The 57,671-nt window shown below is 50.8% G+C and carries 51 protein-coding genes and 2 pseudogenes (1 of these 53 running past the window's edge); 22 read left to right on the forward strand and 31 right to left on the reverse strand.

Translation table 11 applies throughout. The features are described from left to right. Positions 1–166: 166 nt before the first annotated feature. The gene (cpxA, locus tag D9742_RS18145) at positions 167–1,540 is read right to left on the reverse strand and encodes an envelope stress sensor histidine kinase CpxA (protein WP_000580414.1); all 1,374 of its coding nucleotides are present in this window, start codon (positions 1,538–1,540) and stop codon (positions 167–169) included. Then, positions 1,537–2,235, reverse strand: a complete 699-nt coding sequence (gene cpxR, locus D9742_RS18150) for an envelope stress response regulator transcription factor CpxR (protein WP_130206632.1) — start codon at positions 2,233–2,235, stop codon at positions 1,537–1,539. The genes cpxA and cpxR overlap by 4 nt, the downstream gene beginning before the upstream one ends. A gap of 148 nt (positions 2,236–2,383) precedes the next feature. On the opposite strand from cpxR, the gene cpxP reads away from it, so the two are divergent. From cpxP to cdh, 5 genes are all read left to right on the forward strand, one after another. Further along, positions 2,384–2,884 (forward strand): cell-envelope stress modulator CpxP, encoded by a 501-nt coding sequence (cpxP, locus tag D9742_RS18155; RefSeq protein WP_130206850.1) that lies wholly within the window; start codon positions 2,384–2,386, stop codon positions 2,882–2,884. Positions 2,885–3,032: 148 nt separating this feature from the next. Next, positions 3,033–3,935, forward strand: coding sequence for a CDF family cation-efflux transporter FieF (gene fieF / locus D9742_RS18160; RefSeq protein WP_064530279.1), 903 nt, complete (start codon positions 3,033–3,035; stop codon positions 3,933–3,935). Positions 3,936–4,115: 180 nt separating this feature from the next. Next, positions 4,116–5,078, forward strand: a complete 963-nt coding sequence (gene pfkA / locus D9742_RS18165; protein WP_001318165.1) for a 6-phosphofructokinase — start codon at positions 4,116–4,118, stop codon at positions 5,076–5,078. A gap of 319 nt (positions 5,079–5,397) precedes the next feature. After that, entirely contained in the window at positions 5,398–6,387 is a 990-nt protein-coding gene (gene sbp, locus D9742_RS18170) for a sulfate/thiosulfate ABC transporter substrate-binding protein Sbp (protein ID WP_130237786.1), read from the forward strand. A gap of 103 nt (positions 6,388–6,490) precedes the next feature. Continuing rightward, complete coding sequence (gene cdh / locus D9742_RS18175) at positions 6,491–7,246, forward strand: CDP-diacylglycerol diphosphatase (protein WP_130215256.1); 756 nt, start codon at positions 6,491–6,493, stop codon at positions 7,244–7,246. Between the two features lie 55 nt (positions 7,247–7,301). Here the strand turns inward: cdh and tpiA are convergent, their stop codons facing one another. Together tpiA and D9742_RS18185 are read right to left on the reverse strand one after the other, a co-directional pair. After that, positions 7,302–8,069 (reverse strand): triose-phosphate isomerase, encoded by a 768-nt coding sequence (gene tpiA, locus D9742_RS18180; RefSeq protein WP_001216325.1) that lies wholly within the window; start codon positions 8,067–8,069, stop codon positions 7,302–7,304. Between the two features lie 107 nt (positions 8,070–8,176). Then, entirely contained in the window at positions 8,177–8,776 is a 600-nt protein-coding gene (locus D9742_RS18185) for a YiiQ family protein (RefSeq protein ID WP_130206624.1), read from the reverse strand. A gap of 100 nt (positions 8,777–8,876) precedes the next feature. Here D9742_RS18185 and D9742_RS18190 point away from each other — a divergent pair, with 100 nt between their 5' ends. The 3 genes from D9742_RS18190 to uspD all read left to right on the forward strand — a co-directional run bounded on the left by D9742_RS18190 (position 8,877) and on the right by uspD (position 10,283). Beyond that, positions 8,877–9,317: a DUF805 domain-containing protein gene (locus D9742_RS18190; protein WP_064530283.1), complete on the forward strand. Its 441-nt coding sequence runs from the start codon at positions 8,877–8,879 to the stop codon at positions 9,315–9,317. A gap of 211 nt (positions 9,318–9,528) precedes the next feature. Continuing rightward, on the forward strand, positions 9,529–9,828 hold the full coding sequence (locus D9742_RS18195; protein WP_032204720.1) for a DUF406 domain-containing protein: 300 nt from the start codon (positions 9,529–9,531) through the stop codon (positions 9,826–9,828). A gap of 26 nt (positions 9,829–9,854) precedes the next feature. Further along, positions 9,855–10,283 carry a universal stress protein UspD gene (gene uspD, locus D9742_RS18200; RefSeq protein ID WP_064530284.1) on the forward strand — a complete coding sequence of 143 codons (429 nt, stop codon included), beginning with the start codon at positions 9,855–9,857 and terminating at the stop codon, positions 10,281–10,283. Between the two features lie 4 nt (positions 10,284–10,287). Here the strand turns inward: uspD and fpr are convergent, their stop codons facing one another. The 4 genes from fpr to glpF all read right to left on the reverse strand — a co-directional run bounded on the left by fpr (position 10,288) and on the right by glpF (position 14,742). Then, positions 10,288–11,034, reverse strand: a complete 747-nt coding sequence (fpr, locus tag D9742_RS18205; protein WP_130237787.1) for a ferredoxin--NADP(+) reductase — start codon at positions 11,032–11,034, stop codon at positions 10,288–10,290. A gap of 96 nt (positions 11,035–11,130) precedes the next feature. After that, positions 11,131–12,141: a class II fructose-bisphosphatase gene (glpX, locus tag D9742_RS18210; RefSeq protein ID WP_130237788.1), complete on the reverse strand. Its 1,011-nt coding sequence runs from the start codon at positions 12,139–12,141 to the stop codon at positions 11,131–11,133. A gap of 224 nt (positions 12,142–12,365) precedes the next feature. Next, complete coding sequence (glpK, locus tag D9742_RS18215; protein WP_130206616.1) at positions 12,366–13,874, reverse strand: glycerol kinase GlpK; 1,509 nt, start codon at positions 13,872–13,874, stop codon at positions 12,366–12,368. A gap of 22 nt (positions 13,875–13,896) precedes the next feature. Continuing rightward, positions 13,897–14,742, reverse strand: coding sequence for a glycerol uptake facilitator protein GlpF (gene glpF, locus D9742_RS18220; protein WP_130206614.1), 846 nt, complete (start codon positions 14,740–14,742; stop codon positions 13,897–13,899). A gap of 424 nt (positions 14,743–15,166) precedes the next feature. Here glpF and zapB point away from each other — a divergent pair, with 424 nt between their 5' ends. Continuing rightward, positions 15,167–15,412, forward strand: coding sequence for a septal ring assembly protein ZapB (gene zapB / locus D9742_RS18225; RefSeq protein WP_130237789.1), 246 nt, complete (start codon positions 15,167–15,169; stop codon positions 15,410–15,412). Between the two features lie 39 nt (positions 15,413–15,451). Here zapB and D9742_RS18230 read toward each other — a convergent pair whose 3' ends face one another. The 8 genes from D9742_RS18230 to priA all read right to left on the reverse strand — a co-directional run bounded on the left by D9742_RS18230 (position 15,452) and on the right by priA (position 24,401). Then, positions 15,452–16,078: a hypothetical protein gene (locus D9742_RS18230; protein ID WP_130237825.1), complete on the reverse strand. Its 627-nt coding sequence runs from the start codon at positions 16,076–16,078 to the stop codon at positions 15,452–15,454. Positions 16,079–16,426: 348 nt separating this feature from the next. After that, positions 16,427–16,912: a ribonuclease E activity regulator RraA gene (gene rraA, locus D9742_RS18235; RefSeq protein ID WP_064530289.1), complete on the reverse strand. Its 486-nt coding sequence runs from the start codon at positions 16,910–16,912 to the stop codon at positions 16,427–16,429. Positions 16,913–17,004: 92 nt separating this feature from the next. Beyond that, positions 17,005–17,931, reverse strand: a complete 927-nt coding sequence (gene menA, locus D9742_RS18240) for a 1,4-dihydroxy-2-naphthoate polyprenyltransferase (protein ID WP_064530290.1) — start codon at positions 17,929–17,931, stop codon at positions 17,005–17,007. Positions 17,932–17,997: 66 nt separating this feature from the next. Further along, the gene (hslU, locus tag D9742_RS18245; RefSeq protein ID WP_001293348.1) at positions 17,998–19,329 is read right to left on the reverse strand and encodes an HslU--HslV peptidase ATPase subunit; all 1,332 of its coding nucleotides are present in this window, start codon (positions 19,327–19,329) and stop codon (positions 17,998–18,000) included. A gap of 9 nt (positions 19,330–19,338) precedes the next feature. Next, a complete protein-coding gene (gene hslV, locus D9742_RS18250) occupies positions 19,339–19,869 on the reverse strand; it encodes an ATP-dependent protease subunit HslV (protein ID WP_000208242.1) in 531 nt (176 codons plus the stop codon). 92 nt (positions 19,870–19,961) lie between these two features. Next, positions 19,962–20,930, reverse strand: a complete 969-nt coding sequence (ftsN, locus tag D9742_RS18255) for a cell division protein FtsN (protein ID WP_130237790.1) — start codon at positions 20,928–20,930, stop codon at positions 19,962–19,964. A gap of 91 nt (positions 20,931–21,021) precedes the next feature. Continuing rightward, a complete protein-coding gene (gene cytR, locus D9742_RS18260; protein ID WP_130237791.1) occupies positions 21,022–22,047 on the reverse strand; it encodes a DNA-binding transcriptional regulator CytR in 1,026 nt (341 codons plus the stop codon). Between the two features lie 155 nt (positions 22,048–22,202). Next, positions 22,203–24,401: a primosomal protein N' gene (gene priA / locus D9742_RS18265; protein ID WP_130237792.1), complete on the reverse strand. Its 2,199-nt coding sequence runs from the start codon at positions 24,399–24,401 to the stop codon at positions 22,203–22,205. Positions 24,402–24,604: 203 nt separating this feature from the next. Between priA and rpmE the strand changes: the two genes are divergently transcribed. Further along, positions 24,605–24,817, forward strand: coding sequence for a 50S ribosomal protein L31 (gene rpmE, locus D9742_RS18270; RefSeq protein WP_000710770.1), 213 nt, complete (start codon positions 24,605–24,607; stop codon positions 24,815–24,817). Positions 24,818–24,898: 81 nt separating this feature from the next. On the opposite strand, the gene D9742_RS18275 is transcribed toward rpmE, so the two are convergent. The 4 genes from D9742_RS18275 to D9742_RS18290 form a co-directional block, all read right to left on the reverse strand. Further along, a complete protein-coding gene (locus D9742_RS18275; RefSeq protein ID WP_130237793.1) occupies positions 24,899–26,161 on the reverse strand; it encodes a sigma-54 dependent transcriptional regulator in 1,263 nt (420 codons plus the stop codon). Positions 26,162–26,163: 2 nt separating this feature from the next. Further along, on the reverse strand, positions 26,164–28,131 hold the full coding sequence (locus D9742_RS18280; RefSeq protein ID WP_130237794.1) for an ATP-binding protein: 1,968 nt from the start codon (positions 28,129–28,131) through the stop codon (positions 26,164–26,166). After that, positions 28,128–29,360 carry an ABC transporter substrate-binding protein gene (locus D9742_RS18285; RefSeq protein WP_130237795.1) on the reverse strand — a complete coding sequence of 411 codons (1,233 nt, stop codon included), beginning with the start codon at positions 29,358–29,360 and terminating at the stop codon, positions 28,128–28,130. Before D9742_RS18285 ends, D9742_RS18280 begins: the two co-directional genes overlap by 4 nt. Before the next feature lie 179 nt (positions 29,361–29,539). Continuing rightward, on the reverse strand, positions 29,540–29,836 hold the full coding sequence (locus D9742_RS18290; RefSeq protein WP_130237796.1) for a hypothetical protein: 297 nt from the start codon (positions 29,834–29,836) through the stop codon (positions 29,540–29,542). 389 nt (positions 29,837–30,225) lie between these two features. On the opposite strand from D9742_RS18290, the gene D9742_RS18295 reads away from it, so the two are divergent. Beyond that, positions 30,226–31,611 carry an MFS transporter gene (locus D9742_RS18295; RefSeq protein ID WP_130237797.1) on the forward strand — a complete coding sequence of 462 codons (1,386 nt, stop codon included), beginning with the start codon at positions 30,226–30,228 and terminating at the stop codon, positions 31,609–31,611. A 163-nt stretch (positions 31,612–31,774) separates the two neighbouring features. Here D9742_RS18295 and D9742_RS18300 read toward each other — a convergent pair whose 3' ends face one another. Further along, positions 31,775–32,383, reverse strand: a complete 609-nt coding sequence (locus D9742_RS18300) for a YiiX family permuted papain-like enzyme (RefSeq protein ID WP_130237798.1) — start codon at positions 32,381–32,383, stop codon at positions 31,775–31,777. 59 nt (positions 32,384–32,442) lie between these two features. Continuing rightward, entirely contained in the window at positions 32,443–32,760 is a 318-nt protein-coding gene (gene metJ, locus D9742_RS18305) for a met regulon transcriptional regulator MetJ (protein WP_000852812.1), read from the reverse strand. Between the two features lie 275 nt (positions 32,761–33,035). Between metJ and metB the strand changes: the two genes are divergently transcribed. Further along, entirely contained in the window at positions 33,036–34,196 is a 1,161-nt protein-coding gene (gene metB / locus D9742_RS18310) for a cystathionine gamma-synthase (protein WP_130237799.1), read from the forward strand. A gap of 2 nt (positions 34,197–34,198) precedes the next feature. Continuing rightward, positions 34,199–36,631: a bifunctional aspartate kinase/homoserine dehydrogenase II gene (metL, locus tag D9742_RS18315; protein ID WP_130237800.1), complete on the forward strand. Its 2,433-nt coding sequence runs from the start codon at positions 34,199–34,201 to the stop codon at positions 36,629–36,631. On the opposite strand, the pseudogene D9742_RS23520 reads toward metL, so the two are convergent. After that, positions 36,595–36,804, reverse strand: a pseudogene (locus D9742_RS23520) (cytoplasmic protein); the annotation flags it as partial. The gene metL and the pseudogene D9742_RS23520 overlap by 37 nt on opposite strands. A gap of 12 nt (positions 36,805–36,816) precedes the next feature. Here D9742_RS23520 and D9742_RS18325 point away from each other — a divergent pair. Beyond that, positions 36,817–37,299: pseudogene (locus tag D9742_RS18325) on the forward strand (5'-nucleotidase); the annotation flags it as partial. 73 nt (positions 37,300–37,372) lie between these two features. Here D9742_RS18325 and malI read toward each other — a convergent pair. Then, a complete protein-coding gene (malI, locus tag D9742_RS18330; RefSeq protein ID WP_130237801.1) occupies positions 37,373–38,389 on the reverse strand; it encodes a Mal regulon transcriptional regulator MalI in 1,017 nt (338 codons plus the stop codon). A gap of 87 nt (positions 38,390–38,476) precedes the next feature. After that, positions 38,477–39,976 carry a PTS transporter subunit EIIC gene (locus tag D9742_RS18335; protein ID WP_130237802.1) on the reverse strand — a complete coding sequence of 500 codons (1,500 nt, stop codon included), beginning with the start codon at positions 39,974–39,976 and terminating at the stop codon, positions 38,477–38,479. A gap of 498 nt (positions 39,977–40,474) precedes the next feature. On the opposite strand from D9742_RS18335, the gene metF reads away from it, so the two are divergent. From metF to yijE, 3 genes are all read left to right on the forward strand, one after another. Continuing rightward, complete coding sequence (gene metF / locus D9742_RS18340; RefSeq protein WP_000007523.1) at positions 40,475–41,365, forward strand: methylenetetrahydrofolate reductase; 891 nt, start codon at positions 40,475–40,477, stop codon at positions 41,363–41,365. A gap of 328 nt (positions 41,366–41,693) precedes the next feature. After that, positions 41,694–43,874, forward strand: coding sequence for a catalase/peroxidase HPI (gene katG, locus D9742_RS18345; protein ID WP_130237803.1), 2,181 nt, complete (start codon positions 41,694–41,696; stop codon positions 43,872–43,874). Positions 43,875–43,967: 93 nt separating this feature from the next. Further along, positions 43,968–44,873, forward strand: a complete 906-nt coding sequence (gene yijE, locus D9742_RS18350; protein ID WP_130237804.1) for a cystine transporter YijE — start codon at positions 43,968–43,970, stop codon at positions 44,871–44,873. Between the two features lie 26 nt (positions 44,874–44,899). On the opposite strand, the gene D9742_RS18355 is transcribed toward yijE, so the two are convergent. The 4 genes from D9742_RS18355 to ptsP all read right to left on the reverse strand — a co-directional run bounded on the left by D9742_RS18355 (position 44,900) and on the right by ptsP (position 50,081). After that, a complete protein-coding gene (locus tag D9742_RS18355) occupies positions 44,900–45,517 on the reverse strand; it encodes a DUF1287 domain-containing protein (RefSeq protein ID WP_130237805.1) in 618 nt (205 codons plus the stop codon). A 274-nt stretch (positions 45,518–45,791) separates the two neighbouring features. Beyond that, a complete protein-coding gene (gene gldA / locus D9742_RS18360; protein ID WP_130237806.1) occupies positions 45,792–46,895 on the reverse strand; it encodes a bifunctional L-1,2-propanediol dehydrogenase/glycerol dehydrogenase in 1,104 nt (367 codons plus the stop codon). Positions 46,896–46,905: 10 nt separating this feature from the next. Then, positions 46,906–47,568 (reverse strand): fructose-6-phosphate aldolase, encoded by a 663-nt coding sequence (fsa, locus tag D9742_RS18365; protein WP_130237807.1) that lies wholly within the window; start codon positions 47,566–47,568, stop codon positions 46,906–46,908. Between the two features lie 11 nt (positions 47,569–47,579). Next, the gene (gene ptsP, locus D9742_RS18370; RefSeq protein WP_130237808.1) at positions 47,580–50,081 is read right to left on the reverse strand and encodes a phosphoenolpyruvate--protein phosphotransferase; all 2,502 of its coding nucleotides are present in this window, start codon (positions 50,079–50,081) and stop codon (positions 47,580–47,582) included. A 309-nt stretch (positions 50,082–50,390) separates the two neighbouring features. Between ptsP and D9742_RS18375 the strand changes: the two genes are divergently transcribed. From D9742_RS18375 to D9742_RS18395, 5 genes are read left to right on the forward strand one after another with little or no spacing between them, the layout of a single operon-like run. Beyond that, complete coding sequence (locus D9742_RS18375; protein WP_001004446.1) at positions 50,391–51,470, forward strand: PTS fructose transporter subunit EIIC; 1,080 nt, start codon at positions 50,391–50,393, stop codon at positions 51,468–51,470. A 14-nt stretch (positions 51,471–51,484) separates the two neighbouring features. Next, entirely contained in the window at positions 51,485–51,805 is a 321-nt protein-coding gene (locus tag D9742_RS18380) for a PTS fructose-like transporter subunit IIB (protein WP_000161265.1), read from the forward strand. A 50-nt stretch (positions 51,806–51,855) separates the two neighbouring features. Next, positions 51,856–54,153 carry a formate C-acetyltransferase gene (locus D9742_RS18385; protein WP_130237809.1) on the forward strand — a complete coding sequence of 766 codons (2,298 nt, stop codon included), beginning with the start codon at positions 51,856–51,858 and terminating at the stop codon, positions 54,151–54,153. Then, a complete protein-coding gene (locus D9742_RS18390) occupies positions 54,119–54,997 on the forward strand; it encodes a [formate-C-acetyltransferase]-activating enzyme (protein WP_130237810.1) in 879 nt (292 codons plus the stop codon). The genes D9742_RS18385 and D9742_RS18390 overlap by 35 nt, the downstream gene beginning before the upstream one ends. 1 nt (position 54,998) lies before the next feature. Then, positions 54,999–55,340: a PTS fructose-like transporter subunit IIB gene (locus D9742_RS18395; RefSeq protein WP_000323846.1), complete on the forward strand. Its 342-nt coding sequence runs from the start codon at positions 54,999–55,001 to the stop codon at positions 55,338–55,340. On the opposite strand, the gene D9742_RS18400 is transcribed toward D9742_RS18395, so the two are convergent. Next, the gene (locus D9742_RS18400) at positions 55,327–56,178 is read right to left on the reverse strand and encodes an AraC family transcriptional regulator (RefSeq protein WP_062893134.1); all 852 of its coding nucleotides are present in this window, start codon (positions 56,176–56,178) and stop codon (positions 55,327–55,329) included. The genes D9742_RS18395 and D9742_RS18400 overlap by 14 nt on opposite strands. 215 nt (positions 56,179–56,393) lie before the next feature. After that, positions 56,394–57,671 carry the 3' portion of a phosphoethanolamine transferase CptA gene (locus D9742_RS18405; protein ID WP_130237811.1) on the reverse strand. It continues 456 nt past the right edge of the window, so only the last 1,278 of its 1,734 coding nucleotides appear in the window; the start codon falls outside the window, past its right edge — the gene reads right to left on this strand; the stop codon is at positions 56,394–56,396.

Below are 57,671 nucleotides of genomic sequence, written 5' to 3' on the forward strand. Positions count from 1 at the left end.
CAAAAGCTGCCCTGCGCAGTGTTTAACTCCGCTTATACAGCGGCAGCCAAATCACCAGAGAGTAGGCCTGATAAGACGCGACCAGCGTCGCATCAGGCATTCTGCTCAAACGCCGGATGCGGCGTAAACGCCTTATCCGGCCTACAAAAGCTGCCCTGCGCAGTGTTTAACTCCGCTTATACAGCGGCAGCCAAATCACCAGACGTAAACCGCCAAGCGGGCTGTCTTCCGCCTTCACCCAACCCCGATGCTGCTGGATGGCGGTTTCGACAATTGCCAGCCCCAGACCCGTACCGCCAGATTCACGATCGCGCGCTTCATCGGTGCGATAGAACGGACGGAAAATCTGTTCGCGATCTTCCGGGCTAACGCCAGGACCATCATCATCCACCGTAATGGTGATACCGTCTTTATCTACCGCGAAGCCTACTTCGATCTTCGTATGGGAATAACGCAGAGCATTACGCACAATGTTTTCCAGCGCACTTTCCAGGGCGTTCGGGTTGCCGTACAGCGGCCACGGCCCCGGCGGGAAGTTAACCGTAAACGACTTGCCCATTTGTTCCGCTTCGAACGCCGCGTTATCCAGCACTTCGTTCCACAACTGGTTGGCTTTGATTGTCTCGCTCACCAGCGCGTTTTTCTGCTGATTACGGGACATCACCAACAGGTCGTTGATCATGCTGTCCAGACGCTGGGCTTCTGTTTCAATACGCTCCAGTTCCTTGCTTTCACCACTACGACGACGCAGTAACGCCGTACCCAGTTGCAGACGCGTCAGCGGCGTGCGCAGTTCGTGAGAGATATCAGAAAGCAGGCGCTGCTGGGAGGTCATCATGCGTTCCAGCGCGGTCACCATCTGGTTAAAACTGGCACCTGCGGCAAGAAATTCTTGCGGCCCCGCTTCCAGTTCAGGATGCTGGCGTAAGTTCCCCTGGGCAACTTCATCGGCCGCGTTTTTCAGCTTACGCGCCGGTTTTGCCAGACTCCAGGCCAACCACAACAGCAGCGGCGTACTGACCAACATCGTGACAATCAGCAGTAATAGCGGGCGGTCAAACAGTAAGTTTATGAAATCGGATTGAGAACTGCTGGCCGGACGAATCAGATAAAGCTGGTAATTATCTTCACCATCGCGCACGGAGAAGGGACCGACCAGTTCCACGCGGCCATACTTTTTCTTCTGCGGGTGATCGGCGTTATCTGCTTGTCCAATAAAGTTGCGAATGATCTGCATTTCGCTGCGTTCAGCGCCGATCACGCGGCCTTCAGTGGTCACCAGTAATAAACGCTGGCCTGGCGGCGCCCACTTATCAATGGCCCGGAACAGACGCCGCCACCACATTAAATCGTTGGGTGGATCGTTCGCCAGTTCCGCTTCGACATGCTGCTCAATCATCAGCCCCTGACGCTGTTCGCTATCCAGAAGCTCGGTCATCTGGCGTGAGTCGAGCTTGGGTAACATCAAAACCAGCATCAACACCAGCGCTAGCGTCAGCCAGAAGATGGCGAAGATGCGCGCGGTTAAACTGCCTATCATGAAGCGGAAACCATCAGATAGCCGCGACCACGCAATGTTTTAAACCACGGATGACCGTCTTTACGATCCGGCAGCTTACGACGCAGGTTGGAAATATGCATATCGATAGCACGGTCGAAAGGCGTCAGGCGTTTGCCCAGCACTTCCTGGCTTAAATGCTCACGAGAAACCACCTGACCCAGATGCTGCGCCAGTAGGTAGAGCAGGGTAAATTCAGTACCGGTTAACTCCAGTGTTTGCCCGTCGAAGCTGGCTTCCTGACGGCCTGGATTCAGCACTAAGGCGTCAACTTCCAGCGTCGGCGAACCGTTATCGCTGTTCTGCTGTTGTTCGCTCCAGTGCGAACGGCGCAGGATCGCGCGAATACGTGCAACCAGTTCACGATCGTTAAACGGTTTCGGGAGATAGTCATCCGCACCCAGCTCAAGGCCGAGGACGCGATCAAGTTCACTGCCGCGAGCCGTCAACATAATGACAGGCGTCTGGTGTGTCTGGCGAAGTGCTTTCAGCGTATCGATACCATTTTTCTTCGGCATCATCACATCAAGCAAAAGTAAATCAATGCTGTCGTCCAGAAGAGCAAGCGCCTGTTCCCCGTCGTGGGCAACAATCACGTTGAAGCCTTCCATCTCGAGCAGCTCCTTTAACAGGGAAGTCAGCTCTCGGTCATCATCAACTAACAGGATTTTATTCATTGTTTAAATACCTCCGAGGCAGAAATTACGTCATCAGACGTCGCTAATCCATGACTTTACGTTGTTTTACACCCCCTGACGCATGTTTGCAGCCTGAATCGTAAACTCTCTATCGTTGAATCGCGACAGAAAGATTTGGGAGCAAATGATGCGCATAGTTACCGCTGCCGTCATGGCCTCAACGCTGGCAGTCAGTTCATTAAGCCACGCTGCTGAAGTCGGTTCAGGCGATAACTGGCATCCGGGAGAAGAACTTACGCAGCGCAGTACGCAGAGCCATATGTTCGACGGCATAAGTTTAACCGAACATCAGCGTCAGCAGATGCGAGATCTTATGCAACAGGCCCGGCACGAACAGCCACCTGTTAATGTTAGCGAACTGGAGACAATGCATCGCCTTGTCACCGCAGAAAATTTTGATGAAAACGCTGTGCGCGCACAGGCAGAAAAAATGGCGAACGAGCAAATAGCTCGTCAGGTTGAGATGGCAAAAGTCCGCAACCAAATGTATCGCCTGTTAACGCCAGAGCAGCAAGCGGTTTTAAACAAGAAACATCAACAACGAATGGAGCAGTTGCGCGACGTGACGCAATGGCAAAAAAGTTCATCGTTGAAGCTATTGAGTAGTAGCAACTCACGTTCCCAGTAGTAAACCCTGTTTTCCTTGCCATAGACACCATCCCTGTCTTCCCCCACATGATGTGGGGGTTTTTTTTATCCGCAATTTGCCTGTTACTTGATGCATTGCAGATGATTTGCATCCGTTATACTACCGTCAGTTGATAGCGGGAGTATTTATGAATCAATCTTATGGGCAGCTGGTTAGTCGGGCGGCGATTGCTGCAACGGCGATGGCTTCGCTGTTATTACTGATTAAAATTTTTGCATGGTGGTATACCGGATCAGTGAGTATTCTCGCTGCGCTGGTGGATTCGCTGGTGGATATCGGCGCGTCATTAACTAACTTATTGGTCGTGCGCTACTCACTGCAACCTGCCGACGATAATCACTCCTTTGGTCACGGTAAAGCTGAGTCGCTCGCCGCGCTGGCGCAAAGTATGTTTATCTCTGGCTCCGCGCTGTTCCTGTTTTTGACCGGGATTCAGCATTTGGTTTCTCCGACACCGATGAAAGACCCGGGTGTTGGGGTTATCGTGACTATTGTGGCGCTAATTTGTACGATTATTCTGGTCTCGTTTCAGCGTTGGGTCGTTCGCCGGACGCAAAGCCAGGCAGTGCGGGCAGATATGCTACATTATCAGTCTGATGTTATGATGAACGGCGCGATTTTGCTGGCGCTGGGATTGTCCTGGTATGGCTGGCATCGTGCTGATGCCCTGTTTGCTTTGGGAATCGGCATCTATATTTTATATAGCGCGTTACGCATGGGGTATGAGGCGGTCCAGTCATTATTGGATCGCGCGCTGCCCGATGGCGAACGACAGGAAATTATTGATATCGTGACTTCCTGGCCGGGAGTTAGCGGCGCTCACGATCTTCGCACGCGGCAGTCAGGGCCGACCCGCTTTATTCAGATTCATTTGGAAATGGAAGACTCTCTGCCTTTGGTTCAGGCACATATGGTGGCGGATCAGGTAGAGCAGGCTATTTTACGGCGTTTTCCGGGTTCAGATGTGATTATCCATCAGGATCCTTGTTCTGTCGTACCCAGGGAGAGTAAACGGTCTACGCTTTCATAATCCGTATAAAAGAGAGCCAGACCCGCATTTTGTGTATAAAATACCGCCATTTGGCCTGACCTGAATCAATTCAGCAGGAAGTGATTGTTATACTATTTGTACATTCGTTGGATCACTTCGATGTGCAAGAAGACTTCCGGCAACAGATTTCATTTTGCATTCCAAAGTTCAGAGGTAGTCATGATTAAGAAAATCGGTGTGTTGACAAGCGGCGGTGATGCGCCAGGCATGAACGCCGCAATTCGCGGAGTTGTTCGTTCTGCGCTGACAGAAGGTCTGGAAGTAATGGGTATTTATGACGGCTATCTGGGTCTGTATGAAGACCGTATGGTACAGCTAGACCGTTACAGCGTGTCTGACATGATCAACCGTGGCGGTACATTCCTCGGTTCTGCGCGCTTCCCGGAATTCCGCGACGAGAACATCCGCGCCGTGGCTATCGAAAACCTGAAAAAACGTGGCATTGACGCGCTGGTGGTTATCGGCGGTGACGGTTCCTACATGGGTGCAATGCGTCTGACCGAAATGGGCTTCCCATGCATCGGCCTGCCGGGCACCATCGACAACGACATCAAAGGCACTGACTACACCATTGGTTTCTTCACTGCGTTGAGCACCGTTGTAGAAGCGATCGACCGTCTGCGTGACACCTCTTCTTCTCACCAGCGTATTTCCGTGGTGGAAGTGATGGGCCGTTATTGTGGCGATCTGACGTTGGCTGCGGCCATTGCCGGTGGCTGTGAATTCGTTGTGGTTCCGGAAGTTGAATTCAGCCGTGAAGACCTGGTAAACGAAATCAAAGCGGGTATCGCGAAAGGTAAAAAACACGCGATTGTGGCGATCACTGAACATATGTGTGACGTCGACGAGCTGGCACACTTCATCGAAAAAGAAACTGGTCGTGAAACTCGCGCAACTGTGCTGGGCCACATCCAGCGTGGTGGTTCCCCGGTACCTTACGACCGTATTCTGGCTTCCCGTATGGGCGCTTACGCTATCGAGCTGCTGCTGGCTGGTTACGGCGGTCGTTGCGTAGGTATCCAGAACGAACAGCTGGTTCACCATGACATCATCGACGCTATCGAAAATATGAAGCGTCCGTTCAAAGGCGACTGGCTGGACTGCGCGAAAAAACTGTATTGATGATTTCGGAAAAAGGCAGATTCCTTTAGCCTGAAACCGATGACAGAAGCAAAAATGCCTGATGCGCTTCGCTTATCAGGCCTACATGAATTATGCAATTTATTGAATTTGCAAACTTTTGTAGGCCGGATAAGGCGCTCGCGCCGCATCCGGCATGGATAAAGCGCACTTTGTCAGCAATATGAGGCGGATTTCTTCCGCCTTTTTAATCCCCCAACATATACCCACAAGTTATAGCCAATCTTTTTTTATTCTTTAATGTTTGAATCCCTTTCTGGCACGCTTTGCTCATCACAACACAACATAAGAGAGCCGGGCGATGAACAAGTGGGGCGTAGGGTTAACTTTATTACTGGCAGCGACCAGCGTTATGGCAAAGGATATTCAGCTTCTTAACGTTTCATATGATCCAACGCGCGAATTGTACGAACAGTACAACAAGGCATTCAGCGCCCACTGGAAACAGCAAACTGGCGATAACGTGGTTATTCGTCAGTCACACGGTGGTTCTGGTAAACAAGCGACGTCGGTTATCAACGGTATTGAAGCTGATGTTGTCACGCTGGCTCTGGCCTATGATGTGGACGCGATTGCGGAACGCGGGCGTATTGATAAAGAGTGGATCAAGCGTCTGCCGGATAACTCCGCACCGTACACTTCCACCATTGTTTTTCTGGTGCGCAAGGGTAATCCGAAGCAGATCCACGACTGGAACGATCTGATTAAGCCCGGTGTTTCGGTGATCACGCCTAATCCGAAAAGCTCTGGTGGTGCTCGCTGGAACTACCTGGCAGCCTGGGGCTACGCGCTGCACCACAACAACAACGATCAGGCAAAGGCACAGGATTTTGTTCGGGCACTGTATAAAAACGTCGAAGTTCTGGATTCTGGCGCGCGCGGCTCCACTAACACCTTTGTCGAGCGCGGAATTGGCGATGTACTGATTGCCTGGGAAAACGAAGCTCTGCTGGCAGCGAATGAACTGGGGAAAGATAAATTCGAAATTGTCACCCCGAGTGAGTCTATTCTCGCAGAACCTACGGTGTCAGTTGTCGATAAAGTGGTAGAGAAAAAAGGCACCAAAGAGGTGGCGGAAGCTTACCTGAACTATCTCTACTCGCCAGAAGGCCAGGAGATTGCGGCTAAAAACTACTATCGTCCGCGCGATCCTCAGGTAGCGAAAAAATATGAAAATGCCTTTCCGAAGCTGAAGTTATTCACCATTGATGAAGAGTTCGGTGGCTGGACGAAAGCGCAAAAAGAGCATTTCTCTAACGGCGGTACGTTTGACCAAATCAGTAAACGTTAATATTTTTAAGACTCTCAGCCCGGTGGCATCTCGCGACCGGGTTTTTTATTTGTCTCGATTTTGCGTTACCCTTGCATCTCTTTGAGGTACAGGGAAAAAAAAGATGAAAAAAGCAGGTCTTCTTTTTTTAGCGATGATGGTTATCGCTGTTGCAGCTGCGGGCATTGGTTACTGGAAATTGACCGGCGAAGAGTCGGATACGTTACGTCAGATTGCCCTTGAGCAATGTTTACCCAACCAGCAGCAAAACCAAAACCCTTCGCCATGTGCGGAAGTCAAACCCAATGCCGGATATGTGGTTTTAAAAGACCTCAACGGTCCTCTGCAATATTTGTTGATGCCAACGTATCGTATCAACGGCACTGAAAGTCCATTGTTAACCGATCCATCAACGCCTAATTTCTTCTGGTTAGCCTGGCAGGCGCGTGATTTTATGAGCAAAAAATACGGCCAGCCAGTCCCCGATCGCGCGGTATCTCTGGCGATTAACTCCCGTACCGGGCGCACGCAAAACCATTTTCATATCCATATCTCTTGTATTCGTCCTGATGTGCGCGAACAACTGGATAATAATCTGGCGAATATCAGCACCCGTTGGTTACCGCTGCCCGGTGGGCTGCGTGGGCATGAATATCTGGCGCGTCGGGTAACTGAAAGCGAGCTGGTGAAACGTAGTCCGTTTATGATGCTGGCGGAAGAAGTACCAGAGGCACGGGAACATATGGGCAGTTACGCGCTGGCGATGGTGCGACAGAGTGATAACTCGTTTGTATTGCTGGCGACGCAGCGTAATCTGCTGACGCTGAATCGAGCCTCAGCTGAGGAACTTCAGGATCATCAGTGTGAGATTCTGCGTTAAAGCAAGGAATTGAGGAAAGCTAAGTGCCGGATGCGATATCCGGCACCTGTCAGACTTAAGCCTGTTTAGCCGCTTCTGCAGCTTTAACGATCACTGCGAAGGCGTCAGCTTTCAGAGAAGCACCGCCAACCAGCGCGCCGTCGATGTCCGGCTGAGCGAACAGTTCTGCAGCGTTAGACGCGTTTACAGAACCGCCGTACTGGATGATCACTTGTTCAGCGATGTTAGCGTCAACTTTAGCGATGTGGTCACGGATGAATTTGTGAACAGCCTGTGCCTGCGCCGGAGTTGCAGATTTGCCAGTACCGATTGCCCATACTGGTTCGTAAGCAATAACCGCACCTTCGAATGCTGCAGCACCCTGAGTTTTCAGTACTGCGTCGATCTGACGTGCGCAAACTTCTTCAGTTTTGCCCGCTTCGTTTTCCGCTTCGGTTTCACCGATGCACAGAACCGGAGTCAAACCCTGCTCTTTCAACACCGCGAATTTTTTCGCGATCAGTTCGTCAGACTCTTTGTGGTAAGTACGACGTTCAGAGTGACCGATGATGATGTACTGTGCGCCGATGTCTTTCAGCATAGCAGCAGAGGTTTCACCGGTGAATGCGCCGGACAGGTTCAGATCCACGTTCTGCGCACCCAGCATGATGTGGCTGCCTTCAGCTTCACGCTTCGCCATATCGATGTACATTTCCGGTGGTGCGATTGCAACCGCACAGCCAGCAACACCTGCCAGCTCTTTACGCAGGTTAGAAACCAGCTCATGAACCATGTGGCGGCTGCCGTTCAGTTTCCAGTTACCCATCACTAAAGGATGTCGCATTTTAATTCTCCACGCTTATAAGCGAATAAAGGAAGATGGCCGCCCCGCAGGGCAGCAGGTCTGTGAAACAGTATAGAGATTCATCCGCGGAAAGGCTTTGCTTTTTGTCATTTATTCAACCCTTCAAGCGATTCAGATAGCGCCAGCTTAATCGGTTCAACAGCGAAGGTCAGTCCCTTTTCGCCGTTGTCCGCGACAACATAGCGCAGTGCGCCTTCTGTCTCGGTGTAATAACGTTTGTTTTTCCCCGCAGTAAGGAGCGATTGCAGCTTTTTCTGACTTTGTGTTTTGGTCATCAGTGGGGTGAGTGTGCGGATCACCGCCGCCATGTATTCATGAGCTTTCGCTTTGGCGGCTTTTTGCTCTGGTCCCTGGATTGGTAGCCAGGTAATTTGAATGCTTTTGATTTTTAAAGTGCCGCGCTCCAGCGCCGTAGAGGCATACAAGTTCTCGTTAATTTTACTGGCGGCGCGAGTCAGATTGGCTTTGTCGGGGCTGCTGTCGATGGCGCGAAACTCGTTCAGTGGCAGGTTGGGGTTCTGGCTGTTAAAGTTTTCTCGAAACTGGCTGATGGAGAGATCGAAGGTAGGGGCGCCAGCAAGCAGATAGGGCGCAGTGGTCGCCGTACCTGGTGTTTGTGCATGCACCGTTGTGCTAACGGCTGATGCAGAACATAAGAGAAAAAACAGCGTAAACCCTGGCTTCATCGACAGTACCTTTTGTTATGACTGGCTCCGATTAAAACGATATCTGTCTCCCTTGTCAAAAGGGTAGAATCCTGGAAAAGACAACCATCAAGGAACTTACATGACCATACAGCAATGGTTATTCTCATTTAAAGGGCGTATTGGACGCCGTGATTTCTGGATTTGGATAGGCCTCTGGTTCGTTGGCATGCTGGTGCTTTTCTCACTGGCAGGTAAAAACTTACTCGATATCCAGACCGCCGCGTTTTGCCTGGTGTGCTTACTTTGGCCGACAGCGGCAGTAACGGTCAAACGGCTGCACGATCGCGGGCGTTCCGGCGCATGGGCATTTTTAATGATTGTAGCGTGGATGCTGCTGGCGGGTAACTGGGCGATTTTACCGGGCGTCTGGCAATGGACGGTTGGGCGTTTTGTCCCGACGTTGATTCTGGTGATGATGCTTATTGATCTTGGCGCATTTGTCGGTACGCAGGGCGAAAATAAATTTGGCAAAGATACTCTGGATGTGAAGTATAAAGCCGACAATAAATCAAGTAATTAACCTTTAATATATCTCTTATTGCTATTTTTTTCCGGGATCGTTATTTCCACGCTGGAAATGACAATGCCCGGAAAATCCCCCTCATTTCCTTACATTAAGCAATATCAAAAAAAATGGTAATCCATAAGATCATTACTTGTTTGTTCTTCTCTTAACGGCGCATTATTCTTAAGTCGTAATCGACAGAGAGGCGAATATACAGAGGTGCCCTATGAAAGATGTCGTAGATAAATGCAGTACTAAAGGATGTGCGATTGATATCGGTACGGTGATTGATAACGACAACTGTACCAGTAAGTTTTCGCGTTTTTTTGCCACTCGCGAAGAAGCAGAGTCCTTTATGACCAAACTGAAAGAGCTTGCCGCCACTGCATCCTCTGCGGATGAAGGGGCCAGCGTGGCCTATAAGATTAAGGATCTGGAGGGGCAAGTTGAGCTTGATGCGGCCTTCACCTTCTCATGCCAGGCCGAGATGATTATTTTTGAGTTGTCCCTGCGTTCGTTAGCTTGATGGAGTCGCTTTAGAAGGAGTTAAACATGGCTTATAAACACATTGGCGTGGCAATTTCCGGAAATGAAGAAGATGCCCTACTGGTGAACAAAGCCCTGGATCTCGCCAGACATAATGATGCTCACCTGACGTTAATTCATATTGATGATGGCTTAAGCGAGTTGTATCCGGGCATTTACTTCCCTGCAACAGAAGATATTCTTCAGTTGTTGAAAGATAAGTCGGATAACAAGCTGTATAAACTGACGAAAAATATTCAGTGGCCGAAGACAAAACTGCGTATTGAGCGCGGAGAAATGCCGGAAACACTGCTGGAAATTATGCAAAATGAGCAGTGCGACCTCCTTGTCTGTGGTCATCATCACTCATTTATCAACCGTTTGATGCCGGCATACCGCGGGATGATCAATAAGTTGAGTGCGGACCTGCTCATCGTGCCGTTTATCGATAAGTAACCGCTTACCAGTAATGCTCCGCTGTCATATGGCCCGGTCGACGACGTAAATGTTTCGTCATCTGCCGGGTTTCTTTTAACAGTTGTTGCGTATCGCGCACCATTTGTGGATTACCACACAGCATTACATGGCTGGTTTCTTTATTCATCGGCAGGCCAACCGCGTTTTCCAGTTCACCGCTTTCAATTAACGCTGGTATTCTCCCGGTGAGTGAGCCCGCTGCCGTTTCCCGACTGACTACCGTCTGAATACGCAGTTTCCCTTCGTAGCGTTTTTCCAGTTCCTGCATCAGTGGTAAATAGCTTAAGTCGGCGGCATATCGTGCAGCGTGAACCAGCACCAGTTTTTTGAAGCGATCTAAATCTTTGCCCAATTGCAGAATCGATAAATAAGGGCCAATCGCCGTACCGGTCGCCAGCATCCACAGTGTTTCACAATCCGGGACTTCATCCAGCACAAAGAAGCCAGCAGCTTCGCTAACCACCTGCACTTCGTCACCCGGTTTTAGCGCCGCCAGTCGCGGACTTAATTTGCCATCGGGGACGGTGACCAGGTAAAACTCCAGATCGGGATTATCGGGCGAGTTAACGTAAGAGTAGGCACGCTGAACGCGTTCGCCGTCAATTTCAAGGCCAAGTTTAGTGAATTGCCCGGCGGTAAACGGAAGCACGGGAGCGTGAACGGTGAGACTAAACAGGGCGTCGGTCCAGTTCTGCACTTTAGTGACTTTGCCTGTTACCCAATCAGCCATGTTTTTCTCCTGTTTTGATTGACTTGCCTTATCTTCGTTCTCCGAACAAAAAAATTCCAGTCCCGAAGGACTGGAAGGCTCAATCGATCAAATCACTCAGAGAATGTGCACCTGCATATCCGGGTCTTTACGATCCAGATAGTGAATTGACTGAATGCGACGAATGGTGCGAGATTTACCACGGATCAGCAGCGTTTCGGTGGTGGCAATATTGCCTTTGCGGCTAATACCTTCCAGCAGATCGCCTTTGGTGATACCGGTTGCAGAAAAGATAACGTTATCGCTGCGGGCCATATCGCCCAGACGCAACACTTTACCCGCTTCGATGCCCATTGCTTTGCAGCGTGCCAGTTCCTGTTCACCAATGCGGCGATTTTCTTCGTTGTCGCCTTTGACATCATGACGTGCCAGCAGACGGCCATTCATATCGCCATCTAACGCTCGAATCACCGCCGCAGAAACCACGCCTTCCGGCGCGCCGCCAATGCCGTACAGCACATCAACTTCGCTGTCTGGCATACAGGTGAGAATTGAGGCTGCAACATCGCCATCCGGAATAGCAAACACGCGCACGCCGAGTTGCTGCATTTCTGCGATAACGGCATCGTGTCGCGGTTTTGCCAGAATCGTTACCGTTAGTTCGCTCAATGGTTTGCCGAGCGCCGCGGCAACATTGCGCAGGTTATCCGCCAACGGCAGATTCAGGTCAATGGCGCCCTTAGCTCCCGGTCCGACGATAAGCTTCTCCATATACATATCTGGCGCGTTGAGGAAGCAGCCTTTATCGCCTACTGCCAGCACCGCCAGCGCGTTAGCCTGACCCATCGCCGTCATGCGCGTGCCTTCAATCGGATCAACAGCAATATCCACGGCATCGCCGCGACCAGTACCGACTTTTTCACCAATGTAGAGCATCGGTGCTTCGTCGATTTCACCTTCACCAATGACGATGGTGCCGTCAATGTTGACCTGGTTGAGCATAATACGCATGGCGTTTACCGCCGCCCCATCAGCGGTGTTTTTATCGCCGCGTCCTAACCATTTGTAGCCAGCCAGCGCCGCTGATTCGGTGACGCGGGAAAATTCGATGGCAAGTTCTCGTCTCATAGCAAACTCTAAGCAGTAAGGAATGGCGCGAAGTGTAGCACAGGGGAAGGGCGGGATTATTGATGTGTGCGGGGGTTGCCCCCGCACGGTTTCAGAGTCTGCGTGATGCCGGATGTGTATCCGACTCGTAGGCCTGATAAGACGCGTCAGGTTTGTAGGCCTGATAAGACGCGTAAGCGTCGCATCAGGCGATCAGCATCGGCAATCGGTTCAGATGCCTGACATTACTCGTCGTGTTCTTCCCACGCCATCGCGCGTTTGACCGCTTTTTTCCAGCCAGCGTAACGGTAATTACGCTCGGTAGTTTCGATACCAGGACGGAACTCGCGTTCAATCACCGCTTTCTCTTGCAGCTCGTCGAGATTTTGCCAGAAGCCAACAGCCAGACCAGCAAGATAGGCCGCACCCAACGCAGTCACTTCGCGCACTTCCGGGCGCTCAACACGCGTGCCGAGAATATCGGACTGGAACTGCATCAGGAAGTTATTCGCCACCGCGCCGCCATCCACGCGCAGGGCGTGCAGACGAATGCCTGAGTCGGCCTGCATCGCTTCCAGCACGTCACGCGTCTGATAAGCGATAGATTCCAGCGTCGCACGGATGATGTGGTTGGCGTTCACCCCACGAGTTAAGCCGAAAATGGCCCCGCGCGCATACGGATCCCAGTACGGTGCACCCAGTCCGGTAAAGGCTGGAACCACATACACACCGTTGGTGTTTTGTACTTTAGTTGCAAAGTATTCGGAATCGTAGGCGTCGTTAATCAACTTCATTTCATCGCGCAGCCACTGAATAGATGCGCCCGCCATAAACACAGCACCTTCCAGCGCGTAGTTTACTTCTCCGCTCGGGCCACAGGCGATGGTGGTCAGCAGACCGTTTTCTGATTTCACCGCTTTCTCGCCGGTGTTCATCAGCATAAAGCAGCCAGTGCCGTAGGTATTCTTCGCCATCCCTTCTTTCACGCACAACTGGCCGAAGAGTGCCGCCTGCTGATCGCCAGCAATCCCGGCGATCGGAATACGCGTGCCGCCTTTGCCGCCAATGTTAGTCTGACCGTATACTTCGGAAGAACGACGTACTTCTGGCAGCATCTCACGCGGGATATCCAGCGCGTCGAGCATTTTGTCGTCCCAGTCCAGAGTATGGATGTTGAACAACATGGTACGAGACGCATTAGTGTAATCGGTGACGTGAACGCGACCCTGAGTCATTTTCCAGATAAGCCAGGTATCAACCGTACCAAACAGCAGTTCACCACGGCGTGCGCGCTCGCGGGAGCCTTCCACATGGTCGAGGATCCACTTCACTTTGGTGCCAGAGAAGTACGGGTCAATCACCAGACCGGTATTGTTACGAATGTACTCTTCCATGCCGTCACGCTTGAGATGCTCGCAGATCTCGGCGGTACGACGGCACTGCCAGACAATAGCGTTATAGATAGGCTTGCCGGTTTCTTTTTCCCAGACGATGGTGGTTTCACGTTGGTTCGTAATACCGATAGCTGCAATTTGATCGGAATTAATATCTGCTTTCGCCAGCACTTCTACCAGTGTGGAGCTTTGAGTGGCCCAGATTTCCATTGGGTCGTGTTCTACCCAGCCTGGTTTTGGGTAAATTTGCTCAAATTCGCGCTGTGACACGCTAATGATATTGGCATCGTGATCCATCACGACCGCGCGGGAGCTGGTGGTGCCCTGGTCGAGCGCAACGATATATTTTTTTTCAGTCATGTTTAATTGTCCCGTAGTCACATTACAGCGAAGCTTTTTGTTCTGAAGGAGTTGTGATCTCCTTTTCTTCCACAACACAGATATCGCAAGGCAAATGGCGGCCAATCAGTTTGCGGTAGGCGAATGCACCTACAATCGCGCCAACGATAGGGCCAAAAAGCGGCACCAGGAAGTAAGGAATGTCTCTGCCGCCGGTAAAGGCGACATTGCCCCAGCCCGCCAGCCAGGCAAAGGCTTTCGGACCGATATCACGTGCTGGGTTCATGGCAAAGCCCGTCAATGGGCCCATAGATGCGCCAATGACCGCAATCAGTAGACCAATCAGCAAGGGAGCTAAAGGGCCGCGCGGTACGCCGTTACCATCGTCCGTTAACGCCAGGATCAGCCCCATCAGAATAGCGGTAATCACCATCTCAACTGCGAAAGCCTGCACAAAATTGATATGAGGATTAGGATAAGTAGAGAAAGTACCCGCCAGATCAACACTTTCGACGCTTCCGCGAACAATATGATGGGTCTGCTCGAAGTCGAAGAATAAATTGTAGTAAAGCCCGTAAACTAATGCCGCAGCGCAGAAAGCTCCGGCGACTTGTGAAACGATATAAGGAATAACCTTGCGCTTGTCGAAACAGGCAAACAGCCACAACGCAATGGTGACAGCTGGATTAAGATGTGCGCCGGAAACCCCTGCGGTTAGATAGATGGCCATTGCCACCCCCAGTCCCCAAATAACACTGATTTCCCACTGACCAAAAGACGCACCAGCGACTTTAAGTGCAGCAACGCAACCGACACCGAAAAAAATCAACAACCCGGTACCGAGGAATTCAGCAATGCACTGGCCTTTCAAGGTTGATGTTTGACTCATAATCGGATCCTGAAGAGTTAATGTTTGTTGTATGCGTGAAAGTCACGGACCTCCACGATGCTTGTAGGCATGCTGTAAACTTATCGTTAACGAGCGAAAACGAGAAATATCGAACTTAAAATGTGTGTGCTTCGTCATAAAATGAGCGTTATCGCGCTATTTATTTCATCTGTTTATACATGATGCATGTTTGTTAGATCATTAACGCAACAAATTTATTAACATTTTCGATTGATGTGGGTTATGTCACCAGGAGAAGGATGAAAAGTGTGGCAAACCGTAATCTACAAGGCGTGCCGCTGGACAGCGATGGCGCGGCTTCATACAATCGGAGCTAACTAAAATGCGCTCGTATTTATTAAGGCGTCACCGGTAATCGGGACGAGGATTTTTATCCATCAACGCCTTGCAATTCAGGAGAGGTATGACAATGTCATTAGAAGTGTTTGAGAAACTGGAAGCAAAAGTACAGCAGGCGATTGATACCATCACTCTGTTGCAGATGGAAATCGAAGAGCTGAAAGAAAAAAACAATTCACTGTCGCAGGAAGTTCAAAATGCCCAGCAGCAGCGCGAAGAGCTGGAGCGTGAGAACCATCACCTGAAAGAACAGCAGAACGGCTGGCAGGAACGTCTGCAGGCCCTGCTGGGTCGTATGGAAGAAGTTTAATCTCTTCCACGCAGAGGCGCCGTAAGGCGCCTTATTTTTTTACTTCACTGCATTTTTAGCAGACAACATAATCTCCATCGCCTGTTGGCGATATTTATCTGCCGTATCTGGCTCCATTAATGCAATGATCCCCACAGCCCTGGGGGTGTCTTCAAGATAAACACTGATGGTTCTTTTCTGCTGACCATCAAAATTTATCAACACGTCTTGATACTTACAGGTGAAATGTTTGGCATTACAGTCATGAAACTGGAAGGTTTCTTCATTGTATTGATCCTTGAGATTGTCTCGCTGCATCTTCTTTAACTCTTCCAGCGAGTCATCGGCGCTACGTCCTGCGGGCAGGCGGAAAGCAGAAATAAAGACGCTATTATCTTCACTTCTTATATCAATGGTTTTATCTGTACGAATGGAAACCGTATTCCAGTGTCGGTTCGGGACAGTCACGGAAATAGCGGCATTCTCAAAGGTATATTGCCACGGGGTGAACATACGAAACGTATTGCCGACGTTGGATAAAAGCAGGACTCCCAATACCCAGCAGCACCCGCGAGTAAAACTGGCGAAGTTACGCGTTTTTTTAGCAAATGCGCACAGAATACCTGACACAAGCACGGGAAGTAACAACGGCCCCAGAAGTACTGAACCGATATACTCGCCAACCATGCCAGGATCTCCAGCAAGCAAGTTACTGTGCTGAAGATGACTAAGAAAAACAGTTATTATCCATAGTATTAATAAGATAACGTATCTCATATCAATCCCTTATTATATAATACGTTCGCTACTAACGATGATTCATATCACTATTTCCGGAATGGTTAATTTACCATATAGCATTAATTTTTAATGCTGTATATTTTTATGAAATGATTTATCGATAATTAATTTATATTGTCAGATGTGAAGTATTGATATTTAAAATAAATTAAACAAAAACAAACGATAGTCTTTATGAATATTTGGCATATAAAAAAGGGGAATTTAATTCCCCTTTTAACGCATGGCAGATACTTATTCAATATCCAGCGGATCTTCAGAAAGAATAATCCCGGTATTGTCGGCATAGAGATGATCGCCGGAGAAGAAAGTGACGCCGCCAAAATTGACGCGGACATCGCTTTCGCCAATGCCTTCGCCAGCGGCACCGACCGGAATTGCGGCCATCGCCTGGATGCCTATATCCAGCTCTTCCAGATCATCTACCTGACGCACCGCGCCGTAAATGACCAGACCTTCCCATTCATTTTGTACTGCCAGACGCGCCAGTTCAGCATCGACCAGTGCGCGACGAACAGAACCACCGCCATCGACGACAAGTACGTGACCACGGCCATTCTTTTCGAGCAGATCGTACAGCAACCCGTTGTCCTCGAAACATTTTACCGTGATGATTTGTCCGCCAAACGACGCCCGTCCACCAAAGTTGGAGAACAGCGGTTCCACGACGTTGACATCTTCTTGATAGATGTCACAAAGCTCGGAAGTATCGTATTTCATAGGCTTAACATTCAGTTGCTGCGAGAATTTTCAGTATATCGCGCTATGTGGGTTGTTGGCAAAATCATCAATTGTTAATTGATATTTGTCAGTTATGTGGCCCACTGGCTTAAGAATATTCCCAAAACAAACAGCAGGTTAGTTAATAATGCTCCCTTGACGGTGCGTTCCAGCATCGGACGCATCGCCGCCGGGTCCATTTCACGCATCACATAACGGGCCTGTTTCACCAGCAACGGCGTTGCTAACAGGAACAACCAGCCCCACAGGCTGTGCAGTGAAAAGAGATTAAACAGCGCCAGACACACCAGCGAGCCCATCAGCAGGCAGGCATGGTAACGACGGGCGTTCACTTCACCTAAGCGCACTACCAGCGTGTTTTTGCCATTCTCGCGGTCGCTATTGATATCGCGCAGATTGTTAATGTTCAGCACCGCCGTTGCCAGCAAACCACAGGCTGTCGCCGGAAGGATCAGCGCCGGAATCAGCGTATGCGCCTGCAAATACCAGCTGCCCATTACACTTAACCAGCCAAAGAACACCAGTACGGAAATATCACCCAGGCCGATATAACCATAAGGACGATTGCCCACGGTATAGGTGATAGCGGCGATAATTGATAACCCACCAAGAATCAGAAAGCCGACAAAATCAGCCAGGTTATGACACGCCACTGCGACCAGCGCCAGCCCGGAGAGACAGATGAGCACGACGGTAATAATGAGCGCCCGTTTCATCTCTTGCTGGGTAATGACCCCTTTTTGCATGCCGCGCAGTGGTCCAATGCGGTCAGGTTTGTCGCTACCTTTGACGGCATCACCGTAGTCATTGGCGAGGTTAGAGAGGATCTGTAACAGCCCGGCGGTAATGAGTGCCAGCAGAGCGACGAGCGGATCGAAGTGACCTTGCCACCATGCCAGCGCCGTCCCGACGATAATTGCAGCAAAGGCGAGGGGGAGGGTTTTAGGTCGTAAACTTTCCAGCCACGCCTGAGTTCGGCTAATTTGTTGTTCAGTCATAATACGCGCCAATAAAAATGGGGCCTTTCAGCCCCATCAAACAATGATGAAAATGATTGAACGCGATTATAGGATAAAACGGCTCAGATCTTCATCTGCCACCAACGCATCCAGATGTTTGCTCACATAATCTGCGTCAATAGTGATGGTTTGACCGCTTAAATCGCTGGCGTCGTAGGAAATCTCTTCCATTAAACGCTCCAGAACAGTGTGTAAACGACGAGCACCGATGTTTTCGGTGGATTCGTTTACCTGCCATGCAGCTTCTGCAATGCGTTTGATACCGGAGTCGGTGAACTCAATATTCACGCCTTCGGTCGCCATCAGTGCTTTGTACTGCACGGTGATAGAGGCATTCGGCTCGGTCAGAATACGCTCAAAGTCGCTGGTGGTCAGGGCTTGCAGCTCAACGCGGATTGGCAGACGACCTTGCAGTTCTGGGATCAGGTCAGACGGTTTCGCAACCTGGAATGCGCCAGAAGCGATGAACAGAATGTGGTCAGTTTTGACCATCCCGTGTTTGGTGGAAACGGTGCAACCTTCTACCAGCGGCAGCAAGTCGCGCTGAACGCCTTCACGAGAAACATCCGGACCGGAAGACTCACCGCGCTTACAGATTTTGTCGATTTCGTCGATGAACACGATCCCGTGCTGCTCAACAGCGTCGATAGCGTCTTGCTTCAGCTCTTCCGGATTCACCAGTTTTGCCGCTTCTTCTTCAATCAGCAGCTTCATGGCGTCTTTGATTTTCAGCTTACGCGCTTTTTGCTTCTGACCGCCCAGGTTCTGGAACATGGACTGCAGCTGGCTGGTCATCTCTTCCATTCCCGGAGGCGCCATAATTTCAACGCCCATCGGTGCTGCGGCAAGATCGATCTCGATTTCTTTGTCATCAAGCTGGCCTTCACGCAGTTTTTTGCGGAATGCCTGACGGGCAGCGGACGGTTCCTGCTGCTGTTCGGTCTGTCCCCAGTTGTTTTTAGCCGGTGGGATCAGCACGTCGAGAATACGTTCTTCTGCCAGTTCTTCAGCGCGATAACGGTTTTTCTCGATAGCTTGTACACGCACCATTTTCACTGCGGCATCGGTCAGGTCGCGGATAATAGAATCGACTTCTTTACCTACATAACCGACTTCGGTGAATTTGGTCGCTTCAACTTTGATGAACGGCGCGTTCGCCAGTTTAGCCAGACGACGGGCGATTTCCGTTTTACCGACGCCGGTCGGGCCGATCATCAGAATGTTTTTCGGGGTCACTTCATGGCGCAACTCTTCGTTGAGCTGCATGCGGCGCCAGCGGTTACGCAGTGCAATCGCCACGGAACGCTTAGCGTTATCCTGGCCGATGATGTGCTTATCAAGTTCGCTGACGATTTCGCGTGGGGTCATTTCAGACATGGGAGATCCTTACGCTTTGTAGCTTAATTCTTCGATGGTGTGGAAATGGTTGGTATAGATGCAAATGTCGCCTGCAATATCCAACGCCTTTTCAGCAATTTCACGGGCGCTAAGTTCTGTGTTTTCTAACAGAGCGCGTGCCGCAGCCTGGGCGTAAGGGCCGCCGGAGCCGATAGCAATAAGATCGTTTTCTGGCTGCACCACGTCACCGTTACCGGTGATGATAAGCGATGCAGTTTCGTCAGCGACCGCCAGCAATGCTTCAAGTTTGCGCAACATGCGATCGGTACGCCAGTCTTTTGCCAGCTCAACCGCCGCTTTAACCAGATGGCCCTGATGCATTTCCAGTTTACGTTCAAACAGTTCGAACAGCGTGAAGGCATCCGCCGTGCCGCCGGCAAAGCCTGCGATCACTTTATCGTTATACAGGCGGCGAACTTTTTTAACGTTGCCTTTCATTACGGTGTTACCCAGTGTGGCCTGACCATCACCGGCGATTACTACGTGGCCATTACGGCGTACGCTTACTATAGTTGTCACGAGCAGACCCCTTGGTTAGGAATACAGAATTCAAGCCCCGCACAATTGTGCGGGGCATAATGCAAGTATAGATGGGGGAGATTTTGAGGGTTTCAACCCCCGGTGGCGAGCCGAATGCAGTTTGTATGGCCTGCCATCTTCAAACGATTGAGGGTGCTGTCAGCGTTCTCTTTGCCTTTCACCGGCCCGATGACCACACGATTCCAGCCATTATTGGTGGTAATTTTCGAGTCAAAGCCTTCAAAAGCCAACTGCGCACGTACAGTCTCAGCCTGTTCAGCACCTTTAAATGAACCGCACTGTACCATCCAGCGACGTTCATCTTTCTTCTCCGCTGTTGGTTTTGGCGCTTCAGCCGCGCGTGCTACCGGTGCGGCCTGCTGTGGCTTCGGCTGCGAGGTAGTGTGCGCGGGCGTTTGTAGCAGGTCCTGATACGGTTGCTGGGTAGAAGCCGGCTTAGACTGCTGCGTTTGTCGCGGCTGCGATTGTACTGGCGCAGCTTGTGCTGTACGCGTCTGTTGCTGCCAGCTTTGTTCAGATGCACGTGGCGGCTGGGCCTGACGTTGCTGTTCCGCTAACTGCTGTGCCTGACGCTGGCGTTGCAGCGTTTGCTGGCGCTGTGCCGGCGTCTGCTCATTCCACGGGACTTCAGCAAGCTGCGTTGGTTGCTGACGCATATCAGCCTGCATTTGTTCAAGAAGCTGGCGCTGCTCCGGAGTCAGCTGATCCGGCGTTTTCACTTCGCCGCCCGCAGACGGTTCTGTTGGCGCACGCACGCCGGGCTGGCGACTTTCCAGCTCTTTAATGTAGCGCCAACGTTCTTCCGGTTTCGGAGGTAGTCCGTTTCCGGTCACTTTCTGGCTTTGCAGCGTCTCAGACTCTTCTTTCTTGTGATGCGTAATGAAGTACAGACCCCCGATAAAGGTCACAAGAACGGCTGCAGCAATAGCGACCATTGCGGGAGAAACCGCAGGCATATTTCTTTGCTTTTTCCGTGAGGTGCTCTTTTTTCGCCGCGAAGGTGCCGGTTGGCTGCGGCGTACATAATCTCGTTGTGCCACTATCGTTTCGCTGTATTTATTCGTTCGTCAGCCCGCCATGTTACTTAAGCGGCGGGCCTTTGACCAGTCACGGAAGCCTTAAAGGTTTACTTTAAGATAACGTGCGTGTCGATCCCCGGATAATAAGCTCGCAGTCCATTAAACGTGAGCCGCTGCCAACCGTTTGTCCCTGCATTTGATCAAGCAGTAACAGCATAGCTTCCCGACCAATTTCGTAGCGCGGCTGTGCAATGGTTGTCAGCGGCGGATCGCAAAATTGCGTCAGGTCGATGTTGTCAAAACCGATGATGGAGAGGTCGTCAGGGACTTTCAGCCCCTGGCGTTTTGCCTGAGAAAGTGCGCCGAGCGCCATGACATCGCTATGACAGAAGACGGCGGTTGGCGGTTGCGGAAGGTCAAGCAGCTGTTGCATGGCTTTACTTCCGGCTTCAAAGGTGAAGTCGCCCCGGGCGATATATTGCGGATCAACCATAATGCCGCAGCGACGCAGTGCCTGAACGTAGCCTTGTAGACGGTAGTGACACAATGGCATCTCTTCAGGGCCGGCAATACAGCCAATCAGTTTATGCCCTTGTTCATACAGATAATTTACGGCATCAAAGGCTGCGGTCAGATTGTCGATATGAACCGTAGGCAGTTCCAGCTCTGGTGCGAATTCGTTCGCCATCACCATCGGCGGCAGATTACGTTGTTCCTCTATGCTTGCATCAAACGGCAGCCTTGAACCCAGCAGCAACATGCCATCAATTTGTTTGGTGATGATCAAGTCGATAAAGGTCTTTTCCTGCTGATTTTGATGTGCGCAGTCGCCAATCAGTACCAGATATCCATGACTTGCCGCCGTGACTTCGATACCGCGAATAATTTCGCTAAAGAAGGGATCGCAGATATCCGGGACAATCACCAGAATCGTTCGGGATTCATTACGCTTAGCGTTACGCCCCATTGGCTGCGGAAAATACCCCACTTCCCGGGCCGCTTTTTCAACCCGATTACGGGTGGCCTGGGAGACTTTATCTGGATTCATTAATGCTCGGGAGACGGTCGCTGTAGAGACTTTTGCCTTCAGGGCAACGTCTTTCATTGTTGCGGCAGTTTCCTGCTTCTTCGCTTTCACACTCACTCCTCGCCTGGCACGTCAGGCGTACTACATCCATGTTTACTTCATATCGGCAACATTTTTAGCAGATAGTGCGTGAAAACGGTTACAGAATTTTCATGAAAAGTGTGATGAATATTTAATTTTTCGATCCGCCTCGCATCGTGAGCGGTTTACCCCTCAATGGGATCAACATCCAGCACCCATTTCACTTTGCGTGAATCCGGTATGGTATTGATAAGCGCCAGAGTGCCATTGATGATGTGTTGTAAGCGCACGCGGGAAGGGTGCTGCAACAAGATTTGCCAGCGCCAGCGACCGCCGCGTTTAGGCGCCAGCGCCGGAACTGGGCCGAGAACCCACAATTTGTCATCCGCCAGTGGGCTGGAGAGAAGCAGATTACGCAACTGTTGCAGGAACAGCGGCGCGTGCTGATTGTTATGATCCTCCGCGCGCACAATCACATGGCTGGTCCACGGCGGCAGTTGCATCATTCGCCGCTCGGCCAACGCCTGTTCGGCAAAAGCGTCATAACCTTTATACAGCAAGGTTTGTAAGAGAGGATGTTCCGGATGGTGCGTTTGCAGCACCACTTCGCCCTGTTTACCTGCGCGTCCGGCACGGCCTGCCACCTGGGTGTAAAGCTGGGCAAAACGCTCCGCCGAGCGAAAATCCGCAGAAAACAGCGCGCCGTCCACGTCCAGTAATGCAACCAGCGTCACATCCGGGAAATGGTGACCTTTCGCCAGCATTTGTGTCCCAATCAAAATTCGCGCGCCGCCGCGATGCACTTCTGCCAGTTGCTGCTCCAGCGCGCCTTTACGGCTGGTTGTATCGCGGTCGATACGTGAAATGGCTACACCAGGGAAAAGTGGCGCTAACGTCTGTTCTAGTTGTTCGGTTCCCAGACCCACAGGCACCAGATGGGTAGAGCCGCAGGACGGACACTGGCGCGGTACTGGACGCTGACTGTCGCAATGATGGCAGCGCAAATGCTGCTGTGCCTGATGCAACGTGTAGTAGTGATCGCAACGTGGACATTCGGCAATCCAGCCACAGTCATGACATAGCAGCGCAGGTGCAAAGCCACGGCGGTTAAGAAAGAGAATGACCTGGTTATCGGCCTGCAAATGCTGGCGCGTACGGGTGATTAACGCTGGAGCCAGCCCCGCCTGCACCTTCTGACCTTTTAAATCCAGTACATGTTGAATTGCCGGACGCGCATTCCCCGCCCGACGCGTCAGGCGCAGCAGGCGGTATTTTTTCTGCTGCACGTTACATAACGTTTCCAGCGCGGGTGTTGCTGAGCCAAGAACAATTGGGATTTGCTCACTGTGCGCGCGATACACCGCCAGGTCGCGGGCATGATAGCGCCAGCCTTCCTGCTGCTTGTAGGAACTGTCATGCTCTTCATCGATAACAATCACACCGAGATTTTTAAACGGTGTAAACAGTGCGGAACGGGTGCCAATTACAATCGCCGCCTCGCCATTTTTCGCTTTCAGCCAGGCCGAAAGGCGTTCACTGTCATTCAGGCCGGAATGCAGAACTTCCACTGGCGCATTAAACCGTTCACGAAAACGGGCGATCGTCTGCGGTGTCAGGCCGATTTCCGGCACCATCACCAGCGCCTGCTTGCCCTGTGCAAGCACGTTTTCCAGTACGCTTAGATAAACTTCCGTTTTCCCGGAGCCAGTGACGCCCGCCAGCAGCCATGCGGAAAAGGTATCCGCTGCGCTATGAATTGCGCCAACGGCAGTGGCTTGTTCGGTATTCAGCCGTAGACGTTCGCCAGTAACGGCATAGTTCGTTCGCCAGTCGGTAAACTCTGGCGTTTCGCTTGCCAGCTCGCAAAGACCTTTTTTGCGCAGCGCCTGTAGTGCGGCATCGTTGAATTCAAGTTCCGCTACCTGGTCACGCCAGATTTTCCCTTGTCGCAACGCCGCCAACGCCTGTTGTTGCTTAGGCGAACGTTTCAGGCTGTTGATATCCACCGCCTGACCTTGCTCGGTAGCAAACCAGTACCACATGGGCGCGTTAGCCGCAGGTCGCCCCTGGCGTAGTAAAATCGGCAAGGCATGAAACAAGACATCGCCAATTGGATGATGATAGTAATCTGCCGCCCATAGCAGTAATCGCCAGACGGAACTGGAAAAAACAGGTTCGCTGTCCAGCACTTCTACTATGGTTTTCAGTTCGTTGAGCGGCAACTCGCTGACGTCGCTAACTGACACGACAATCCCGATGCGCTCCTGCTGTTTGCCAAACGGCACGCGCACGCGACACCCGGCTTTAACAGCCATGCCTTCTGGCAGGAGATAGTCAAAGGTACGGGGAAGCGGAACGGGCAAGGCAACGTGGGCAACGGGCATAGCATCATCCTGACTTGAAATTCGGTGGAACAGTATACACATTGCGGTAGAGGAGTGCGGATCAGTTTGCATACGCTGGTTAATTTCTGTATGATTCGGCGCCTTTGATACGAAATGATCGTATTGAAACTATACTTTAAACATCGCGTGGTGTCTGGCGTTAGGGCTGGAAGAGCGACGCGGCCTTAAACCGAGGTTTTCCCATGAAAAAAGATATTCACCCGAAATACGAAGAAATTACTGCTAGCTGCTCTTGCGGTAACGTAATGAAAATCCGCTCCACCGTTGGTCATGACCTGAACCTCGACGTGTGCAGCAAGTGCCACCCGTTCTTCACTGGCAAACAGCGTGATGTTGCTACCGGTGGCCGTGTTGACCGCTTTAACAAGCGTTTCAGCATCCCGGGCAGCAAATAAGACCGGATTTCCGAAAAAAGCGCCGCACGGCGCTTTTTTTGTGCCTGAAAACTTTCATTAGCAGGATAGCGTATTGGATTTTTATCTTTCCTTTACATCGCGAAAATCCATTTTATCAATACCGTATTTTTTCATGCGCAAATACAGCTTTTTTCTGGGGATCTGAAAGTAATCGGCAACGTCGTTGATACGTCCCTGGAAGAAGTTGAGTGCATCAATAATTATTTGTCTTTCATAACTTTCTACACGTTCATCAAGTGGTGTTGGATCAGCATCCATCATCTGCAAACTGACTGAATCGTCGAGCATTAAAACACCCACAGCCACCAATTCTGCTGCATTTATTAATTCAATGATATTACCAGGCCAGGTTCGCGCCATCAGTCGCTTATAAAACGTTTTCCCCAGCAGCGGTTGTTGGCGATTTAGTCGTTTACAGGTGAGTGTCAGATAATGGTGAAAAATAGGTTCAATATCCCCCGGACGCTGACTTAGCGGTGGGCACTCGATGTGGGTGAGTGAAAAAAGAAAATACAATGCGGGAATAATTTTTTGTGTGGCGGCAAGTTCAGCCAGAGGGCTCTGATTAACAACAATCAGACGAAACGAGCGATCCTGGGGGCGTTCCTGGAGTTGAATCAAGAGGCGCTGATTTTCTTGCGTTAAATATTCAAGTTCTTTTAATAACAGCGTACCACCTTTGGCTTCTTCCACCCATTCTTCCAGCGGTTGCTGACTATTTGCGCTGAGTGTGCGTTCAATTAAAGGCCTTTCCTTGCGAGAACTAAATTGGTGAAGATAATGGGCGGCTAATGTTCTGCCGGTTCCAGATTCGCCGTAAAAGCAGACGGGAAGATCGGTTTCTGCCAGAGTTTCAAGCTGTTGGCGAGTCTGACGAACCCAGCCACTATTACCGATTAAGTGGCGATTAAATTGCGCTCGTCGCCATCTTTTTTGTTCCAGATAATCTTCACGCTCTGCCAGCGCTTTTTCGATAAGCGATAAAAATTGTTCCGGATTGATTGGTTTTTGCAGGAAATCCCACGCTCCTTTTTTTACTGCTTCAACGGCCATTGGGACATCGCCGTGGCCGGTGATCATCAGAATGGGAAGATTAGGATCAATCAGCATTATTTTTTCCAACAGCATAATGCCTGAAATGTCCGGCATGCAAACGTCGCATACCACGACTCCTTCCCAGGTATCTTGCAGTAATTGCAGAGCTTCTGAAGGGTTGCTACAGGTACATACTGCATAACCTTCTTGCTGTAAGAGAGAACTGTAGGCTTGCAGAACATCATTGTCGTCATCAATGAGCAGTATTGTTGGGGTTTTATCTGTCATGCTTAAAGTTTCCTGAAACATAGAATAACCAGCGCATGGCGGTCGAGAGTAGACGCGATATATAGCTCTCCCTGGCACTGACGCATAATAGAATGACTAATCGAAAGACCAATACCCAAACCTACAGCTTTGTCAGTCGTAAACGGTGTTAATAGTCGATCAGCCAGAAGTACTGGCCAGCCTTTTCCGTTATCAGCAATATAGAGCGTTAACGTGGTGTCTTCTTCTTCAAAGTTAATGGTTATTGTGGGCGGTTTTTCCAGACTGGCTTCCAGGGCATTCGTAAATAAATTAACTAAAACTTGTTGAATCAAAACATCGTCGCCATAAACGGCAGGAAAATTTTCCGGGTAGTGAAGAGATGCTTTCAGTGGCCGATGTTTTAAGGCCAGAAGCTCCCAGGATGAATAAATTACCTGCTGTAAATTAATTGCCCCACCCACGAGTTCACTATCGCGGCGGCGGGCGAAGTTTCGCAGTCGTTTAACGATATTATCCATGCGCTCAACCAGCGATCGCATCGTAACGATATAGTTTTTCGCCAAACCAGCGTCTTGTTGTTCTATAGCGCGATTGGCGCTGAACAGGTACATAGATAATGCATTAAGCGGTTGATTAATTTCATGCGCCAGTGTTGTCATTGTCTGCCCAACCACGGCCAGTTTGGCGGTTTGGATCAATTCACTTTGTGCTGTTCGCAGATTTTTTTCTGTCGCGATTCGATCGCAAATTTCCTGCCCCAGTTGACGTTGCTGCTGATTAATTTGCTCTATCGTCTGGCGGAGCAGGTTGGCAATTCTCCCAAGCTCATCGTTGCCGGAGACTGGAATATCTGCATCGAGTTCACCGTTACTTAATTTGACGACGGCATCATTCAGTAAGCGAAAACGGCGGATCATTCTTGGCCGAATGTAGAAATAATTTACCAGAATAACGAACAGTAGGGCCGTCACCATAGCTGCAAAAATCAGTAGTCCACTGATTTGCATTATTTTTTCTAATCGCAGATTGAAAGTTTGTAGCTGTTGATGGCTATTACCCAGCTGCGTTTCTAATTGGCCGCGTATTTGTGTAAATACACGCTCTTTATCCCTGATGGTATTCATAAGGGTCTGTTGAGCCTGCCGCCAGGCGGCCAGAGTTCCGGGTAGATAATTTTGTTGTGTACCCAGTTCCCACAGGGAATAAACTGTCTGGTGTAATGTGATAGTGCTGGAATAAGAAGATAATGACCGCACATTTTCGTCAATGCTATGCTTCAAAAAATCCAGGTATTGAATATGTTGTCTTAACGACTCTGTATCATTGTTATGCGTGTTAAGCATCTCCTTTAAGGTACTGACGATTTCAGTTTCTATATGTGAAAGTTCGAAAACGAGCTGTAACTCGTTTTGAATAGATTGCAGTGCATTTTGCAACCCCTGGTTTTCGTGGAGATCTTTCCGTTGGCTGAGTTGATTGAGCAATGATGATTGTTGCCAACTTAAATCCTGAGTCAGGGAGTTGAGTTCATTATTGAAATCGTCATGCAACCAGTTAACTCTTGAAGAGATAACGTCGAGTTTTCCGTTTTCTTTATTATGGTCATTTAATGCCTTATCGAGATTACTCAGCAAGTTACGACTACTGGCAACCTGTTGGTTAAGTGCACTTTGATGTACTGAATCAAGATGGGGATTGATTGACTGAATTTTTTGTAGCCGTTGTTCAATTTGCTCTCTTACCTGAAGGCGGCTATCGGTGTTGGTTGTCTGTTGTAGCTCATTGAATTCATTTACCAATGCCGTGAGATTTTCTTCAAAAAGAAATGAAGCCTGAATTCGTGGGAAATAATCGTCAAGTGCGTAGCGAACCTGAGAATTTTGTTCATGCCAGGAATAAAGGCTAACTACACTAACGAATAGCGTAAGAACGGCACTAAAAACAAAGGCGAGCCGCAAGCTCGTCCCGATAGTATGTAGTTGTTTCACTTTAATGACTCAAGTTGCGTATTCACTAATTGCTGCTGCTGCAGGAAAAACTGCTGCCATGCCATAATCTGGGCTTCACGAAAACCTGATTGCAGCTCGAATTGCTGTAGATATGTAGGATTAACAGACTGTTGCGGAGTAACGGGAACCGCGGTTAATAGTGCGCGCACCTCTGGCAATGTCCGCTTAAGCCGATGTTCTGCGGCATATAATGCTTTCCAACTCTTCTGAAGCTCGGTAAGGCGAAAAGTAATCGCATTATCAAATAACAATTGCACAAGCTTTTGGCGTTGCATGATCAACGGGTAATCAAGAGAAGGAGATGCGAATAACCGCATTTGTTGGTCTGCGAGTGGAGTGCCGGAGGGAAGAGGATATACCGGATATTTCCCTGAATCAGAATCGCTCAGTGCCTGCTGTCCTTCCGGACTCAACAAGAAATTAATAAAACGTCCCGCCTCTTGTGGATGATTACTGCCTTCGGTAATGGCAATAAACATAGGCGCTGCGCGCGAGTTGGGGAAATAGCTGAAACGTAAAGTTGAATTATTAAGCAGTACGTTGGCGTAATTGTCGATTACCGGACCCGCGTCTCCCAGTCCTGTACTGATCTTATTTGCTACGCCGAAGCTACGTGATGAAATGGTGGCGAGATTACCACCTATTTTCAGTAGCGTACTCCACCCGCTACTCCATCCTTGTTGTTGCAGGAGATCTTCAATCATCAGATGAGTAGTATCTGAACGAGAAGGACTGCTCATTAATAGCGTTCCTTGATAACGCGACTTACTTAATTCCTGCCATGAAGTTGGCACCGGCTCTTTTTTGTCTTCCAGATGCGCCACATTGATAAGAATGCCATAGCCCGATATGGCAACAGCAACGGTGGTTGAACGAATGGATTCCGGTACTAACTTTCTACTTGTTTCTATTTGGTTATTAAATGGCTGGAGCAGATTTTTACTTTGTAACCGCTGCAGCAACATAGGGGATGAACTCAGTACCAGATCAATATTTTCACCCAATGGATTTTCCAACAGGCGCTCAATAGATGCACTGGTTCGGTTGAGCGTACGGATTTTGGTTGCCTGTGGTTGCTTTTGCCATTGACTGATAATGTGCTCTGTTGCTTCTGAAGAAAGCGTTGTAGCAATCACTAATTCATGTGCTGAGGCAACGCTGATATATAAAACCCAACAGATTAACGCTTTTTGTATAATGCGAATCATATCAAAAATCCCATTAACGAGAGAGAAATTCCTGGGCCGTAATCCATGTCGTTATCCATTAGTTAACATAAGCAACGAACTTCAAGTCACGTGTATCTGTAAATTATCATTAATTCGGCAAGCAACCAGCATTACTATATCTGCAAGTGACTGTTACGGAAATGCTCTCTAATTAATTTTCACATTTTCGCTCTCAGATTCAGGTTCTGACTGTATGGCAGTAAAAAATGAAATTTGTTATTGGCGGCTTCAGCCCATTTTTTTACCCGTTGAGGATGGTAATAACTAGCACCATTGTGAATAGGGTCATCAACGGGGACCTGATGCAGACTTAAAGCCTCAGTAATCATAACGGAATTCCAGTCTTCAGAAACCATAAAAAAGGCTTTAATTTGAGAGCAAACTCGTGTGTTACGACGGGTATCCTGACGGTGTTCAGAGCCTGCTTTTTGTTGTGTGATGATGACGGTTTTCATGTTGTGCGGCATGATTCTCTGGCATAACAAGAACAAGTATCTTCAATGATCCCGATTATAGAGGCAAAATATGTGACTGAACTCAAAAAATGAAAATTTTAATAAAACTAAATTTTTTTAAATTGGGCCTGTTGTAACACGTTAAGGTTTAAATAATAGCCATATTGCATTTTTCAAAACCAAATATGGGAAAGAAATGGAACATGGGATTTGTTTTTTTGAGTCAGTTTTGACTCATTTGCCCTGTATTGTAACTTAAACTCTCTTGCGTCACTATCTTCAAAACTTACTAAGCAAAGGCTTTTTAAATACTCATCAGAGAGTAGTAATGAGCATTGCTATGAATATTATGAATTGTTTAAACAACACTATGAACTGGAAGGTGATATATGCTTTCTTTATTGAAACCTAAAGTGGCAACACATAAGGTTCCTGAAAGTGAAGTGAAAAGTACCTATAATCGTTACCGTATGCAGGCGTTATTCAGCGTATTTATCGGTTATCTTTCGTATTACATTGTCAGGAATAACTTTGTTCTCTCTACACCGTATTTAAAACAAGAGCTTAATCTTTCTGCGACGCAAATAGGGCTGTTAAGCAGTTGTATGCTGATAGCCTACGGTATTAGTAAAGGGATAATGAGTAGTCTGGCCGATAAAGCTAATCCCAAAGTATATATGGCAGTGGGTTTAATACTTTGTGCTCTCGTTAACGTGGCGCTTGGTTTTAGTTTCGCGTTCTGGATGTTTGCGGGGCTGGTCATTTTAAATGGCTTCTTTCAGGGAATGGGTGTTGGCCCGTCGTTTATTACGATCGCCAACTGGTTTCCTCGTAAAGAACGGGGCATTGTTGGCGCGGTCTGGAATATTTCGCACAACGTGGGTGGCGGTATTGTTGCTCCGATTGTCGGCGGCGCATTTGCCGTACTGGGCACTGAACACTGGAAAATAGCAACATATGTTGTTCCAGCGATTGTCGCAGTTGTCATTGCAGTAATGGTGCTGATGTCAGGTAAAGGTTCACCAGTAAGTGAAGGTTTGCCGCCATTAAACGAAATCGTTCCGGACGACATCAGCATTAAAGCAAAAGATGATCGTGCGCCGGAAGATATGACGGCCTGGCAAATTTTTTGTACCTACGTGCTTAAAAATAAGAATGCCTGGTTTGTCTCTTTCGTTGATGTTTTTGTTTATATGGTGCGGTTCGGCATTATCAGCTGGTTACCTATTTACCTGTTAAGCGTGAAACATTTTACGAAGACCGAAATGAGTACAGCATTTTTAATCTTCGAATGGGCAGCGATTCCAACGACATTATTTGCTGGCTGGTTGAGTGATAAATTATTTCATGGTCGCCGTATGCCACCAGCTATTATCAGTATGGTATTGATTTTCTTCTGCCTGTTGGGCTACTGGAAAAGCGATTCTCTCCTCTCCATTACTATTTTCGCTGCTTGCGTAGGCTGCCTTATCTATGTTCCGCAGTTCCTGGCTTCTGTTCAGACAATGGAAATTGTTCCCAGTTTTGCCGTGGGCTCCGCTGTCGGTTTGCGTGGTTTCATGAGTTATATTCTTGGCGCGACGCTTGGTACAAGTCTGTTTGGTGTTATGGTTGATGAGGTAGGTTGGGATGGTGGTTTTTATCTTCTGCTTGCTGGTGTTATCTGCTGCATCATTTTCTGTACGTTAACGCACTTTGGTGCGATCGCTATGGAAAAACAACGTCAAAATGATACTGAGACGTATCAACCAGAGCTTCAGACCCAAAAAAGCTAAGTTTTAGGGCCAGTCACGATGTGATTGGCCCACTCGCTTCTCCGCACAATTGCCTTTCATCACCGATTTTGTACCCGTTTGGTTGCGTAAAGCGCACTTCGAGTTGTGGCAAAACGCGATTGACGTTTGCGGTGAGAACGCCAGCCGTGTTCACAGTAACCCATTACCACGAAAATAGCGGCCACTCTTTGGCGACGGTAGTGAGTTGTGGCGCATCGAACAGGGCTTGTGGCGAAACCACCGTTTCCTCAAGCGGGATATTTTTACCGTAGCGTTCTTTAAGCTTTGCCTGAACTTGTGGACTGCTCAGGTCGAACTCTTTCAGCTTTTGCTGTTCGCCCATGCGCATTCCCAGCGCGTTCTGATAAACCTTCCAAACAACTTCCGAACAGTACTGGCGATCGTCGCCCCATGAGAAGCTGAAATCATACGGTTTACCGAGATAGCGTTTTGCGGTTTGCGTCAGTTTTTGCTGCTGCTCGGCACTCAGTCCTCCTTCAATGCGGCGCACAATGTATTTGCCCTTTTCACCGTGGGCTATCCACTGTTTGAGCGGTGTGTATTTCACCGGGCCGACCGCTTCAAAGACGTAGGGCTGTTTGTTGCGTATCACCAGCATACCGGTGTGGCTGTAATCGGAATGGGTCGCCAGTTGGATCGCTTTGCTTTGCGATGAGCGAGAGATCTGAAAGATGATGTCGCCGGTTTGCGGCTGCCAGGCAAAGACAGGTACAGAAACCAGCAGGCTGAGGATCAGCAGCCTGTTTTTCATAATTAAACGTCCATGTATAAAAAAAGCGGCTGGTTAATGCCAGTCCGCTTTTATCAGCATTAGTATTCCCACGTCTCCGGGTTAATCCCCATCTCACGCATGATCTCTTTTGCCGCTTCCGGAATTTCGTCGCTGCGCTCTTTACGCAGGTCGGCATCATCCGGCAGAGGTTGCCCGGTAAAGGCATGCAGAAACGCTTCGCACAGCAGTTCGCTGTTGGTAGCGTGACGCAGGTTGTTCACCTGACGACGCGTGCGTTCATCGGTGAGGATTTTTAACACCTTAAGAGGAATGGAAACCGTAATCTTTTTGACTTGCTCACTCTTCTTGCCGTGCTCAGCGTATGGGCTGATATATTCGCCGCTCCATTCAGCCATGAGATACTTAATCCTCTTCGTCAATAAATTGAACCAGACCACACAATTAATGTGGGTAATGGCTATAAACCCGCATAGTTTACCGTACAGGCGCTACCGTGACATCGTGTAATGCATCTGTCGGCGCGATAATGCATGTAATTTTAACGGTTATTGGGGAATTGCTCAATCTATACGCAAAGAAGTTTAGATGTCCAGATGTATTGACGTCCATTAACACAATGTTTACTCTGGTGCCTGACTTTTCACCGACAAAGCCCAGGAAACTTCATCACATGACGCGTAAACAGGCCACCATCGCAGTGCGTAGTGGGTTAAATGACGACGAACAGTATGGTTGCGTTGTCCCTCCCATCCATCTTTCCAGCACCTATAACTTTACCGGATTTAACGAACCACGCGTGCATGATTACTCGCGTCGCGGCAACCCAACGCGCGATGTTGTCCAGCGTGCGCTGGCAGAACTGGAAGGCGGTGCTGGTGCGGTACTTACAAATACCGGGATGTCAGCGATCCACCTGGTCACTACTGTCTTTTTGAAGCCTGGCGATTTACTGGTTGCGCCGCACGACTGTTACGGCGGCAGCTATCGCCTGTTCGACAGCCTGGCAAAACGCGGTTGTTATCGCGTGCTGTTTGTTGATCAAGGCGATGAACAGGCATTACGGGCAGCGCTGGCAGAAAAACCCAAACTGGTACTGATAGAAAGCCCAAGTAATCCATTGTTACGCGTCGTGGATATTGCGAAAATCTGCCATCTGGCAAGGGAAGTCGGGGCGGTGAGCGTGGTGGATAACACCTTCTTAAGCCCGGCATTACAAAATCCGCTGGCATTAGGTGCCGATCTGGTGTTGCATTCATGTACGAAATATCTGAACGGTCACTCAGACGTGGTGGCCGGCGTGGTGATTGCTAAAGACCCGGACGTTGTCACTGAACTTGCCTGGTGGGCAAACAATATTGGCGTGACGGGCGGCGCGTTTGACAGCTATCTGCTGCTGCGTGGTCTGCGTACTCTGGTGCCGCGTATGGAGTTGGCCCAGCGTAATGCGCAGGCGATTGTGAACTATCTGCAAACCCAGCCGCTGGTGAAAAAACTGTATCACCCGTCGCTGCCGGAAAATCAGGGGCATGAAATTGCCGCGCGCCAACAAAAAGGCTTTGGCGCAATGTTGAGTTTTGAACTGGATGGCGATGAGCAGACGCTGCGTCGTTTCCTGGGCGGGCTGTCGTTGTTTACGCTGGCGGAATCGTTAGGGGGAGTGGAAAGTTTAATCTCTCACGCCGCAACCATGACACATGCAGGCATGGCGCCAGAAGCGCGTGCTGCCGCCGGGATCTCCGAGACGCTGCTGCGTATCTCCACCGGTATTGAAGATGGCGAAGATTTAATTGCCGACCTGGAAAATGGCTTCCGGGCTGCAAACAAGGGGTAAAAATGAGTGTGATTGCGCAGGCAGGGGCGAAAGGTCGTCAACTGCATAAATTTGGTGGCAGTAGTCTGGCTGATGTGAAGTGTTATTTGCGTGTCGCGGGCATTATGGCGGAGTACTCCCAGCCCGACGATATGATGGTGGTTTCCGCCGCCGGTAGCACCACTAACCAGTTGATTAACTGGTTGAAACTAAGCCAGACCGATCGTCTCTCTGCGCATCAGGTTCAACAAACACTGCGTCGCTATCAGTGCGATCTGATTAGCGGCCTGCTACCCGCCGAAGAAGCCGATAGCCTCATTAGCGCCTTTGTCAGCGATCTTGAGCGCCTGGCGGCGCTGCTCGACAGCGGTATTAATGACGCGGTATACGCAGAAGTGGTGGGCCACGGTGAAGTGTGGTCGGCGCGCCTGATGTCTGCGGTACTTAATCAACAAGGGCTGCCAGCGGCCTGGCTTGATGCCCGCGAGTTTTTACGCGCTGAACGCGCAGCGCAACCGCAGGTTGATGAAGGGCTTTCTTACCCGTTGTTGCAACAGCTGCTGGTGCAACATCCGGGCAAACGTCTGGTGGTGACCGGGTTTATCAGCCGTAACAACGCCGGTGAAACGGTGCTGTTGGGGCGTAACGGTTCCGACTATTCCGCGACACAAATCGGTGCGCTGGCGGGTGTTTCTCGCGTAACCATCTGGAGCGACGTCGCCGGGGTATACAGTGCCGACCCGCGCAAAGTGAAAGATGCCTGCCTGCTGCCATTGCTGCGTCTGGATGAAGCCAGCGAACTGGCGCGTCTGGCGGCTCCCGTTCTTCACGCCCGTACTTTACAGCCGGTTTCTGGCAGCGAAATCGATCTGCAACTGCGCTGTAGCTACACGCCGGATCAAGGCTCCACGCGCATTGAGCGCGTGCTGGCCTCTGGTACAGGCGCGCGTATTGTCACCAGCCACGATGATGTCTGCTTGATTGAGTTTCAGGTGCCCGCCAGTCAGGATTTCAAACTGGCGCATAAAGAGATCGACCAAATCCTGAAACGCGCGCAGGTGCGTCCGTTGGCGGTTGGCGTACATAACGATCGCCAGTTGCTGCAATTTTGCTACACCTCAGAAGTGGCTGACAGTGCGCTGAAAATACTCGACGAAGCGGGATTACCCGGCGAACTGCGCCTGCGTCAGGGGCTGGCGCTGGTGGCGATGGTTGGTGCGGGCGTCACCCGTAACCCGCTGCATTGCCACCGCTTCTGGCAGCAACTGAAAGGCCAGCCTGTCGAGTTTACCTGGCAGTCGGATGACGGTATCAGCCTGGTGGCAGTACTGCGCACCGGACCAACCGAAAGCCTGATTCAGGGGCTGCATCAGTCCGTCTTCCGCGCAGAAAAACGCATCGGCCTGGTATTGTTCGGCAAAGGCAATATCGGTTCCCGCTGGCTGGAACTGTTCGCCCGCGAGCAGAGCACGCTTTCGGCGCGTACCGGATTTGAATTTGTGCTGGCAGGCGTGGTGGACAGCCGCCGCAGCCTGTTGAGCTACGAAGGGCTGGACGCCAGCCGCGCGTTAGCCTTCTTCAACGATGAAGCGGTTGAGCAGGATGAAGAGTCGCTGTTCCTGTGGATGTGTGCCCATCCGTATGATGATTTAGTGGTGCTGGACGTTACCGCCAGCCAGCAGCTTGCTGATCAGTATCTTGATTTCGCCAGCCACGGTTTCCACGTCATCAGTGCCAACAAACTGGCGGGAGCCAGCGACAGCAATAAATATCGCCAGATCCACGACGCCTTCGAAAAAACTGGGCGTCACTGGCTATACAACGCCACCGTTGGTGCAGGCTTGCCGATCAACCACACTGTGCGCGATCTGATCGACAGCGGTGACACTATTTTGTCGATCAGCGGGATCTTCTCCGGCACGCTCTCCTGGCTGTTCCTGCAATTCGACGGTAGCGTGCCGTTTACCGAGCTGGTGGATCAGGCGTGGCAGCAGGGCTTAACCGAACCTGACCCGCGTGACGATCTCTCCGGCAAAGACGTGATGCGCAAGCTGGTGATTCTGGCGCGTGAAGCCGGTTACGACATCGAACCAGATCAGGTGCGTGTTGAATCACTGGTGCCTGCCCATTGCGAAGGCGGCAGCATCGACCATTTCTTTGAAAATGGCGATGAACTTAACGAGCAGATGGTGCAACGGCTGGAAGCGGCCCGCGAAATGGGGCTGGTGCTGCGCTATGTGGCGCGTTTCGATGCCAACGGCAAAGCGCGTGTGGGCGTGGAAGCGGTGCGTGAAGACCATCCGCTGGCATCACTGCTGCCGTGCGATAACGTCTTTGCCATCGAAAGCCGTTGGTATCGCGACAACCCGCTGGTGATCCGCGGACCTGGCGCAGGGCGCGACGTGACGGCCGGGGCGATTCAGTCGGATATTAATCGGCTGGCGCAGTTGTTGTAATCCTGGGCCAGAGAAAGCAGTATTTGCGTAACGCGCCCTGCGGAAAGCGGGGCGCTGTGAGTAAATTCTGCCTGTTTATGTAGCCAGTAGATAAATTCTCTGCTGGTTGCTAAAGAGAGTATTTTGGCTTTGTTGCTATTTCCGCCCGTTAATGAACATACCATCTAACGGTTTTATTGGTAGCGGCGGGTAAAAATACCCAATTGGCGTTAACCAACTCTGGCGGTATTAGCAATGAGATCCCCGCAGGGGCGATTACGATGGGCGGCGTCATCAGTACCTTCCCGTTCCCCAACGAACTGGTGACGATGGATCTCTCGGGGAAACAATTACGCAGTTTGATGGAACACGGCGCAAGTTTAAGTAATGGCGTTTTACAGGTATCGAAAGGCCTGGAAATGAAGTACGACAGCAGTAAGCCGGTTGGTCAGCGCGTAATCACGTTGACTCTGAATGGCAAACCGATTGAAGATGCGACGGTTTACCATATTGCTACTCAGAGTTTCCTTGCTGATGGCGGTGATGGCTTTACCGCATTTATCGAGGGGAAAGCGCGCAACACAACGGGCGGTTATTACGTTTATCACGCCGTGGTTGATTACTTCAAAGCGGGTAACGCCATCACGGATGAACAGCTCAACGGTATGCGCGTGAAAGATATCAAATAAAAGTAGTTATTGAGTTGGTTTACACCTTATTGCCGGATGACGATGTCGACGTACATCTCATTCGGCATGTGTATTACGCCGATTCCCGCACCACCAGTTCCCCGGAAAGCGCAATTCTTTGGGTTTGCAATTCCTGGTCTTTTAATTTGCGAATCATCAGGGTTGCTGCCTGGCGTCCGGTTTCTTCACTGGCGGAAGATACATAGGTGAAAACAGGAGAGGTCAGGTTGATATGCAACATATCTTCAAAACCAATTAGTGCTACCTGCTGGGTCAGAAAGACGTCTTTCCCAACGGTGCGCCCCACCTGATGTATGCCGTTGATACCGCCAATCATAGCGTCGGGCGAATGGCAGAGCAGGGCGGTAATGGCGTTGTTATTTTCCAGCAACTGGCGCGTTGCCATGCTGGCGGCCCAGGTGTCATCGTCACAGGCTGGCGTGAACTCGTCACGACAGGCAATGCCAAATTTTGCCAGAGTCTGGCGAAAACCAACCAGTCGCTGCTGACGGATAAGATCGCTTTCTCTGCCACCAAGATAGGCAATGTAACGATGGCCGCGCTCAATTAAATAACGTGTGGCAAGGCTTGCTGCCTGCTGGTTGTCACGCAACACCAGGTTGCACTCATCTTTGATGGGCGTTTGTGACGCGACGACAAGGGGAAGCGAACACTGGCGGATTAGTGTGGGTAGGGTTTCACGATGCGCATCGGAAGCCAGATAAATCACTCCGGCAACACCTTGTTGCTTGAAGGAAAGTAAACAACGTTCAAGATGTTCATGTTCGTTCTGCGGTTGCCCAAGGAATACCATATAGCCCTTGGCTTCCAGTTCCTGAACAATGCTAGCCATCACTTTGATGGAAAAGCTATCGCTAAAATCACGTAAAATCAGTCCGATAAGATTTGAAGTGTGGGAACGTAAATTAGCGGCGGCAACATTATGCACGTAGCCCAGTTCGTCAATAGCAGCATGAACTTTCCCGATGGTCGCCTCTGAGATTTTCCCTTTCTGGCGCAGCACTAGCGACACGGTAGAGACGGAAACTCCGGCTCTTTTAGCAACATCAATTATGCTGACTTTCTTCAAACTCACTCCCTGAACAACGTTGATTCTTTAAATAGCAAGAAGGTTCTGGTCAGGGACCAGAACCTCTGACATCGAGTAATCTTAAGGCTATTTACCGATCATCGTCGACATGGTTTGCGCGATAAATTGCGCTCGCGCGCCAAAAATTACCTGAATGCCGTTATCGCCGACAAAAACCACGCCACGGGCGCCAATATTATTCAGACCATCCTGATCCACCGCTTCTTTATCAGAGACTTCCAGACGTAAACGCGTGATGCAGGAACCTACCGATTTAATGTTTTGCTGACCGCCAAGCAGCGTGATGATTTCTGTTGCCAGCTCGTCATCGGATTTATCATTAGCGCTAACCGTAGTTTCGGTGCGACCAGGCGTTTTTACATCAAAACGACGAATAACAAAGCGGAAGGTGAAGTAGTAGATCACCGCCATTGGCACGCCGACGATAATGGCGCTCAGGAAGTTGGTTTCGTAGCCATTAAAGGATGGCAGGATACCAAACGAAATATAGTCAATAAGCCCCGCAGAGAAGGATTTGGCAATATGTGCATGCAGCAGATACATCGCCATATAGGAAAGGCCCGCCATAATGGCATTGAAGACATACAGCACAGGGGCGACAAAGATAAATGTAAATTCAACGGGTTCTGTAATACCGGTCAGAAAACAGGTTAATGCGGCAGAGAACAGAATACCGGCGGCAATTTTCTTATTCTTTGTGTGCGCTTCATGATACATCGCCAGGCACGCCGCAGGCAGGGCAAACAGCATCAGTGGGAATTCACCTTGCATAAATTTACCAGCGTCATGATAACTGTCGCTGCTAAATGATTTCACCCCTTCTTCCAACATCTTGAACCAAATCGTCTGATCGCCGTGAATCATTTGCCCGGCATGGGTAGTGTAATCCCCAAAAGAATACCAAAACGATGGATACCAGATGTGGTGCAGGCCAAGCGGAATGAGCGCCCGTTCAGTTACACCAAAAATAAAGGTTGATGCTGCCTGGTTGTTACCATTAACGATAACCGATAACGCATCGATTCCTGACTGAATGTGTTGCCAGACATAAGGCAGTAACAAGCCAAGAATGAAGGAGAGAAAAGCCGTCGCGATAGCCACAAAGCGTTTTCCAGAGAAAAAGCCAAGGAATTCTGGCAATTGCATTGTATGAAAACGGTTGTAACACCACGCCGCCAGAATCCCGCATATCAGGCCGCCAAAAACGCCCATTTGCAGTGTTGGGATCCCCACCACCATCGCGTATTTGCCGCCTTGCCCGGCCATTTCTGGCGTAATGCTAAGTACGGTGCTGATGGTAATATTGGTGACAAAAACGGAAACGGCTGCGGATAACGCCGCAATTCCCGATTCAGAAGCCAGCCCCACGGCGGAACCGATAGCAAAAAGCATCGGCAAGTTATCAAAAATAATGCCGCCAGCATTCATCATCAACGGCAAATGGAATTTATCGCCGAACGCCAGTAACAACCCAGCGGCAGGCAGAAGCGAAATTGGTAGCATTAGGGCGCGACCAATCATCGATAATTTAGAAAGTGACTTCACGAAACTCGACACCAGACTCATGCTGATTTCCCCCGAATAGCGCATAAAGCTGCGCGAATTAGTCTTTTTTGTATAAGTAGAACGTTCTAGTAGAACGTTCTACTTATCGTGGGGGATGCATAATTGCTCTGCAACATAATTTTTGAAAAATTATTAATAGTTTGAAGTAGTTCAAATAATAAACATGCAGTAATGAATGCAAATTATGGTATCTATTTGTTTTATTTAAATAAGTGTTCAGCTAACACCGTCGTGAATATTAATTAACTCTTATTTAAATAAATTTCCAGCCGATAGCTTAAGCATTTATTCATTACTTCACGACGCGATAATGCGAGAGAACCTATCTACTCCCATATACAGATGAAGAAAATTCATCTTCCCTGATTTTTCCTCACCATCATTGGTCATTTTTCGGTTGACGCCCATCGGCTTTTCCTTCATCTTTACATCTGGACGTCTAAACGGATAGATGTGCACAATACAACATATAACTACAAGCGATTGATGAGGTAAGGTATGAGCTTTTTTCACGCCAGCCAGCGGGATGCCCTGAATCAGAGCCTGGCTGAAGTCCAGGGGCAGATTAATGTTTCGTTCGAATTTTTCCCGCCGCGCACCAGTGAAATGGAGCAGACCCTGTGGAACTCCATCGATCGTCTCAGCAGCCTGAAACCGAAATTTGTTTCAGTGACCTATGGCGCAAATTCCGGCGAGCGCGATCGCACGCACAGCATTATTAAAGGTATTAAAGATCGCACTGGTCTGGAAGCAGCACCGCATCTTACCTGTATTGATGCGACGCCCGACGAGCTGCGGACCATCGCCCGCGACTACTGGAATAACGGTATTCGCCATATCGTGGCGCTGCGTGGTGACCTGCCGCCGGGAAGTGGTAAGCCAGAAATGTATGCTTCTGACCTGGTGACGCTGTTAAAAGAAGTGGCAGATTTCGATATCTCCGTGGCGGCGTATCCGGAAGTTCACCCGGAAGCAAAAAGCGCTCAGGCGGATTTGCTTAACCTGAAACGCAAAGTGGATGCCGGAGCCAACCGCGCGATTACTCAGTTCTTCTTCGATGTCGAAAGCTACCTGCGTTTTCGTGACCGTTGTGTATCGGCGGGCATTGATGTGGAAATTATTCCGGGAATTTTGCCGGTATCTAACTTTAAACAGGCGAAGAAATTTGCCGATATGACCAACGTGCGTATTCCGGCGTGGATGGCGCAAATGTTTGACGGGCTGGATGACGATGCCGAAACCCGCAAGCTGGTGGGCGCGAATATCGCCATGGATATGGTGAAGATTTTAAGCCGTGAAGGAGTGAAAGATTTCCACTTCTATACGCTTAACCGTGCTGAAATGAGTTACGCGATTTGCCATACGCTGGGTGTTCGACCTGGTTTATAAGTATTGTGGCTTTTGTAAAAATCACACAGTGATCACAAATTTTAAACAGAGCACAAAATGCTGCCTCGAAATGAGGGCGGGAAAATAAGGTTATCAGCCTTGTTTTCTCCCTCATTACTTGAAGGATACCAAGCTAAAACCTTTTTTTATAAAGCATTTGTCCGAAATCAGACATACTCATAAAGGCTTAATTACGATCAATTTGATCTACATCTCTTTAACCAACAATATGTAAGATCTCAACTATCGCATCCGTGGATTAATTCAATTATAACTTCTCTCTAACGCTGTGTATCGTAACGGTAACACTGTAGAGGGGAGCACATTGATGAGCACGTCAGACGATATCCATAACACGACAGCCACTGGCAAATGCCCGTTCCATCAGGGCGGTCACGACCAGAGCGCGGGGGCGGGCACAACCACTCGCGACTGGTGGCCAAATCAACTCCGTGTTGACCTGTTAAACCAACATTCTAATCGTTCTAACCCACTGGGTGAGGACTTTGACTACCGCAAAGAATTCAGCAAATTAGATTACTACGGTCTGAAAAAAGATCTGAAAGCCCTGCTGACAGAATCTCAGCCGTGGTGGCCAGCCGACTGGGGCAGCTACGCTGGCCTGTTTATTCGTATGGCCTGGCACGGCGCGGGGACTTACCGTTCAATCGACGGGCGCGGCGGCGCGGGTCGTGGTCAGCAACGTTTTGCACCGCTGAACTCCTGGCCGGATAACGTCAGCCTCGATAAAGCGCGTCGCCTGTTGTGGCCAATCAAACAGAAATATGGTCAGAAAATATCCTGGGCCGACCTGTTTATCCTTGCGGGGAACGTGGCGCTGGAAAACTCCGGCTTCCGTACCTTCGGTTTTGGTGCCGGTCGTGAAGACGTCTGGGAACCGGATCTGGACGTTAACTGGGGTGATGAAAAAGCCTGGCTGACTCACCGTCATCCGGAAGCACTGGCGAAAGCACCACTGGGCGCAACCGAGATGGGCCTGATTTACGTTAACCCGGAAGGCCCGGATCACAGCGGCGAACCGCTTTCTGCGGCAGCAGCTATCCGCGCGACCTTCGGCAACATGGGTATGAACGACGAAGAAACCGTGGCGTTGATTGCGGGTGGTCATACGCTGGGTAAAACCCACGGTGCCGGTCCGACATCAAACGTAGGTCCTGATCCAGAAGCTGCACCGATTGAAGAACAAGGTTTAGGCTGGGCGAGCACTTATGGCAGCGGCGTTGGCGCAGATGCCATCACCTCTGGTCTGGAAGTGGTCTGGAGCCAGACGCCGACCCAGTGGAGCAACTATTTCTTCGAGAACCTGTTCAAATATGAGTGGGTACAGACCCGCAGCCCGGCTGGCGCAATCCAGTTCGAAGCAGTAGACGCACCGGAAATTATCCCGGATCCGTTTGATCCGTCGAAGAAACGTAAACCGACAATGCTGGTGACCGACCTGACGCTGCGTTTTGATCCGGAGTTCGAGAAAATCTCTCGTCGTTTCCTCAACGATCCGCAGGCGTTCAACGAAGCCTTTGCCCGTGCCTGGTTTAAACTGACGCACAGGGATATGGGGCCGAAATCTCGCTACATCGGGCCGGAAGTACCGAAAGAAGATCTGATCTGGCAAGATCCGCTGCCGCAGCCGATCTACAACCCGACCGAGCAGGACATTATCGATCTGAAATTCGCGATTGCGGATTCTGGTCTGTCTGTTAGTGAGCTGGTGTCGGTGGCCTGGGCGTCTGCTTCTACCTTCCGTGGTGGCGACAAACGCGGTGGCGCCAACGGTGCGCGTCTGGCATTAGCACCGCAGCGCGACTGGGATGTGAACGCAGCAGCCGTTCGTGCACTGCCAGTTCTGGAGAAAATCCAGAAAGAGTCTGGTAAAGCATCGCTGGCGGATATCATCGTGCTGGCAGGTGTGGTTGGCGTTGAGAAAGCTGCAAGTGCCGCTGGTTTGAGCATTCATGTACCGTTTACGCCGGGCCGCGTCGATGCGCGTCAGGATCAGACCGACATCGAAATGTTCGAGTTGCTGGAGCCAATTGCTGACGGTTTCCGTAACTACCGCGCACGTCTGGACGTTTCCACCACAGAGTCACTGCTGATCGACAAAGCACAGCAACTGACGCTGACCGCGCCGGAAATGACCGCGCTGGTGGGCGGGATGCGTGTACTGGGTGCCAACTTCGATGGCAGCAAAAACGGCGTCTTCACTGACCGCGTGGGCGTATTGAGCAATGACTTCTTCGTGAACTTGCTGGATATGCGTTACGAGTGGAAAGCGGCGGACGAATCGAAAGAGCTGTTCGAAGGCCGTGACCGTGAAACCGGCGAAGTGAAATACACGGCCAGCCGTGCGGATCTGGTATTTGGTTCTAACTCTGTCCTGCGTGCGGTGGCTGAAGTTTACGCCAGCAGCGATGCCCACGAGAAGTTTGTTAAAGACTTTGTGGCGGCGTGGGTGAAAGTGATGAACCTCGACCGTTTCGACCTGCTGTAATCTGACCTTCTTCAGCGACTGTCTTTCAGGCAGTCGCTGAAGTTTCTTTACCGGCGTATAGTGTCCACAGGAAAACTACACACTGGATCTCTCATGTCTGCCGCAGGAAAGAGCAACCCACTGGCAATCAGTGGCCTGGTTGTGCTCACACTTATTTGGAGTTATAGCTGGATTTTCATGAAGCAAGTCACCAGCTACATCGGTGCCTTCGACTTTACCGCCTTACGCTGCATTTTCGGCGCTCTCGTTTTATTCATCGTCCTTTTATTACGTGGTCGCGGCATGCGCCCGACGCCGTTTAAATACACCTTAGCCATTGCCCTGTTACAAACCTGCGGGATGGTTGGCCTGGCGCAGTGGGCGCTGGTGAGCGGAGGAGCGGGGAAGGTGGCGATCCTAAGCTATACCATGCCGTTCTGGGTGGTGATTTTCGCCGCGTTGTTTCTCGGTGAACGCCTGCGACGTGGGCAATATTTCGCGATACTGATTGCCGCTTTCGGCTTATTTTTGGTGTTGCAGCCGTGGCAACTCGATTTTTCTTCTATGAAAAGTGCCATGCTGGCAATCCTCTCCGGTGTTAGTTGGGGGGCGAGCGCGATTGTTGCTAAACGTCTGTATGCCCGTCATCCGCGCGTGGATTTATTGTCGTTAACATCCTGGCAGATGCTGTATGCGGCGCTGTTGATGAGTGTGGTCGCTTTACTGGTGCCGCAACGTGAAATTGACTGGCAGCCCACCGTGTTCTGGGCGCTGGCCTACAGTGCGATTCTGGCGACGGCGCTGGCGTGGAGCTTATGGCTGTTTGTGCTGAAAAACTTGCCTGCCAGTATTGCCAGCTTAAGCACACTGGCCGTTCCCGTTTGCGGCGTACTCTTTTCATGGTGGCTGCTTGGTGAAAATCCCGGCGCGGTTGAAGGTAGCGGTATTGTGCTGATTGTACTGGCACTGGCGCTGGTGAGCCGTAAGAAAAAAGAAGCTGTCAGCGTAAAAAGGATCTGAATTTTTTCTACACGTGGGGCGATCGTTTATTTAGCAAAATACCGATAATGCCCCACTATCCGCCAGCTAAAAAGCACATCTTCTTCCTGCGCGCCTGCGCCAATGTTATGTATCACCAGCGGCGTACCGTCGCGGGCGAAGCCATCTGAAACCACCCCAATATGTGCCAGCCCGTTATCTAATCGCCAGGAGACAATATCGCCCGCTTGGTAGTCACTGGCGTTTTTGCTGGTGGGACGTGTTTTATCGTGGCGGGTAAACCAGGTTTCCAGATTAGGCACCCGACGGTGATCGATGTTGCTGTCCGGGCGCTTTAACTTCCATTTTTGCGGGTACTCGGCAAAATTCTTCGCCATATCTTCGTGAACCAGTTTCTGCAAATCGACCTTCTGGCTGCGCAAGGCGCGGATCACCACATCGGAACATACGCCACGTTCTTGCGGGACATCACCGCCAGGATAAGTAAGCTGCACATACGCCGGATCGTAAAATAGCGTGCTGCCAATTTGCTGTCTGGCACCGTCTGCGATGGCAAGATTAGTGTTGGCCTGGATTTGTACCACGGTTGGTGGAACGGCGGGAGATTTTAAGGAGTGGCTGGTAAATGCCGTTAGCAGGCTGACCAGCGCCAGTGAAGCTTTCATCTGTTCCGTCCGTGAAAATAAGAGTCACAGATTCGACCTTCCGGGCTAACGATTGTTCTGTGGAGAAAATGTCCAGAAACGGATAAAAAACTCCCGAAAAACCAGGGAGTTTCAGATTACTGGCACAGAGTGCCGGATGCGGCGTGAACGCCTTATCCGGCCTACAAAAGTACGCAAATTCAATATATTGCAGAGATTTCGTAGGCCTGATAAGCGTAGCGCATCAGGCAATTTTGCGTTCAAACTCCCGGACAAGCCGGGAGTTTGGAGTAGGTTATTCCCACTCTTGCAGGAAACGCTGCCCGTACTGGTCAGCTACCAGCAGTGCGGCGTAAACCTGATCTGGCGTCGCGCCGCCAGGCATGTTGTGAATGGTTTCACCTTCTGCACATGCCGCTTCTGCCACAATTCGCATTTTCGCCGGGACATCTTCTTTAATATCCAGTTGAGCGAGAGTTATTGGCAAACCTACCGCATGGCTAAGGGCAGCTACGGTTTCGATTTCCTCCACCGGCGCATTTTCCAGAACCAGCTGCGTCAGCGTACCGAATGCCACTTTTTCACCGTGATAATAGTGATGGGCATCAGGAATGGCAGTCAGGCCATTATGCACCGCGTGCGCTGCCGCCAGACCACCGCTTTCAAAGCCAACACCGCTTAAATAAGTGTTCGCTTCAATCACGCGTTCCAGTGCCGGAGTCACTACATGCTGTTCGGCGGCGAGCATCGCTTTTTCGCCTTCTTCCAGCAAGGTGTTGTAGCACAGTTCAGCCAGCGCCAGCGCCGCCTGAGTGCACTTGCCGCCCGCCATGGTGGTCGCACCGCTACGAGAGCAGGCACGCGCTTCAAACCAGGTCGCCAGCGCATCGCCGATACCCGCCGCTAACAGACGCGCAGGTGCGCCCGCGACGATTTTAGTATCGACAATCACCATATTCGGGTTATTTGGCAGCAGCAGATAGCGGTCAAATTCACCTTCGTCAGTGTAGATAACGGAAAGAGCGCTACAAGGTGCGTCGGTTGAAGCAATGGTCGGGGCAATGGCGACCGGAACACCCATGAAATGTGCCAGTGCTTTGGCTGTATCGAGGGTTTTACCGCCGCCGATACCGAGAATTGCGCCACACTGAGCTGTTTCCGCAATGCCACGCAGACGGTCGATCTCATTTTGTGAACATTCGCCACCAAACGGCGCAATTTTTACTACCAGTCCAGCATCTTTAAAGCTTTTCTCGACAGTGGATTGGGCAAAACCTAAAACAAATTTGTCACCCACCACTAACCAGCGTTCTGCCAGCGGCTTCAGGTATTCGCCCAGACGATTAATCACATCAGAGCCCTGGATGTATTTACCCGGTGATTGAATAATGCGGTCCATAATTGCTCCTTTAGAAATGAGTAGTGCCAAATGCGGCATTCCAGTCGTGTTCGAACTTCTCTATAGCTGACTCTACCGCAGGGGTGTTGAGCATTTGTTGCGCTACATCTAAAGGCAGCGTGATGGACTCACATCCTGCCAGTAAACAGTCCAGCGCCTGACGCGGCGTTTTAAAGCTGGCCGCCAGCACCATGCTTTCTGGTGCGTGCATTTCTAACAGCGCTTGCAGCTCCTGAACCGTACGAATGCCGTCCCCGCCCTGGGCATCTACGCGGTTAACATACGGAGCAACGTATTTTGCCCCTGCCAGTGCGGCTAATAACCCTTGTGCGGCGCTATATACAGCGGTGCCAAGTGTAGTAATCCCCTCTTTTTTCAGTATTTTAATTGCTGCCAGACCTTCGGAAGTCACCGGGATTTTCACCACAATGCCCGGAATGGCGTCGCGCAGACGCTTCGCTTCTTCCACCATCCCCTGCGCGTCGCGGCTCATGGTCTGAGCAAACAGAATGCACTCATCACCAATCGCTTTTTGCAGACGCGGCAGCACTTCCCAGATGGACTCCTTGCTGGCAGCGATAATGCTCGGGTTAGTTGTCACCCCGGCAATCGGGAATATGCGTGCCAGACGTTCGACTTCTGCGACGTTAGCGGTGTCCAGATACAGTTCCATGATGTTTCCTTTTACAGTTCCAGTTCATGTTGCAGCAGGCTGGCGATAGCGTCGGCAGAGGCGGCGTTAACCAGCGCGTTACGGAATTCTTCGTGCATGATGCGACGAGCGAGGCGCGAGAAAATGCGCATATGCTGATCGCCTGCGGCGTGTTTATTCAGGGTTAACATAATGATGAATTGCGCTTCATCATCGCCCCAGCGTACCGGCGCTTGCAAACGTGCGACGCTGATGGTGGATTGCTCAATATGTTCTGATTTGCTGTGCGGAATGGCAAAACTAAAGCCCAGACCGGTAGAGAAGACTGCCTCGCGCGCCCACAAGTCGGCTTCCAGTTTACGCGGATAGCGACAGCGGCCCGCCAGCAGCAGGTTATCGGTCATGCCTTTGAGCACTTCTTCTTTGCTGCGCCAGTCGCTTTCCAGCGTGATGCACTCAGCGGTGACCAGCGGCGCGTCCTGTTGGGTCATGCGGAATTGCGCCAGCAGGTGTTCCACTTCCAGCGAAGTACGGCAGGCCATTGCCTGGTTGAGCAACTGGCGGCACTCACGGCTATCAAGTTGCGCCATTCGCGCTTTCGCTGCCGGAATTGACGGTGCGCTCATGCTCAGCTCATCCAGCCCTAAACCGATCAGCAACGGCAGCACGGAACCTTTCGCTCCCAGTTCACCGCACAGACCAATCCATTTGCCCTGGCGATGCACCGCCTGCACGGCGTAATCGAGCGCCCGCAAGAATGCCGGATTCAGGCTGTTGTAGTGACGAGTAACCTTAGCGTTATCGCGATCCACTGCCAGCAGATATTGCGTCAGGTCATTACTACCAATACTAAAGAAATCAATCTCTTCGCAGCATTGATCGATGATGAACATCACCGACGGCACTTCCAGCATGATGCCGAGCTGGATCTTCTCATCAAACGGAATGTGTTCGTTACGCAGTTGCTGTTTGGCTTCCGCCAGTTTTTCTTTCACCCATAAGATCTCTTCCATTGAGGAGATCATCGGGATCATGATTTTCAGGCTGCCGTGAGCAGAGGCACGGAGGATCGACCGTAGTTGTGTGGTGAACAGCGAGGCGTATTCTTCATAAATACGCACCGCGCGATAACCGAGGAACGGGTTAGCTTCTGCCGGAATGTTCAGATAATCAACAGGTTTGTCACCGCCAATATCCATAGTGCGCACAATAATGCTGCGTCCGTTGGCGGACTCCAGCGCCTGACAAAAAATGTTGTACAGCTCGCTTTCGCCCGGTGCGCTGGTGCGATCCATATAGAGCATTTCAGTGCGGAACAAACCGACGCCTTCCGCACCATTGCCGAATGCGGCCTGTGCTTCCACGGAGTGAGCGATGTTAGCGGCAATTTCAATGCGGATACCGTCAGCGGTACGGGCTTGTTGGGTCAACCAGACACGCTGTTGCTCACGAAGGGCGTCCTGTACGCGGGCTTCTTGCTGATAATAACGGGCTACGGCTTCCCCTGGCTCAACCACAATCGCCCCAGCGTTGCCGTCGATATAAATCGTTTGATGCTGCCACGGAGTGAGGGCATCAATATCTACACCAACCAGCGTGGGAATGTTGAACGAACGGGCAAGGATCACCGTGTGTGAGGTGGTGCCGCCGCTTTTCAGTAACAGACCTTTGAGGTGATTTTTATCCAGTTCGAGGAACTGGCTGGGGGTCAGTTCATCAGCCATACAAATGGCGGGCTGCGTCAGTTTGCCCGGTGCCGGGAAGCGTTGCTCACCGTAGATTTGCTGGAGTAACTGGAAGCAGACGTCGCGTACGTCCAGGGCACGTTCTTGCAGGTAGCTGCTGCTGGAACGGGCGAACTCTTCGCAGAAGTGGTGTGCACTGGCAACAATCGCTTCTGCACAGCTTAACCCCTCGCTGATGCCTGCCAGTAAGTGCTGACGTAAAGAGGTATCGCCAGCCAGCGATCGGTGAGCTTCCAGAATCGCGCTGGTGGCACCGTCGCTATCCAGCAGACGAAACTCAATGTTTTTCATCACCAGCATCAGGCCGTTTTCCAGCGCGGATTGCTCGGCGTCGACACCTTTGGCGGCGGGAAGATTACCCAGCGCATTGAGATCTAAAGAAGAGATCGGCGTCAGAATGCCGCCTGCGCTACCACTGCATACGGTGCGGGCGCGAATAATACGTGGATTCAAATTAGTGAGTGAAACCGGCAGCGGCTCCAGTTCATCAGATTTTACTTCCGCCAGCGGCGCGTCGCAGTGGGGGAATTCATCACGCAGCCATTGGCTCAAACGCTGGTGCGCTTCTTGTTCGTCGGCCCCGGAAATCAGTAACTGGCAGTTATCGCCCACCAGCGTATCGGTGCCAATCAGCGCCAGGGCGCTTTTGGCGTCACCTTTACGTTCAGTACGCAGGTTATGCCACTCAATTTGAGATGAAAAAGTATTACACAGCGTTTCAACGTGGCTTGCCGGACGCGCATGTACGCCGTTAGGCAGCTCACAAATAAATTCCACAATCAGGGCCATTGCCTCTCTCCCGGTACGGTTTTCTGTTTACAGGATAAGAGCGCACGGCAACGGCCTGCCATGTGACAAATCTGCCAAAAGCTGGACAAATGTAATGTAACCGCTAATTTGCGACGCGTCTCACAAGACGCGCCATTCCGGCATGATTCCGAGTTAACGCAAGTTATGAGGCGGATCGCATTTTTGTACTGACATTACAAAAGTCCAGTAAATGGCCTTTTTATCCACTGTTTGACCTGCCTGCGATTGCCTATTGTTTCTCCCATCAAAAAATATGGACATAGGCTTGGGTAAGCCTGGGAGCAGCTTATGAATGAGTTGGTACAGATCCTGAAAAACACCCGTCAGCATTTAATGACGGGCGTTTCACACATGATTCCCTTCGTGGTATCGGGTGGTATTTTGCTGGCGGTTTCCGTCATGTTGTATGGCAAAGGCGCAGTGCCGGATGCCGTAGCCGATCCGAATCTGAAAAAACTGTTTGATATCGGTGTTGCAGGTTTGACGTTGATGGTGCCTTTCCTCGCCGCTTACATCGGTTATTCCATTGCAGAGCGTTCTGCGCTGGCACCGTGCGCTATCGGTGCCTGGGTTGGTAACAGCTTTGGCGCGGGCTTCTTTGGTGCGCTGATCGCCGGGATTATCGGCGGCATCGTGGTGCATTACCTGAAGAAAATTCCGGTGCATAAAGTTCTGCGCTCGGTGATGCCCATCTTCATCATTCCGATCGTCGGCACACTGATTACCGCAGGCATCATGATGTGGGGTCTGGGCGAGCCGGTGGGAGCGTTGACCAACAGCCTGACTCAGTGGCTTCAGGGGATGCAGCAGGGCAGCATTGTTATGCTGGCGGTGATCATGGGTCTGATGCTGGCGTTCGATATGGGCGGTCCGGTTAACAAAGTGGCCTATGCCTTCATGCTGATTTGCGTTGCTCAGGGTGTTTATACCGTGGTGGCCATTGCTGCCGTGGGTATTTGTATCCCGCCGCTGGGGATGGGGCTGGCGACGCTGATTGGTCGTAAAAATTTCTCCGCAGAAGAGCGCGAAACCGGTAAAGCGGCGCTGGTGATGGGGTGCGTTGGGGTTACTGAAGGGGCGATTCCTTTCGCCGCTGCCGATCCGTTGCGTGTCATTCCTTCCATCATGGTCGGTTCTGTTTGTGGTGCGGTAACTGCGGCGCTGGTCGGTGCGCAGTGCTATGCAGGCTGGGGTGGTCTGATTGTACTGCCGGTGGTTGAAGGCAAGCTGGGTTATATCGCAGCAGTGGCTGTCGGAGCAGTGGTGACGGCTGTTTGTGTGAACGTGCTGAAAAGTCTGGCGCGTAAAAATGGATCTTCTACTGATGAAAAAGAAGACGATCTGGATTTGGATTTTGAAATTAATTAATTGAGGAACGAGCCATGACGAAAATTATTGCAGTAACCGCGTGTCCATCTGGTGTTGCCCATACTTATATGGCGGCAGAGGCGCTGGAAAGTGCCGCGAAAGCAAAAGGCTGGGAAGTGAAAGTAGAAACCCAGGGCTCGATTGGTCTGGAAAACGAACTGACTGCGGAAGATGTGGCGAGCGCCGATATGGTGATTCTGACCAAAGATATCGGCATCAAGTTTGAAGAGCGTTTTGCTGGCAAGACCATTGTGCGCGTCAACATCAGCGACGCGGTAAAACGCGCTGACGCCATTATGAGCAAAATTGAAGCTCACCTGGCGCAAACCGCTTAAGTTCTTATCCCGCCCGTAAGGGCGGGTTCGCTTTCCCACAGGAGTTCCTCATGACGAATCGTATCTCTCGCCTCAAAACTGCACTGTTTGCCAATACCCGTGAAATCTCGCTGGAGCGTGCGCTGCTTTATACCGCCAGCCATCGGCAAACCGAAGGCGAACCGGTGATATTGCGCCGGGCGAAAGCAACAGCGTATATCCTTGAACATGTTGAAATTTCGATTCGTGATGAAGAACTGATTGCCGGTAACCGCACCGTAAAACCGCGCGCCGGGATTATGTCGCCGGAAATGGACCCTTACTGGCTGCTGAAAGAGCTGGATCAATTCCCGACGCGTCCGCAGGACCGCTTTGCTATCAGCGAAGAAGATAAACGTATCTACCGCGAAGAGTTGTTCCCGTACTGGGAAAAACGTTCGATGAAAGATTTCATCAACGGGCAGATGACGGATGAAGTAAAAGCCGCGACCAGCACGCAGATTTTCAGCATCAACCAGACGGATAAAGGCCAGGGGCACATTATTATTGATTACCCGCGCCTGCTGAATCACGGGCTGGGTGAGCTGGTGGCGCAAATGCAGCAACATTGTCAGCAACAGCCGGTGAATCACTTTTATCAGGCAGCGCTGTTACTGCTGGAAGCCTCGCGGAAACACATTTTGCGTTACGCCGAACTGGCGGAAACGATGGCGGCAAACTGCACAGATGCCCAGCGTCGCGAAGAACTGCTGACTATTGCGGAGATCTCCCGCCATAACGCCGAACATAAGCCGCAGACGTTCTGGCAGGCGTGCCAGTTGTTCTGGTACATGAACATCATCCTGCAATACGAATCCAACGCCAGTTCGCTGTCGCTGGGGCGCTTCGACCAGTATATGTTGCCGTTCTATCAGGCATCTTTAACCCAGGGCGAAGATCCGGCGTTTCTGAAAGAACTGCTCGAATCTTTATGGGTGAAATGCAACGACATTGTGCTGTTGCGCTCCACCAGCAGCGCGCGTTATTTCGCAGGTTTCCCGACTGGCTATACCGCACTGCTCGGCGGGTTAACCGAGAACGGACGTAGCGCGGTGAACGTGCTTTCGTTCCTCTGCCTCGATGCCTATCAAAGCGTACAATTACCGCAACCGAACCTAGGGGTGCGCACTAACGCCTTGATCGACACGCCGTTCCTGATGAAAACCGCAGAAACCATTCGCCTCGGCACCGGTATTCCGCAAATCTTTAACGATGAAGTGGTGGTGCCAGCGTTCCTCAACCGTGGCGTTTCGCTGGAAGATGCGCGCGACTATTCCGTAGTGGGCTGTGTGGAATTATCTATTCCCGGCAGAACCTACGGCTTGCATGACATCGCGATGTTTAATCTGCTGAAAGTGATGGAAATCTGCCTGCATGAAAATGAAGGCAATGCTGCGCTGACTTATGAAGGTTTACTGGAGCAGATCCGCGCCAAGATCAGCCACTACATCACCCTGATGGTTGAGGGCAGCAATATTTGTGATATCGGCCATCGCGACTGGGCACCTGTACCGCTGCTCTCGTCTTTTATCAGCGATTGTCTGGAAAAAGGTCGCGATATTACCGATGGCGGCGCGCGTTATAACTTCTCCGGCGTACAGGGAATTGGTATCGCCAACCTGAGCGATTCTCTCCATGCGTTGAAAGGGATGGTTTTTGATCAACAGCGTTTAAGTTTTGACGAATTGCTGTCGGTATTAAAAGCCAACTTCGCAACGCCAGAAGGCGAAAAAGTCCGTGCTCGCTTAATTAACCGCTTCGAGAAATACGGTAATGATATCGACGAGGTGGATAACATCAGCGCCGAACTGTTGCGCCACTACTGCAAAGAAGTGGAAAAATACCAGAACCCGCGCGGCGGCTACTTCACGCCGGGATCGTATACCGTTTCTGCTCACGTCCCGTTGGGATCGGTGGTTGGCGCGACGCCAGACGGTCGTTTTGCCGGGGAACAGCTGGCAGACGGCGGCTTGTCACCCATGCTGGGCCAGGACGCACAAGGGCCAACGGCGGTACTGAAGTCAGTCAGTAAGCTCGATAACACGCTGCTGTCTAACGGTACGTTGCTGAACGTGAAATTCACCCCGACGACCCTGGAAGGTGAAGCGGGATTACGCAAACTGGCCGACTTCTTACGGGCATTTACCCAGCTTAAGTTACAACATATTCAGTTTAACGTGGTGAACGCTGACACGTTGCGGGAAGCGCAACAGCGCCCACAGGACTATGCCGGGCTGGTGGTGCGCGTTGCCGGATACAGCGCCTTCTTTGTCGAACTGTCGAAGGAGATCCAGGATGACATCATCCGCCGGACAGCGCATCAGCTGTAACGTTGTGGAAACGCGCCGCGATGATGTGGCGCGCATTTTCAACATTCAGCGTTATTCACTGAATGACGGCGAGGGCATTCGTACGGTGGTCTTTTTTAAAGGCTGTCCACATCTTTGCCCGTGGTGTGCTAATCCGGAGTCGATCTCCGGCAAAATCCAGACGGTGCGCAGAGATGCGAAATGCCTGCACTGCGCAAAATGTTTACGCGATGCAGATGAATGCCCCTCCGGGGCGTTTGAACGGATTGGTCGCGATATCAGCCTTGACGCGCTGGAACGGGAAGTGATGAAAGATGACATTTTCTTTCGCACGTCCGGCGGCGGCGTCACGCTTTCTGGCGGCGAAGTGTTAATGCAGGCGGAGTTTGCTACCCGTTTTTTACAGCGGCTTCGGTTGTGGGGTGTGTCATGCGCCATCGAAACTGCCGGAGACGCGCCAGCCAGCAAGCTGTTACCGCTGGCGAAATTGTGCGATGAAGTATTGTTCGATTTAAAAATTATGGACGCGACTCAGGCGCGGGATGTGGTGAAGATGAACCTGCCACGCGTGCTGGAGAATCTGCGTTTGCTGGTGAGTGAGGGTGTCAACGTGATCCCGCGTTTACCGCTGATCCCTGGTTTCACGCTCAGCCGGGAGAATATGCAGCAGGCGCTGGACGTGCTGATCACGCTGAATATCAGGCAGATCCATCTGTTACCGTTTCATCAGTACGGCGAGCCGAAATACCGCCTGCTGGGGAAAACATGGTCGATGAAAGACGTTGCTGCGCCGTCGTCAGCCGATGTGGCAACGATGCGCGAAATGGCAGAACGGGCCGGATTTCAGGTTACCGTGGGAGGTTAAAATGGCATACCTGGTGGCAGTAACCGCCTGCGTGAGCGGCGTGGCGCATACTTATATGGCGGCGGAACGGCTGGAAAAGTTGTGCCTGTTAGAGAAGTGGGGAGTCAGCATTGAAACTCAGGGCGCGCTGGGAACGGAGAATCGTTTAGCGGACGAGGATATCCGTCGGGCGGATGTTGCTCTGTTGATTACGGATATCGAGCTTGCCGGTGCCGAGCGATTTGAACATTGCCGCTATGTGCAATGCAGCATCTACGCGTTCCTGCGTGAGCCGCAGCGGGTGATGAGCGCAGTGCGCAAAGTGCTTTCTGCGCCACAGCAAACCCATCTTATTCTGGAGTAGTCGGTTTTTCTGTCAGTTGGCTGTGGTACTGCCGACGATATTCCGACGGCGAGCGTTCGGTATTTTTACGAAACAGACGGCAAAAGTAGTTGCTGTCAACAAAGCCGCAGGCGTGCGCCACTTCTTTTACCTTCAGGTCATAGCCTTTCAATAACGTCTTAGCGTGCTCCAGTCGCGTGTGATTCAGGTATTCGTTAAAACCAATGGCCCCCGTTTTTTGAAACAGGTGCGAGAGGTAATTTGGCGAAATATAGAATGCCTGTGCGACAGATTCGCGGGTAAGCGCGGAGGCATAGCGTTCGTCGATATAATCGCGAATAGCTTCGAATAATGCCTGGCTGCGTGAGGCGGTCTGGATTTGGCTACCAAGCAAATCGCGGCAGTGGCTAAGCAGGCTGGCGACGATAAGCTTTGCCGTTTGCTGCTCCTGCGGCTGCATTTGCATTTCATTGAGCGTTTGTAGCAGAAAAGAACCTATGCGTGGGCCGCGTCGGGCGACGTGTTGCTTCGCCAGATTTTGATATTGTTTGCCATCCCATTGCACGACGCTGAAGCCGAGTTGCTGTTTGCCAAACAGCACGCTAAAGGTAGTGGCGGGGGCTTGCCATTGTGGAAAATTCCAGCCACCAGCAGGAACGTACAGCACATCGCCGGGAACTAACGTTGCTCCAGCGCCGGTATCAACAAACTCACCTTCCAGCACAATTTCCAGCCGTGGAAAATCGACCTGATACGCAAGATCGGGCACCGGGCCGTTACTGCTGGCAAAGTAAATCTGGCGCAGGGACAGCGGGCCGTTGATCAGGCGGGAGAGCAGATAGCTGACGTCGTGATACATGTTATTCCCTTAGGTATGTAGACGGGAAAACAGTAACTGGCATTATTAAAAAAGGCCACCTGAAAAGTGTGGCCTGAGGGGAGTTCGATGTAAACATTGCGCCAGTTTCAGTCGCCTTGTATTGCCGGATGCGGCGTAAACGCCTTATCCAGCCATCTGTAGGCCGGATAAGACGCGTCAAGCGTCGCATCCGGCAAATAGCACCTGGCTGATAATTACTGATTCCCCACCTGATCGCCATACGGCAGCGTGTCGTAGTCGATCAGCGCATTTTTCTTATACGGATTACCAATCCAGCGGGTGGTTTCTTTGAACTGCGGGTTCACCACTGAACGGGTTGGATCGTAACCGTCGTAAGATAAGCCCGCCAAATCCGACCAGGTGTGGATCAGCTCCGCCAGGCTGTATTTACGATCAACATCCTGCGAGAAATCACGCGGATGTGTGGCCTGCCATTTCTCTGACGTCCATAGCAGGAATGGAATGGTGTACATGTGGCGCGTCGGGTTGTCTTCATTACGCCCCTGAGTTTTGTGCGGCGGCGTGTCGTAAACCTCTTCACCGTGGTCAGAGAAATAAACCAGGAATCCGTTCGGGTCTGCTGCTTTAAAGTCTTTAATCAGGCTGGCAACCACATGATCGTTATACAGGTTAGCATTGTCATAATCGTTATATGACTCCAGCTCTTCGGCGCTTAATCCTGGCGGAACATGATCGGTATTGCTATCAAATTTGCCCTGATTTTCCGGGTAGCGGTATTTGTATTTGATATGCGTACCCAGCAGATGAACGATGATCAGTTTCTTCGGCGCCGGGTCATTCAGCACTTCCAGGAACGGCTTCAGCACGTTGGTGTCGTATTCACGCGCACTCTGCGTACGTTGCTGGTTCATGTAGTACTGCTTGTCGGTCTGGCGCGAAAATACCGTCAGCATGGTATTGCGGGCAGTCATCGTCTGCTGGTTGGTGATCCAGAAGGTTTTATAACCAGCCTGTTTCATCATGTTCATCAGCGACGGCTGCGTCAGATACAGGTCCGGGTTCTTTTCGTTGGCAAAGGTCAGCGCCTGTTGCAGGATTTCAATGGTGTACGGACGCGATGTGACCACGTTATTGAACACCGTCAGGTTCGGATCGGTTTTATGCAGCGCATCCAGTTCTGGCGTGGTTTCACGCGGATAGCCATATAAGCTCATGCGTCCACGCTGGGTCGACTCGCCAATCACCAGCACTAAGGTGCGCGGTTCGTTACCCGATTCGTCTTTGAAATTAGCCAGTGGCGGTAACGCGTTATTTTCATTCAGTAGCTTCGTCAGTGAGTTAAGTTGCTGACGATACTGATAATAACCAGTCAGAAATTGCCACGGTGCAGCAGGTTCCATGCGTGATGCCAGGTTATCCAACGTTTTCTCAAACGGCTTGTGTTTGATAAACGTGTTCATGGCGATAGGGTGCAGAATCAAACCATAAAGCAGGGCAAAAGAGACGATATA

It is taken from the genome of Escherichia sp. E1V33, from assembly GCF_004211955.1.
Classification (GTDB): domain Bacteria; phylum Pseudomonadota; class Gammaproteobacteria; order Enterobacterales; family Enterobacteriaceae; genus Escherichia.

Excerpts from the sequence above, each read along its gene's own strand:
- fieF (WP_064530279.1), top strand. The coding sequence starts at position 3,033 with ATGAATCAATCTTATGGGCAGCTGGTTAGTCGGGCGGCGATTGCTGCA.
- D9742_RS18400 (WP_062893134.1), bottom strand. The coding sequence starts at position 56,178 with ATGTATCACGACGTCAGCTATCTGCTCTCCCGCCTGATCAACGGCCCG.
- D9742_RS18300 (WP_130237798.1), bottom strand. The coding sequence starts at position 32,383 with ATGAAAAACAGGCTGCTGATCCTCAGCCTGCTGGTTTCTGTACCTGTC.
- glpF (WP_130206614.1), bottom strand. The coding sequence starts at position 14,742 with ATGAGTCAAACATCAACCTTGAAAGGCCAGTGCATTGCTGAATTCCTC.
- katG (WP_130237803.1), top strand. The coding sequence starts at position 41,694 with ATGAGCACGTCAGACGATATCCATAACACGACAGCCACTGGCAAATGC.
- fsa (WP_130237807.1), bottom strand. The coding sequence starts at position 47,568 with ATGGAACTGTATCTGGACACCGCTAACGTCGCAGAAGTCGAACGTCTG.
- cdh (WP_130215256.1), top strand. The coding sequence starts at position 6,491 with ATGAAAAAAGCAGGTCTTCTTTTTTTAGCGATGATGGTTATCGCTGTT.
- rraA (WP_064530289.1), bottom strand. The coding sequence starts at position 16,912 with ATGAAATACGATACTTCCGAGCTTTGTGACATCTATCAAGAAGATGTC.
- ptsP (WP_130237808.1), bottom strand. The coding sequence starts at position 50,081 with ATGGCCCTGATTGTGGAATTTATTTGTGAGCTGCCTAACGGCGTACAT.
- D9742_RS18390 (WP_130237810.1), top strand. The coding sequence starts at position 54,119 with ATGACATCATCCGCCGGACAGCGCATCAGCTGTAACGTTGTGGAAACG.
- D9742_RS18195 (WP_032204720.1), top strand. The coding sequence starts at position 9,529 with ATGAAAGATGTCGTAGATAAATGCAGTACTAAAGGATGTGCGATTGAT.
- D9742_RS18335 (WP_130237802.1), bottom strand. The coding sequence starts at position 39,976 with ATGAGTCTGGTGTCGAGTTTCGTGAAGTCACTTTCTAAATTATCGATG.
- zapB (WP_130237789.1), top strand. The coding sequence starts at position 15,167 with ATGACAATGTCATTAGAAGTGTTTGAGAAACTGGAAGCAAAAGTACAG.
- D9742_RS18185 (WP_130206624.1), bottom strand. The coding sequence starts at position 8,776 with ATGAAGCCAGGGTTTACGCTGTTTTTTCTCTTATGTTCTGCATCAGCC.
- D9742_RS18380 (WP_000161265.1), top strand. The coding sequence starts at position 51,485 with ATGACGAAAATTATTGCAGTAACCGCGTGTCCATCTGGTGTTGCCCAT.
- metL (WP_130237800.1), top strand. The coding sequence starts at position 34,199 with ATGAGTGTGATTGCGCAGGCAGGGGCGAAAGGTCGTCAACTGCATAAA.
- D9742_RS18190 (WP_064530283.1), top strand. The coding sequence starts at position 8,877 with ATGACCATACAGCAATGGTTATTCTCATTTAAAGGGCGTATTGGACGC.
- D9742_RS18375 (WP_001004446.1), top strand. The coding sequence starts at position 50,391 with ATGAATGAGTTGGTACAGATCCTGAAAAACACCCGTCAGCATTTAATG.
- D9742_RS18395 (WP_000323846.1), top strand. The coding sequence starts at position 54,999 with ATGGCATACCTGGTGGCAGTAACCGCCTGCGTGAGCGGCGTGGCGCAT.
- cpxP (WP_130206850.1), top strand. The coding sequence starts at position 2,384 with ATGCGCATAGTTACCGCTGCCGTCATGGCCTCAACGCTGGCAGTCAGT.
- fpr (WP_130237787.1), bottom strand. The coding sequence starts at position 11,034 with ATGGCTGATTGGGTAACAGGCAAAGTCACTAAAGTGCAGAACTGGACC.
- uspD (WP_064530284.1), top strand. The coding sequence starts at position 9,855 with ATGGCTTATAAACACATTGGCGTGGCAATTTCCGGAAATGAAGAAGAT.
- metF (WP_000007523.1), top strand. The coding sequence starts at position 40,475 with ATGAGCTTTTTTCACGCCAGCCAGCGGGATGCCCTGAATCAGAGCCTG.
- glpK (WP_130206616.1), bottom strand. The coding sequence starts at position 13,874 with ATGACTGAAAAAAAATATATCGTTGCGCTCGACCAGGGCACCACCAGC.
- hslU (WP_001293348.1), bottom strand. The coding sequence starts at position 19,329 with ATGTCTGAAATGACCCCACGCGAAATCGTCAGCGAACTTGATAAGCAC.
- tpiA (WP_001216325.1), bottom strand. The coding sequence starts at position 8,069 with ATGCGACATCCTTTAGTGATGGGTAACTGGAAACTGAACGGCAGCCGC.
- menA (WP_064530290.1), bottom strand. The coding sequence starts at position 17,931 with ATGACTGAACAACAAATTAGCCGAACTCAGGCGTGGCTGGAAAGTTTA.
- rpmE (WP_000710770.1), top strand. The coding sequence starts at position 24,605 with ATGAAAAAAGATATTCACCCGAAATACGAAGAAATTACTGCTAGCTGC.
- sbp (WP_130237786.1), top strand. The coding sequence starts at position 5,398 with ATGAACAAGTGGGGCGTAGGGTTAACTTTATTACTGGCAGCGACCAGC.
- D9742_RS18290 (WP_130237796.1), bottom strand. The coding sequence starts at position 29,836 with ATGAAAACCGTCATCATCACACAACAAAAAGCAGGCTCTGAACACCGT.
- D9742_RS18295 (WP_130237797.1), top strand. The coding sequence starts at position 30,226 with ATGCTTTCTTTATTGAAACCTAAAGTGGCAACACATAAGGTTCCTGAA.
- priA (WP_130237792.1), bottom strand. The coding sequence starts at position 24,401 with ATGCCCGTTGCCCACGTTGCCTTGCCCGTTCCGCTTCCCCGTACCTTT.
- D9742_RS18355 (WP_130237805.1), bottom strand. The coding sequence starts at position 45,517 with ATGAAAGCTTCACTGGCGCTGGTCAGCCTGCTAACGGCATTTACCAGC.
- metJ (WP_000852812.1), bottom strand. The coding sequence starts at position 32,760 with ATGGCTGAATGGAGCGGCGAATATATCAGCCCATACGCTGAGCACGGC.
- D9742_RS18230 (WP_130237825.1), bottom strand. The coding sequence starts at position 16,078 with ATGGTTGGCGAGTATATCGGTTCAGTACTTCTGGGGCCGTTGTTACTT.
- metB (WP_130237799.1), top strand. The coding sequence starts at position 33,036 with ATGACGCGTAAACAGGCCACCATCGCAGTGCGTAGTGGGTTAAATGAC.
- D9742_RS18275 (WP_130237793.1), bottom strand. The coding sequence starts at position 26,161 with ATGACAGATAAAACCCCAACAATACTGCTCATTGATGACGACAATGAT.
- D9742_RS18285 (WP_130237795.1), bottom strand. The coding sequence starts at position 29,360 with ATGATTCGCATTATACAAAAAGCGTTAATCTGTTGGGTTTTATATATC.
- D9742_RS18385 (WP_130237809.1), top strand. The coding sequence starts at position 51,856 with ATGACGAATCGTATCTCTCGCCTCAAAACTGCACTGTTTGCCAATACC.
- cpxA (WP_000580414.1), bottom strand. The coding sequence starts at position 1,540 with ATGATAGGCAGTTTAACCGCGCGCATCTTCGCCATCTTCTGGCTGACG.
- glpX (WP_130237788.1), bottom strand. The coding sequence starts at position 12,141 with ATGAGACGAGAACTTGCCATCGAATTTTCCCGCGTCACCGAATCAGCG.
- cpxR (WP_130206632.1), bottom strand. The coding sequence starts at position 2,235 with ATGAATAAAATCCTGTTAGTTGATGATGACCGAGAGCTGACTTCCCTG.
- gldA (WP_130237806.1), bottom strand. The coding sequence starts at position 46,895 with ATGGACCGCATTATTCAATCACCGGGTAAATACATCCAGGGCTCTGAT.
- pfkA (WP_001318165.1), top strand. The coding sequence starts at position 4,116 with ATGATTAAGAAAATCGGTGTGTTGACAAGCGGCGGTGATGCGCCAGGC.
- yijE (WP_130237804.1), top strand. The coding sequence starts at position 43,968 with ATGTCTGCCGCAGGAAAGAGCAACCCACTGGCAATCAGTGGCCTGGTT.